This is a genomic window from Microbacterium sp. AK031, from assembly GCF_024807145.1.
Lineage (GTDB): Bacteria > Actinomycetota > Actinomycetes > Actinomycetales > Microbacteriaceae > Microbacterium.
The window spans coordinates 171459-226157 of the sequence record NZ_JANUCA010000002.1 but is presented as its reverse complement, the minus strand read 5'-3'; the positions used below and the strand labels follow the sequence as shown (position 1 = coordinate 226157).

At 67.4% G+C, this 54699-nt stretch carries 55 protein-coding genes, 1 tRNA gene and 1 pseudogene (2 of these 57 running past the window's edge); 27 read left to right on the top strand and 30 right to left on the bottom strand.

Annotated elements, in window-relative coordinates; translation table 11 throughout:
- A protein-coding gene (gene cydD / locus HDC95_RS06395) for a thiol reductant ABC exporter subunit CydD (RefSeq protein ID WP_259062460.1) crosses the window boundary here: on the top strand, window positions 1-1638 show its 3' portion. The gene continues 102 nt to the left of window position 1, outside the view; the window shows 1638 of its 1740 coding nt (coding positions 103-1740); its start codon lies off the left edge, out of view; its stop codon occupies window positions 1636-1638.
- Complete coding sequence (gene cydC / locus HDC95_RS06390; protein WP_259062459.1) at window positions 1635-3281, top strand: thiol reductant ABC exporter subunit CydC; 1647 nt, start codon at window positions 1635-1637, stop codon at window positions 3279-3281. The genes cydD and cydC overlap by 4 nt, the downstream gene beginning before the upstream one ends.
- 5 nt (window positions 3282-3286) lie before the next feature.
- Here cydC and HDC95_RS06385 read toward each other — a convergent pair whose 3' ends face one another.
- Complete coding sequence (locus tag HDC95_RS06385; protein WP_259062458.1) at window positions 3287-4063, bottom strand: hypothetical protein; 777 nt, start codon at window positions 4061-4063, stop codon at window positions 3287-3289.
- 114 nt (window positions 4064-4177) lie between these two features.
- Here HDC95_RS06385 and HDC95_RS06380 point away from each other — a divergent pair, with 114 nt between their 5' ends.
- Both HDC95_RS06380 and HDC95_RS06375 read left to right on the top strand, forming a co-directional pair.
- A complete protein-coding gene (locus HDC95_RS06380; protein WP_259062457.1) occupies window positions 4178-5224 on the top strand; it encodes a hypothetical protein in 1047 nt (348 codons plus the stop codon).
- Between the two features lie 158 nt (window positions 5225-5382).
- Window positions 5383-5472, top strand: a tRNA-Ser gene (locus HDC95_RS06375).
- Window positions 5473-5537: 65 nt separating this feature from the next.
- Here HDC95_RS06375 and HDC95_RS06370 read toward each other — a convergent pair.
- Both HDC95_RS06370 and HDC95_RS06365 read right to left on the bottom strand, forming a co-directional pair.
- Entirely contained in the window at window positions 5538-7238 is a 1701-nt protein-coding gene (locus HDC95_RS06370; RefSeq protein WP_259062456.1) for a long-chain-fatty-acid--CoA ligase, read from the bottom strand.
- 56 nt (window positions 7239-7294) lie between these two features.
- Window positions 7295-7708, bottom strand: a complete 414-nt coding sequence (locus HDC95_RS06365; RefSeq protein ID WP_259062455.1) for a nuclear transport factor 2 family protein — start codon at window positions 7706-7708, stop codon at window positions 7295-7297.
- An 86-nt stretch (window positions 7709-7794) separates the two neighbouring features.
- Here HDC95_RS06365 and HDC95_RS06360 point away from each other — a divergent pair, with 86 nt between their 5' ends.
- Window positions 7795-8166, top strand: a complete 372-nt coding sequence (locus tag HDC95_RS06360; RefSeq protein WP_259062454.1) for a helix-turn-helix domain-containing protein — start codon at window positions 7795-7797, stop codon at window positions 8164-8166.
- A gap of 59 nt (window positions 8167-8225) precedes the next feature.
- A complete protein-coding gene (locus HDC95_RS06355) occupies window positions 8226-8555 on the top strand; it encodes a YciI family protein (RefSeq protein ID WP_259062453.1) in 330 nt (109 codons plus the stop codon).
- Between the two features lie 2 nt (window positions 8556-8557).
- Here the strand turns inward: HDC95_RS06355 and HDC95_RS06350 are convergent, their stop codons facing one another.
- From HDC95_RS06350 to glp, 6 genes are all read right to left on the bottom strand, one after another.
- Window positions 8558-9385 carry a LuxR C-terminal-related transcriptional regulator gene (locus tag HDC95_RS06350; RefSeq protein ID WP_259062452.1) on the bottom strand — a complete coding sequence of 276 codons (828 nt, stop codon included), beginning with the start codon at window positions 9383-9385 and terminating at the stop codon, window positions 8558-8560.
- A 72-nt stretch (window positions 9386-9457) separates the two neighbouring features.
- Window positions 9458-9859, bottom strand: a complete 402-nt coding sequence (locus HDC95_RS06345) for a heme-binding protein (protein WP_259062451.1) — start codon at window positions 9857-9859, stop codon at window positions 9458-9460.
- A 50-nt stretch (window positions 9860-9909) separates the two neighbouring features.
- Entirely contained in the window at window positions 9910-11130 is a 1221-nt protein-coding gene (gene fdhA, locus HDC95_RS06340) for a formaldehyde dehydrogenase, glutathione-independent (RefSeq protein ID WP_259062449.1), read from the bottom strand.
- Between the two features lie 118 nt (window positions 11131-11248).
- Complete coding sequence (locus tag HDC95_RS06335; protein WP_259062448.1) at window positions 11249-11509, bottom strand: DUF6457 domain-containing protein; 261 nt, start codon at window positions 11507-11509, stop codon at window positions 11249-11251.
- Window positions 11502-12089, bottom strand: a complete 588-nt coding sequence (locus tag HDC95_RS06330; RefSeq protein WP_259062447.1) for a molybdenum cofactor guanylyltransferase — start codon at window positions 12087-12089, stop codon at window positions 11502-11504. The genes HDC95_RS06335 and HDC95_RS06330 overlap by 8 nt, the downstream gene beginning before the upstream one ends.
- Window positions 12086-13288, bottom strand: a complete 1203-nt coding sequence (gene glp, locus HDC95_RS06325; RefSeq protein WP_259062446.1) for a gephyrin-like molybdotransferase Glp — start codon at window positions 13286-13288, stop codon at window positions 12086-12088. The genes HDC95_RS06330 and glp overlap by 4 nt, the downstream gene beginning before the upstream one ends.
- A 52-nt stretch (window positions 13289-13340) precedes the next feature.
- Here glp and fdhD point away from each other — a divergent pair, with 52 nt between their 5' ends.
- Window positions 13341-14234 carry a formate dehydrogenase accessory sulfurtransferase FdhD gene (fdhD, locus tag HDC95_RS06320; protein WP_259062445.1) on the top strand — a complete coding sequence of 298 codons (894 nt, stop codon included), beginning with the start codon at window positions 13341-13343 and terminating at the stop codon, window positions 14232-14234.
- Window positions 14218-16605, top strand: coding sequence for an FdhF/YdeP family oxidoreductase (locus HDC95_RS06315; protein WP_259062444.1), 2388 nt, complete (start codon window positions 14218-14220; stop codon window positions 16603-16605). The genes fdhD and HDC95_RS06315 overlap by 17 nt, the downstream gene beginning before the upstream one ends.
- On the opposite strand, the gene HDC95_RS06310 is transcribed toward HDC95_RS06315, so the two are convergent.
- Window positions 16574-17065 carry a hypothetical protein gene (locus HDC95_RS06310; RefSeq protein WP_259062443.1) on the bottom strand — a complete coding sequence of 164 codons (492 nt, stop codon included), beginning with the start codon at window positions 17063-17065 and terminating at the stop codon, window positions 16574-16576. The genes HDC95_RS06315 and HDC95_RS06310 overlap by 32 nt on opposite strands.
- A 50-nt stretch (window positions 17066-17115) precedes the next feature.
- On the bottom strand, window positions 17116-18438 hold the full coding sequence (locus HDC95_RS06305) for a VCBS repeat domain-containing M23 family metallopeptidase (RefSeq protein ID WP_259062442.1): 1323 nt from the start codon (window positions 18436-18438) through the stop codon (window positions 17116-17118).
- Window positions 18439-18567: 129 nt separating this feature from the next.
- Between HDC95_RS06305 and HDC95_RS06300 the strand changes: the two genes are divergently transcribed.
- A complete protein-coding gene (locus HDC95_RS06300; RefSeq protein WP_259062441.1) occupies window positions 18568-19863 on the top strand; it encodes a hypothetical protein in 1296 nt (431 codons plus the stop codon).
- Here HDC95_RS06300 and HDC95_RS06295 read toward each other — a convergent pair.
- The 3 genes from HDC95_RS06295 to HDC95_RS06285 are packed head-to-tail and all read right to left on the bottom strand — an operon-like array spanning window position 19747 to window position 21463.
- Complete coding sequence (locus tag HDC95_RS06295) at window positions 19747-20241, bottom strand: hypothetical protein (protein ID WP_259062440.1); 495 nt, start codon at window positions 20239-20241, stop codon at window positions 19747-19749. The two genes, HDC95_RS06300 and HDC95_RS06295, sit on opposite strands and share 117 nt — an antisense overlap.
- A complete protein-coding gene (locus HDC95_RS06290) occupies window positions 20238-20798 on the bottom strand; it encodes a hypothetical protein (RefSeq protein ID WP_259062439.1) in 561 nt (186 codons plus the stop codon). The genes HDC95_RS06295 and HDC95_RS06290 overlap by 4 nt, the downstream gene beginning before the upstream one ends.
- Window positions 20795-21463 (bottom strand): DUF4352 domain-containing protein, encoded by a 669-nt coding sequence (locus tag HDC95_RS06285; protein WP_259062438.1) that lies wholly within the window; start codon window positions 21461-21463, stop codon window positions 20795-20797. Before HDC95_RS06285 ends, HDC95_RS06290 begins: the two co-directional genes overlap by 4 nt.
- A 127-nt stretch (window positions 21464-21590) precedes the next feature.
- On the opposite strand from HDC95_RS06285, the gene HDC95_RS06280 reads away from it, so the two are divergent.
- The 3 genes from HDC95_RS06280 to HDC95_RS06270 all read left to right on the top strand — a co-directional run bounded on the left by HDC95_RS06280 (window position 21591) and on the right by HDC95_RS06270 (window position 24347).
- Window positions 21591-23306 carry an MDR family MFS transporter gene (locus HDC95_RS06280; RefSeq protein WP_259062436.1) on the top strand — a complete coding sequence of 572 codons (1716 nt, stop codon included), beginning with the start codon at window positions 21591-21593 and terminating at the stop codon, window positions 23304-23306.
- A gap of 1 nt (window position 23307) precedes the next feature.
- The gene (locus HDC95_RS06275) at window positions 23308-23763 is read left to right on the top strand and encodes a MarR family winged helix-turn-helix transcriptional regulator (protein WP_259062435.1); all 456 of its coding nucleotides are present in this window, start codon (window positions 23308-23310) and stop codon (window positions 23761-23763) included.
- A gap of 77 nt (window positions 23764-23840) precedes the next feature.
- Window positions 23841-24347, top strand: coding sequence for a MarR family winged helix-turn-helix transcriptional regulator (locus HDC95_RS06270; protein ID WP_259062434.1), 507 nt, complete (start codon window positions 23841-23843; stop codon window positions 24345-24347).
- 20 nt (window positions 24348-24367) lie between these two features.
- On the opposite strand, the gene HDC95_RS06265 is transcribed toward HDC95_RS06270, so the two are convergent.
- Window positions 24368-24712 (bottom strand): zinc-binding dehydrogenase, encoded by a 345-nt coding sequence (locus HDC95_RS06265; protein ID WP_259062837.1) that lies wholly within the window; start codon window positions 24710-24712, stop codon window positions 24368-24370.
- On the opposite strand from HDC95_RS06265, the pseudogene HDC95_RS06260 reads away from it, so the two are divergent.
- Window positions 24677-24799: pseudogene (locus tag HDC95_RS06260) on the top strand (SDR family oxidoreductase); the annotation flags it as partial. The gene HDC95_RS06265 and the pseudogene HDC95_RS06260 overlap by 36 nt on opposite strands.
- Window positions 24800-24814: 15 nt before the next feature.
- Here the strand turns inward: HDC95_RS06260 and HDC95_RS06255 are convergent.
- Complete coding sequence (locus HDC95_RS06255) at window positions 24815-26200, bottom strand: MFS transporter (protein ID WP_259062433.1); 1386 nt, start codon at window positions 26198-26200, stop codon at window positions 24815-24817.
- A gap of 153 nt (window positions 26201-26353) precedes the next feature.
- Between HDC95_RS06255 and HDC95_RS06250 the strand changes: the two genes are divergently transcribed.
- Window positions 26354-26755: a hypothetical protein gene (locus HDC95_RS06250; protein ID WP_259062432.1), complete on the top strand. Its 402-nt coding sequence runs from the start codon at window positions 26354-26356 to the stop codon at window positions 26753-26755.
- 28 nt (window positions 26756-26783) lie between these two features.
- On the opposite strand, the gene HDC95_RS06245 is transcribed toward HDC95_RS06250, so the two are convergent.
- The gene (locus tag HDC95_RS06245) at window positions 26784-27128 is read right to left on the bottom strand and encodes a hypothetical protein (RefSeq protein ID WP_259062431.1); all 345 of its coding nucleotides are present in this window, start codon (window positions 27126-27128) and stop codon (window positions 26784-26786) included.
- A gap of 112 nt (window positions 27129-27240) precedes the next feature.
- Here HDC95_RS06245 and HDC95_RS06240 point away from each other — a divergent pair, with 112 nt between their 5' ends.
- Entirely contained in the window at window positions 27241-27543 is a 303-nt protein-coding gene (locus HDC95_RS06240; protein WP_259062430.1) for a hypothetical protein, read from the top strand.
- Window positions 27544-27758: 215 nt separating this feature from the next.
- Window positions 27759-28304, top strand: coding sequence for a putative glycolipid-binding domain-containing protein (locus HDC95_RS06235; RefSeq protein WP_259062429.1), 546 nt, complete (start codon window positions 27759-27761; stop codon window positions 28302-28304).
- A gap of 215 nt (window positions 28305-28519) precedes the next feature.
- Here the strand turns inward: HDC95_RS06235 and HDC95_RS06230 are convergent, their stop codons facing one another.
- A complete protein-coding gene (locus HDC95_RS06230) occupies window positions 28520-29410 on the bottom strand; it encodes a LysR family transcriptional regulator (protein ID WP_259062428.1) in 891 nt (296 codons plus the stop codon).
- Window positions 29411-29556: 146 nt separating this feature from the next.
- Here HDC95_RS06230 and HDC95_RS06225 point away from each other — a divergent pair, with 146 nt between their 5' ends.
- Together HDC95_RS06225 and HDC95_RS06220 are read left to right on the top strand one after the other, a co-directional pair.
- A complete protein-coding gene (locus HDC95_RS06225; RefSeq protein ID WP_259062427.1) occupies window positions 29557-33072 on the top strand; it encodes a bifunctional proline dehydrogenase/L-glutamate gamma-semialdehyde dehydrogenase in 3516 nt (1171 codons plus the stop codon).
- A 264-nt stretch (window positions 33073-33336) separates the two neighbouring features.
- The gene (locus tag HDC95_RS06220) at window positions 33337-33822 is read left to right on the top strand and encodes an FBP domain-containing protein (protein ID WP_259062426.1); all 486 of its coding nucleotides are present in this window, start codon (window positions 33337-33339) and stop codon (window positions 33820-33822) included.
- 13 nt (window positions 33823-33835) lie between these two features.
- Here HDC95_RS06220 and HDC95_RS06215 read toward each other — a convergent pair whose 3' ends face one another.
- The 5 genes from HDC95_RS06215 to HDC95_RS06195 all read right to left on the bottom strand — a co-directional run bounded on the left by HDC95_RS06215 (window position 33836) and on the right by HDC95_RS06195 (window position 38634).
- Entirely contained in the window at window positions 33836-35068 is a 1233-nt protein-coding gene (locus tag HDC95_RS06215) for a kynureninase (protein ID WP_259062425.1), read from the bottom strand.
- Window position 35069: 1 nt separating this feature from the next.
- A complete protein-coding gene (locus HDC95_RS06210; RefSeq protein ID WP_259062424.1) occupies window positions 35070-36017 on the bottom strand; it encodes a hydrolase in 948 nt (315 codons plus the stop codon).
- Window positions 36017-36883, bottom strand: a complete 867-nt coding sequence (locus HDC95_RS06205) for a tryptophan 2,3-dioxygenase (RefSeq protein WP_259062423.1) — start codon at window positions 36881-36883, stop codon at window positions 36017-36019. The genes HDC95_RS06210 and HDC95_RS06205 overlap by 1 nt, the downstream gene beginning before the upstream one ends.
- Window positions 36884-36961: 78 nt before the next feature.
- On the bottom strand, window positions 36962-38047 hold the full coding sequence (locus HDC95_RS06200) for an alpha/beta hydrolase (protein WP_259062421.1): 1086 nt from the start codon (window positions 38045-38047) through the stop codon (window positions 36962-36964).
- A gap of 17 nt (window positions 38048-38064) precedes the next feature.
- Entirely contained in the window at window positions 38065-38634 is a 570-nt protein-coding gene (locus tag HDC95_RS06195) for a TetR/AcrR family transcriptional regulator (protein WP_259062419.1), read from the bottom strand.
- Window positions 38635-38752: 118 nt separating this feature from the next.
- On the opposite strand from HDC95_RS06195, the gene HDC95_RS06190 reads away from it, so the two are divergent.
- Window positions 38753-39460: an MBL fold metallo-hydrolase gene (locus HDC95_RS06190; protein WP_259062418.1), complete on the top strand. Its 708-nt coding sequence runs from the start codon at window positions 38753-38755 to the stop codon at window positions 39458-39460.
- 20 nt (window positions 39461-39480) lie between these two features.
- On the opposite strand, the gene HDC95_RS06185 is transcribed toward HDC95_RS06190, so the two are convergent.
- The 4 genes from HDC95_RS06185 to HDC95_RS06170 all read right to left on the bottom strand — a co-directional run bounded on the left by HDC95_RS06185 (window position 39481) and on the right by HDC95_RS06170 (window position 43626).
- Entirely contained in the window at window positions 39481-40056 is a 576-nt protein-coding gene (locus HDC95_RS06185) for a cysteine hydrolase family protein (RefSeq protein ID WP_259062416.1), read from the bottom strand.
- Window positions 40053-41504 (bottom strand): cytosine permease, encoded by a 1452-nt coding sequence (locus tag HDC95_RS06180; protein WP_259062415.1) that lies wholly within the window; start codon window positions 41502-41504, stop codon window positions 40053-40055. Before HDC95_RS06180 ends, HDC95_RS06185 begins: the two co-directional genes overlap by 4 nt.
- Window positions 41505-41614: 110 nt before the next feature.
- Window positions 41615-42913: a M18 family aminopeptidase gene (locus tag HDC95_RS06175; RefSeq protein WP_259062414.1), complete on the bottom strand. Its 1299-nt coding sequence runs from the start codon at window positions 42911-42913 to the stop codon at window positions 41615-41617.
- 53 nt (window positions 42914-42966) lie between these two features.
- On the bottom strand, window positions 42967-43626 hold the full coding sequence (locus tag HDC95_RS06170) for a response regulator transcription factor (RefSeq protein ID WP_259062413.1): 660 nt from the start codon (window positions 43624-43626) through the stop codon (window positions 42967-42969).
- A 228-nt stretch (window positions 43627-43854) separates the two neighbouring features.
- Between HDC95_RS06170 and HDC95_RS06165 the strand changes: the two genes are divergently transcribed.
- From HDC95_RS06165 to HDC95_RS06150, 4 genes are all read left to right on the top strand, one after another.
- The gene (locus HDC95_RS06165) at window positions 43855-44997 is read left to right on the top strand and encodes a sensor histidine kinase (RefSeq protein ID WP_259062412.1); all 1143 of its coding nucleotides are present in this window, start codon (window positions 43855-43857) and stop codon (window positions 44995-44997) included.
- Between the two features lie 416 nt (window positions 44998-45413).
- Entirely contained in the window at window positions 45414-46565 is a 1152-nt protein-coding gene (locus HDC95_RS06160; protein WP_259062411.1) for a TIGR03364 family FAD-dependent oxidoreductase, read from the top strand.
- A complete protein-coding gene (locus HDC95_RS06155; RefSeq protein ID WP_259062410.1) occupies window positions 46562-47269 on the top strand; it encodes a phosphonatase-like hydrolase in 708 nt (235 codons plus the stop codon). Before HDC95_RS06160 ends, HDC95_RS06155 begins: the two co-directional genes overlap by 4 nt.
- Before the next feature lies 1 nt (window position 47270).
- Window positions 47271-48359 (top strand): alcohol dehydrogenase catalytic domain-containing protein, encoded by a 1089-nt coding sequence (locus HDC95_RS06150; RefSeq protein WP_259062408.1) that lies wholly within the window; start codon window positions 47271-47273, stop codon window positions 48357-48359.
- Here HDC95_RS06150 and HDC95_RS06145 read toward each other — a convergent pair.
- Both HDC95_RS06145 and HDC95_RS06140 read right to left on the bottom strand, forming a co-directional pair.
- Complete coding sequence (locus tag HDC95_RS06145; RefSeq protein ID WP_259062836.1) at window positions 48346-49095, bottom strand: YidC/Oxa1 family membrane protein insertase; 750 nt, start codon at window positions 49093-49095, stop codon at window positions 48346-48348. The two genes, HDC95_RS06150 and HDC95_RS06145, sit on opposite strands and share 14 nt — an antisense overlap.
- 64 nt (window positions 49096-49159) lie before the next feature.
- Window positions 49160-49447 carry a DUF6412 domain-containing protein gene (locus HDC95_RS06140; RefSeq protein ID WP_259062406.1) on the bottom strand — a complete coding sequence of 96 codons (288 nt, stop codon included), beginning with the start codon at window positions 49445-49447 and terminating at the stop codon, window positions 49160-49162.
- A gap of 45 nt (window positions 49448-49492) precedes the next feature.
- On the opposite strand from HDC95_RS06140, the gene HDC95_RS06135 reads away from it, so the two are divergent.
- Window positions 49493-50566: a nitronate monooxygenase family protein gene (locus HDC95_RS06135; protein WP_259062405.1), complete on the top strand. Its 1074-nt coding sequence runs from the start codon at window positions 49493-49495 to the stop codon at window positions 50564-50566.
- Here HDC95_RS06135 and purU read toward each other — a convergent pair.
- Window positions 50556-51401, bottom strand: coding sequence for a formyltetrahydrofolate deformylase (gene purU / locus HDC95_RS06130; protein ID WP_259062403.1), 846 nt, complete (start codon window positions 51399-51401; stop codon window positions 50556-50558). The two genes, HDC95_RS06135 and purU, sit on opposite strands and share 11 nt — an antisense overlap.
- Before the next feature lie 99 nt (window positions 51402-51500).
- Between purU and HDC95_RS06125 the strand changes: the two genes are divergently transcribed.
- The 3 genes from HDC95_RS06125 to HDC95_RS06115 form a co-directional block, all read left to right on the top strand.
- Window positions 51501-52709 (top strand): cation:proton antiporter, encoded by a 1209-nt coding sequence (locus HDC95_RS06125; protein WP_259062401.1) that lies wholly within the window; start codon window positions 51501-51503, stop codon window positions 52707-52709.
- Window positions 52706-53167, top strand: a complete 462-nt coding sequence (locus HDC95_RS06120) for a glutaminase (RefSeq protein WP_259062400.1) — start codon at window positions 52706-52708, stop codon at window positions 53165-53167. Before HDC95_RS06125 ends, HDC95_RS06120 begins: the two co-directional genes overlap by 4 nt.
- A 70-nt stretch (window positions 53168-53237) precedes the next feature.
- Window positions 53238-54699: the 5' portion of an ATP-dependent Clp protease ATP-binding subunit gene (locus tag HDC95_RS06115; protein ID WP_259062399.1), read on the top strand. Its footprint extends 1079 nt past the window's final position; 1462 of the gene's 2541 nt are visible here — the first part of the coding sequence; it begins with the start codon at window positions 53238-53240; its stop codon lies off the right edge, out of view.

The following is a 54699-nucleotide window of genomic DNA, read 5'->3' as shown; positions in this document are numbered from 1 at the left end:
GCGTTCGCGTGGTTCTTGACGGATGCCGTCACCGGTGGCCTGACCGGGCGCCCGGTCGTGGCATCCCTCGTCTTGCTGCTCGGGCTCGCGCTGCTGCGGGGCGCGCTGATCGCGGCATCCGATGCCGCAGGCACGGCTGCCGCGACGCGCACCGGCATGCAGCTGCGGTCGGCTCTGATCCGCGCCGTGGGACGGCTCGGGCCAGCGTGGCTTGCCGGGCGCAATCAGGCCTCGCTCGCGGTCACCGCAGGGCACGGGCTGGAGGCGCTGGACATCTACTTCTCGCGGTATCTGCCGCAGCTCGTGCTGACGGTGATCGCGACGCCCGTGATCGTGCTGGTGATGTGGTGGGAGGACTGGCCGAGCGGGCTGACCGCAACGATCACGCTCCCGCTGATCCCGCTGTTCCTCATCCTCATCGGCATCGCCACTCGCGCTGTCCAGCGCAGGCAGTGGAAGACGCTGCAGCATCTGGCCGTGCGCTTCGCCGACACCGTGCAGGGGCTTTCTACCCTGCGGCTGTTCGGACGCGAGCGGCGGGCCGCGACGCAGATCGAGGCCACGGCCGATCAGTACCGCCGCGAGACGATGAAGGTGCTGCGGTTCTCGTTCCTCTCCGGTTTCGCGATGGAGCTGCTCGCTTCGCTCGCCGTCGCCCTCATCGCCGTCGCTGTGGGATTCCGGCTGCTGGCGGGGGAGATGTCGCTGGAGGTCGGGCTGTTCGTGCTGCTGCTCGCACCGGAGGCTTTCCTGCCCATCCGGCAGGTCGGAGTGCAGTTCCACGCCGCGGCCGAGGGCGTCGCGGCGACCGAGGATGTGTTCGAGGTGATGGACGCGGCTTCGGCTCCGCCGCCTTCGGTTCACAACTCCTCATGGATTGAGCTGAACCGGGTGGATTCGGCCGGTTCGGCACGGTTCGAGCCAGATTCTGAGGAGTTGTGGACGGCCGCGCGCCCGAATAATTCCGGAGCTTTTTCGCCGATCCCCGTGATCTCGGCGCCAGAACCCCGATTCGGTACAGAATCTCCGGAGTTGTGCGTGGCTGACCTCCGAGTCCGTGACCTCCCACCGGTCTCTTTCGATGCGAAGCCCGGCACGATCACGCTGATCGAAGGGCCGAGCGGCTCGGGAAAATCCAGCCTGCTGGCGGCGCTGCGCGGTGCGGCCGCGTTCGAGGGCACCGCGACATTCGCCGGCGCCGACGTCCGGGGGCTCGCACCTTCGGAATGGCTCGCCTGGGCTGGCCAGGCGCCGGGACTGATGCAGGGCATGATCGCCTCGAACGTGGCGCTGGGGGATCCGGACCCGGATGCCGACGGCATCCGCAATGCCCTCGACGACGCGTGCGCCGGTGACCTCGATCCCGCTCAGGAGCTCGGTGTGCAGGGGAGCGGGCTGTCCGGCGGGCAGGCGCAGCGCGTCGCGGTCGCTCGGGCGCTGTACCGGCATGCCGCCGACCTCACGCGTGTGCTCATGCTCGACGAACCCTCGAGTGCACTGGACGCCGACACCGAGTCTCGGCTGTGGGCAGCGCTGCGAGCGCGGGCGGATGCGGGCGCCACGATCCTGCTCGTCTCGCATCGCCGCACCGCGCGGGAGATCGCGGATCACGTCATCGCTTTGGGCGAGTACGCATGACGACCGTTCAGAGCATCCTCCGCCTCGCCCAGCCGCCTGCTCGGCGCTTCCTCCCCGGGCTGATCTGGGGTGTGCTGTCGGCCGGCGCCGCGGTCTCACTGCTCGCGGTCAGCGGCTGGCTGATCGTCAGCGCCTCGATCGTGGACTCGCTCGTGCCGCTGTCGGTCGCGGTGGTCGGCGTGCGGTTCTTCGCGGTGTCGCGTGCGGTGTTCCGCTACCTGGAGCGGCTCTCGGGGCACGATGCGGCGCTGCGCCAACTCGCCACGACTCGCTCCGACATGGTGCGCAGGCTCGTGCCGCTCTCGCCCGCCGGACTCGGGAAGACCGACCGCGGGCAGGTGCTGTCGGCGCTCGTCGACGACGTCGAGAACCTGCAGAATCTCCCGCTGCGCGTGGTGCAGCCGCTCGCCGTGACGGGGATCGTCGCCATCGGGGCAGTGGGCTTCGTCGCCTTCGTGTCGCCGCCTGCCGCGCTCACACTTGCGGCATGCCTGCTGGCGGCAGCGCTGGTCGCGGTCGGGCTCGGCTGGGTGTTCGGGTCGCGGGTCGAACAGCGCATCTCGTCGCTGCGGGCCGAGCTCTCAGCATCCCTCGTCGATTACTTCGGCAGCCTCGACGTTCTGCTCGCCTACGGCGCCGAGCCGCAGGCGCGTGAGCGGATCGAGCGTGCAGATGGCGCTCTTCGACGAGCGGTCACCCGCGCGTCACTGGCGCAGGCGGTCGCGGCCGGGGTCGTTTCGGTGCTCGCCGGGGTGGCGTCTGTGTGTGCGCTCGCTGTCGCAGCGCCGGGCCTGGAGTCCGGCGCGATCGGCGGACCGTGGCTCGCGGTCGTCGTATTGGTGCCGATGGTCGTGTTCGAGGTGTTCGGTGCGGTGCCGATCGCGGCGTCGTCGTGGCGCAGCGTTCGGGCGAGTGCCGAGCGTATCGTCGATGTGCTGCCCGCATCTGTACCGGATGAGTTGCGAACGGATGCCGGTGCCGACGACGCCCCCAGCGGCACGGCCTTGCATCTGCGCGACGTCCGCGCCACGTGGCCCGGTGGGGTGCCCGCGCTTCGCGGCGTCTCACTCGATGTCGAGCCAGGGGAGCGGGTGCTGGTATCGGGTCCGAGCGGAGCAGGCAAGAGCTCGCTCGCGTCGGTGCTGGTGGGCTTTCTGCGTTGCGACGGCGAGTACAGGATCGGCGGGGTGGATGCTGCTTCCCTCAGCGGCCCGGCGCTGCGAAGGACGATCGGTCTCTGCGAGCAGAGCCCGCAATTGTTCGACGAGGACATCCGTCAGAATCTGCTGTTCGCCCGTGACACCGCGAGCGACGAGGAGCTGCTCGCTGTACTGGATCGAGTCGGCCTAGCCGACTGGGTGCGGGAGCGCGGCGGGCTGGATGCGCGCGTCGGCGACCGTGGGGCACTGGTGTCGGGCGGGCAGGCCCAACGGATCGCGCTCGCCAGGGCGCTGCTCCGCGGATTCCCTGTTCTCGTGCTGGACGAGCCGACCGCCGGGGTGGATCCGGAGGCGTCCGATGCGCTGCTGCGCGATCTGCTGGGCGCGGCGGGGGAGCAGTCCGTGCTGCTCATCTCGCACGTCGATCCGCCGGAAGGCACCGTCGACCGGGTCGTGCGGATCGAAGGCGGTCGAACCGTCTGAGCGGCTCAGCTGTACAGGTCGGCGGGCGGTTCCATCACGATGCCCTGCGCCTCGAACGACTTGCGGCGTTCCTCGATGCGGCGGTGCATCTCGACCTGCGCATCGTCGACGATCTGCGGGTCGAGTGCGACGGATCGCGGATGCTGATCGCCATTGTTCGCTTCGATGTAGGCGTCGAGTTCCGGACCTGACGTCCATGATGTGATGAGCGCGTAGCGAGGAGCAGGCCCGCGGTGCCAGACGGCGTGCCAGAAGCGCTGGGTGTCGACGATGATCCGGCTTCCGGCAGGCAGCGGAAGCCGCACCTCGGTAGCGGGGTCGAAGCGGTCCTCACGCAGGATGAGGAGCGAGTCCGGGTCGTCGGTGAGGTTGAACCAGGCGCGGACGACCCAGCCATCACCGTCCTCGTTCATGCGGTTGTTGTCGTCCTGGTGCAGGTTGTAGATCGCATCGGCGTACGTGTTGGGCTGCAGCTCGATGACGCGGCAACGTCCGACGTTGGCGCCGGGCTCCTGCGCGCGGCGGGCGAGGTTCGGAGCCTTCTCGACCTGTGACGGGATCCACACGCCGTCCTTATCGGTGCGCGGGGGCGTGTGGTTCCAGAAGCCGTTGCACTCGATCTCTCCGGCATAGCTGGCGAGAGGTGCGAAGCGGGTGATGCCGGAAGAGCGCCACCCGACGTACTCGAGGTCCAGCCACTCCGCTGGATCGCCAGCTTGGTCATATCGGTCGAGGACGACGTAACCCGTGTCCTGCAGGGCCGAGGACGTGATGAAGCTCATGTGGTGAACCTTTCCGGGCCGGCGTCTCCGTCCGCTCGTAAGGCCATCCTAACCAGCAGGCGGCGGAGGCGCAGGATGCCGCGACCGACGCCACCCGGCGGATAACCTGGAGGCATGACCCAGCCGCAGGGCGCCCTTCTCGTGGGCAGTGTGAACTATGACGATGCCGCGACCACGATGCGCACGGCGGCGGCGCTGCTGGGGGATCGACTCAGGCGCATTCCTGACGGCGAGGTCGGCAAGAGGTTCCACTGGATCATGTTCCAGCCCGAGGTGCTGGGCAGGGCTGACGGCATCGAGCGGATCGGCGATGAGCCGATCCCCTTCAAGGCCGGGATGGATGCGCGTCCGCTGCGCATCGCCGACGGTGTCGATGCGAAAGGCATCGTGCTGCCGCCGCTCGGTTACGCGGATGCCGCGATCGAGTCGTACACCGTGTTCAGGCGGTTGCGCGACGAAGGGGCAGTGCCCGTCGGCATCCGTTTCCAGGTGTCGCTGCCGACGCCGGTCGCGATCATTTCGTCGTTCTTCTCCGGCGATGACCGTGCGGCGTTCGAGCCGGTCTACGCGACGGCGATGCTGCGCGAACTGGACGAGATACTGGCGGCCGTGCCGCATGAAGACCTCGCTGTGCAGTGGGATGTGGCCAGCGAGATGGGCATCATCGAGCATGCCGCCGGGTATGGCAAGGTGATGGATGCGTGGTGGGCAGGTGATCCTTTCGACGGGGTCGTCTCGCGCCTGGCGTCGCTCGTAGACGCCGTGCCGGCAGGCGTTGAAGTCGGCGTGCACCTCTGCTACGGCGACGCAGGCGAGAAGCACTTCTTCGAGCCGACGGATGCCGGAACCCTCGTCCGCTACGCGAACGCGGTGATCGCGGCATCCGCTCGTGAGCTGAGCTGGCTGCATCTGCCGGTGCCCATCGCGCGCGATGATGTGGAGTACTTCGTGCCGCTCGCCTCGCTGGCACCGGTCGCGGAGTTGTACCTGGGGCTCGTGCACCGGGAAGACGGCGCCGAGGGTGCGCAGCGGCGGATCGCCGCGGCATCCGCTGTCGTCCCCGTGTTCGGCGTCGCGACCGAGTGCGGCATCGGGCGCGCGCCGGAGGGGACCACCGAGGGGATTCTGCGCACGCATGCGGAGGTCGCCGCGGCGTGGTGAGGGCCTTTCGCGCTCGAGACTTGGTTTGCCGCACGAGACTTGTGTTGGCACGGCCTGTCTCGCGCGGTAAACCCTGTCTCGCTCTCTGAACGCGCCGATTCGCGCGTCGGCAATGCGCCGATTCGCGCGAGGCGCCGGGGTCGCGTAAACTCTTCCGCGGTGACGTGTCCGAGCGGCCGAAGGTGCAACACTCGAAATGTTGTGTAGGTTCACCCCTACCGTGGGTTCAAATCCCACCGTCACCGCCATGGAAACCCCCGAGAAATCGGGGGTTTCTTCGTATCCGGGACCAGGCGTGGCGCAGAGTGCGACCTCAGCGCTGGTCGAGCACCCGTTCACGCACCTCGCGGCGGAGCACCTTGCCGATGAGCGACCGAGGCAGGTCGTCGACGACCACGATGCGTCGAGGCACTTTGTACGGGGTGAGCCGGGTGCGACAGAAATCCCGCAGCGCATCCGCTTCGAGAGCGGCGCCGTCTCGGAGCACCACGGCCGCGGCGACCTCCTCGCCCCCACTTGATCTCGGGAGACCCACGACGGCAGCAGCGACGACGTCGGGATGTGCCTCCAATGCGTTCTCCACCTCGCTGGGCGACACGTTGAACCCGCCGGTGATGATGAGCTCCTTGAGGCGGTCGACGATCGTCACAAACCCATCTGCCGAGACTTCGGCGATATCCCCGGTTCTGAGCCAGCCGTCCGAGAGCAGGGCATCGGCGGTGTCGCCCGGCCGACCCCAATACCCCTGGAAGACCTGCGGGCCGCGGATGAGGAGTTCGCCTCGCTCGCCGGCCGGCATGTCGACGGCAGGGTCTCCCGGGTCCACGACACGGATCTCGGTACTCGGGAACGGCACGCCGACGGTCCCCGGGCGTCGGGTTCTTCCCATCGGATTGCCGAGCGCCACCGGTGAGCTCTCGGTCATTCCGTAGCCCTCGACGAGAAGACCCCCGGTCGCCTCCTCCCAACGCTGCACCGTGGCAACCGGAAGGCTCATCGCTCCGGATATCGCGAACCGGACGGTCGACAGATCGATGGTCCCGCGGGAAGCCGCACGGGCGAGTGCGTCGTAGATCGGCGGCACGGCCGGGAGGAACGTGGGCGGGTCCGAGCGCGTCGCCTCCGTGACCAGGCCCAGGTCGAAAGCCGGGAAGAGAACGAGCTTCGCCCCGATGCTCATCGCGAAGGTCAGGCAGAGCGTCATGCCGTAGGCATGGAACAACGGCAGCACCGCGTAGAACGTCTCTTCGCCATCGACGAGTCCGGGTACCCACGCCCGCCCCTGCATCGCGTTGGCGCGCAGGTTCGAATGCGTGAGGATCGCGCCCTTCGGGGTGCCAGTGGTGCCGCTCGTGTACTGCAGCAGCGCAGTGTCGTCCAGCGTCGGTCCGGCCGTGCGCCGCGAGAGCCGCCGGTGAGCGACCAGATTCTTCCAGGCGACGAGGCGCCGCGCTTTCGGGGTGCTGGTCAACTTCGCTCTGGACGCACGCGCCTTCGGCACCGGCAGTCGTAGCGCCAGCCGCTTCGACAACGGCATCGCCGCTGTCAGGTCGACGCTCACGATGTGCTCGACGTTGAGGTCCGCGGGAAAGCCGGCGACCATGTCGACAGCCTTGTCCCACACGATCGCGACGCGCGCACCGTGGTCCTCGAACTGGTGCCTCAGCTCACGCGGTGTGTAGAGCGGATTGTGTTCGACCACGATCGCACCGAGGCGAAGCGCCGCGTAGAAAGCCACGACATGCTGCGGACAGTTGGGCAGCACCAGAGCGACACGGTCACCCTTGCCGACCCCGAGCTGCCGCAGCCCCTCCGCCGCGCGCTCGATCTGCTCTCCGAGCTCCCGGTACGTCGTGACAGCACCGAAGAACACGAGCGCCGGACGCCTCCCGAACGACTTCACGCTCGCCACTATCATCTCAGGCAGAGTCTGCGTCGGCTCCCCGATCTCTGCAGGGACGCCTTCCGCATAGGAGGCGAGCCATGGCCGGGATTCGTAAGGACGGGCGGTCATGGTTCCATCCTGCCTGGAACCCCGCCTGCTGTCAGCCGCCGGCGATCGCCTCAGCCTTATTCGCCGACGGCACTCTGCCCCCAGAAGGAGTCTTCGCTCGCAGCATCCTCAGAGAACAGATGCACCTCGACGATCTTCCCGTCGCGGACGGTGAGCAGATCGACTCCGGCCATGTCCATCGCAGCATCCACTCGTGTTCCTGAGAAGCGAACGGGCACGGCGACCATCTCGCCATTCACCATCGCCGAGCCGGTGACGACAAGAGCGAAGGTGCCCTCGCTGGCCTCCGCCATGCCGCCGAGAAGAGCGCCGACTCCTTTGTGCCCCTCGTGCACGCCGGAGAATCGGTTCGATCCGGGCTGATGCCACACGACGTCGTCGCTGAACTGCGCCATGACCGTGGCGAAGTCGCCGCGTCCGAGAGCGTCGAAGTAGGTGGCGGCGACGGTTGCGGGGGTCGGATCGGTCATGATGTCTCCTTCATTCTGGGCGGTCATACCGCAATGATTACATTTGGTAACCTGTTACCTCAACGTAACTATGAGGAGAGATCCTGATGTCCGATCCGGTGTGGAACGTCATGTTGACCAGCTGCCCTTCGCGCACCTCTTTGGCCAGGGTCGCGAACAAATGGACCGCCATGATCGTGATCGCGCTGAGCGATGGTCCGGCGCGGTTCGGTGCCATCCGCGAACGAGCGGGTGGCATCAGCGCCAAGGTGCTCGCCGACACCCTTCGAGACCTCGAGCGCGACGGACTGCTGACGCGAACCGCGTACGACGAGATGCCTCCTCGGGTCGAGTACGAACTCACACCACTCGGCCTCACTCTTCGCGAGCCGCTCACCGCACTGGGGCGGTGGGCCGAGCACCACATCGAGGAAGTGCTCGTCGCCCGTGATGCCTATGATCAGCGCTCTGTCGGCTGAGCGCCGTCCCGCAGTTCGAGCGCGGTCCGGCGTCGGCGACCGAGCCGACGATGGAGTCGATGCAGGAGTTCGACCCGGCCGAGCTTGCCGACGTCATGGCAGCAGTCGACGAGTTCAACACGGCGCTCAAAGACTCCGGTGCTTTCGTCTTCGGCGGCGGACTGTACCCGCCTTCGACTGCGAAGACCGTCGACGTCTCCTCTGGCCAGACGCAGGTGCTCGACGAGCCGTTCGTGGAAGCAGCCTCATACGTCGGCGGTTTCTGGGTGATCGAGGCCGCCGACGCCGATGCGGCAGTCGAATGGGCGACCAAGGCGTCGACCGCGCTGCAGTGCCGCATCGAGATCCGCGCGCTGCAGGAGGAGCCGGAGGAGGAATCGGAGGCGTAGCCCTACCGCGGCAGCGCCAGCGCGGTCAATTCGGCCCTCGTGCTGGCTCCGACCTTCCGCAGCAGGTTCGAGACGTGGAACTTCACCGTGTTGGCGCTGATCCCGAGCTGAGCGGCGATCGCCTGGTTGCGTTCTCCGGCGGTGACGAGGCGCAGCACATCGTGCTCGCGCACGGTCAGCAACGCACCGGTGGCGAGCGGTTTGGTGTCGGAGCGAGGATCCAACGGGAGTCGCACATCCACGGACGAGCCCCAGCCGGGCGTGGCATCCACGCTCAGCACGCCGTCGATGGATGTGACCCGCTCGGCGATCGGACGCAACGACTCATCGTGCACGCTCAGGGTGCCGAGGCCGTCGTCACGGATGCTGACCAGAAGGTTCAGCCCGTCGCAGTCCCACTGCACGCGAACGCGGTTCACCTCGCCTCCGTCGACCAGCCCGAGGATGGTGTTGCGGACGATCGCCCGTGCGGCGTGGGCGACCTCGCTGGGCAGTGCCCGCCCGGTGGCCGGCGGCTCGATGAACTGGATCTCCAGCGAGCCGAACCGTTCCAGCGGACGGAGGTCGCTTCGAAGGCGGGCGAATGCGCCGACGACCGGTTCGAGGATCGAACTGCGCTGTTCGTCGGCCTCGGTCCTCAGTCGCACCAACGCCGACGCGGCCGTGTCGATCGCGGACGATCTGGCCGAGCGGTCATCCAACCGCGGCGAGCGCAGGATCGCCAGAAGGGATTCGAGCTCCAGTGCATGGCGGTCGGCCTGATCCGCGACTGTGCGATCCAGATCGACGAGCAGTCTGCGTGTTCCTGGGGAAGCATCTTCGCTGTCCATGACGCCAACCTACCCGAGCGTTCCCCACCCGTCTGGGCGGGGAACGCTCGGATTATGTTCAGAAGGAACCGATTAGAGCGCTGCCGCGCCCGCTTCGGCGACCGAGTGGTCCTGCTCGCCGGAGCCGCCGCTGACGCCCACCGCGCCCACGACCTCGCCGTCGCGTTGCAGCGGGATGCCGCCGGCGAAGATCGCGACCTTGCCGCCGTTCGTGTTCTGGATGCCGAAGAACTGCTGTGTCGGCTGCGAGTTGTCGCCGAGATCCTTCGTCGAGATGTCGAAAGCCTTCGACGTCCAGGCCTTGTTGATCGAGATGTTGACGCTGCCGATCCAGGCGCCGTCCTGTCGCACGTGCGCGACGAGATTGCCGCCGGAATCGACGACCGCGATGTTCATGGGCTGGCCGATCTCCGTAGCCTTCTTCTCCGCGGCGGCGATGACGCGACGGGCATCTTCGAGGTTGACACTGGTCATGATCTACTCCTTCTGTTTCTGCCCGGCCCCTGCCGGGACTTGGTCAGGTCTCAGGAAGCGATGTATCCGTTGGGATTGAGGACGTACTTCGTCGCCGCACCCGCATCGAACTCGGCGTAGCCCTGTGGCGCCTCATCCAGAGTGATCGCCTTGGCGTTGACCGCGGAGGCGATGTGCGCCTTGTCGTGCAGGATCGCCATCATGAGCTGCCGGTTGTAGCGCATGACGGGGCACTGCCCGGTGGTGAAGGACAGCGACTTCGCCCATCCGGTGCCGAGACTGATCGAGAGCGAGCCAACTTTGGCAGCCTCATCGATCGCACCTGGATCTCCCGTGACGTAGAGGCCGGGGATGCCGATACCACCGCCCGCGGCGGTCACATCCATGAGCGAGTTGAGCACGGTCGCCGGAGCCTCCTTCGCCTTCGCGCCATGGCCCTCGCTGCGCGCCTCGAACCCGACGGCGTCGACCGCAGCATCCACCTCCGGCACACCCAAGAGCTGATCGAGCTGATCGGGCACTGAGCCCTCGCCGACATTGATGGTCTCGCAGCCGAAACTGCGCGCCTGCGCGAGGCGCTCCTCGTTCATGTCACCGACGACCACGACCGCGGCACCGAGAAGCTGCGCACCGACGGCTGCCGCGAGACCCACTGGTCCTGCACCCGCGATGTACACCGTGGAACCGACACCGACTCCTGCCGTGACGGCGCCATGGAAGCCGGTGGGGAAGATGTCGGAGAGCATCGTCAGATCGAGGATCTTCTCGAGCGCCTGGTCGCGGTCGGGGAACTTCAGCAGGTTCCAGTCTGCGTAGGGCACGAGCACGTACTCCGCCTGGCCGCCGACCCACCCACCCATGTCGACGTAGCCGTAGGCGCTGCCCGGACGGTCGGGATTCACGTTCAGGCAGATGCCGGTCTTGCCCTCCTTGCAGTTGCGACAGCGTCCGCACGAGATGTTGAACGGCACCGAGACGATGTCGCCGACCTTGATGAACTCGACATCCGGGCCGACCTCGATCACCTCGCCGGTGATCTCATGACCCAGCACGAGTCCCTCGGGAGCCGTCGTGCGCCCGCGCACCATATGCTGATCCGACCCGCAGATGTTGGTCGCGACGGTCCGGAGGATGACGCCGTGCGGGATCTTGCGACCGACGTTCGCGGGATTCACTCCCGGTCCGTCGTGAAGCTCGAAGTCGGGGTAATCGGTCTCGATCACCTTCACGACGCCGGGACCTTCGTAGGCGACCGCTCTGTTTCCAGACATCTTCGTCCTTCCTCTCATGCGGGAGATCTCCGCACGTCCAGACTGTCCCAGCAGCGGCGAGTGCGATACCTACTCTCGAACCGTTTGCGCCTACCCATTCGGGCAGGTTCAGGCCCGTTCAGGCAGGTTCCGACCCGTCTGCCTTCCACTCCGCGATCGTCACGCGAGTGCGGGCGACGGCATCCTCGACCGTCATGCCCTGCGCGACGGCGAGGCCGACGAGGTACGTCGTCAACGGGCCGGCAGGCCGCACGACGCCGTGTGCGGCGTCACGTGTGAGATCCAGCAGCAGGGCGATCGGATGCTCGTCAGTGCCGAGTCCGAGCGACTCGGCGAGGGCTGCGACCCAGGCATCGAGGTCTTGTGGAGCATCAGGCATGGTCGTCCTTTCGACTGCTTCGATAGTCCTCGATGGCCGCCCAGGTATCAAGATCGACAGCCGTTCCGGCGTCGTCGACGGTGTGCAGCCGTAGGCTCTCGAAGAGCTTCCGCATCGAGAGTCCGGCGGGTTCCGGATGCTGTGCCACAGCGCCCCTCAACGCCGAGACGCGGTAGCGGCCGGCGAGCCACTGCACCCGTCCTTCGGCATCCATCGCGACGACGCCGTCGGCATCGGCGGGGATCGGCGCTTCCGCGAGCTGTGCGACGAGTTCCTTCGCGCGGGGGAGATCACATGCGAGCAGCCACGTCTCGGTCGCCTCCGACCCCTCAAGTGCCGCGAGACCCGCGGCGACCGCCGCAGCGGGTCCCGCGAAGGGCGGATCCTCACGCGCGACACGAATGCCGGAGCGTGCGATGCCGTCCGGCCCGACCGAGATGATGGGCGCGCACCCGCGCACCGCGGCATAGACGTGGTCGATCAGCGGGATGCCGTCGACCTCCAGTGTCGCCTTGTCCACCCCGCCCAATCGTGCGGACCGGCCACCGGCGAGCACGAGCGCCGCGGTAGGCGCGGTCATGACAGGACCATCACCGTCACGGGGTCCCCCGCTTCCACACGTTCTGTCTCAGCGGGGATGAGCGCGAACGACGTGGCGGCGGCGAGCGAGTTCACCAAGTGGGAGCCGCTCGCGCCGCGAGTCGCGGGCCGGACGGTCTCGTCATCGAACACCGCGGGCACGATCTGGACTCGCCCCTTGGGGCTGGCCCACGCAGCCCCGGCCGCACGTACAACGCGAGGCCGGTCGACGTCGGCGAACCCGGCCATCCGCCGCATCGCGGGGCGGACGAACATCTCGAAAGAGGCGGCGACGCTCACGGGATTCCCCGGAAGACAGAATGCGATCAGCCCCGAATCGAGCACACCGAAGCCCTGAGGTTTGCCCGGTTGCATCGCGACCTGATCGAAGCGCACGCCGCGCTCTCCGCCGAGCACCGCCTTGACGACATCGAAGGCGCCGACACTCGCCCCTCCGGAGAGGATGACGGCGTCGGCATCCACGTCGTCCAGCGCACGCCGAAGGGCGGAGGGGTCATCCGCGACGATGCGGATGCTCGTGACCAGGGCGCCCGCGTCGCGCGCCGCCGCATTCAGCAGCACGGAGTTCGACTCCGGGATCTGCCCTCGCAGGGGGGTACCGGACGGGGCGATGAGTTCGCTGCCCGTCGAGATGATCGCGACGCGTGCGGCGGGATGCACGGTGACCTGCTCGAATCCCGCTGAGGCGATGGCGGAGAGCTGCCATGCGCCCAGCGTCGTTCCGGATGCGACGGCCAGTGCGCCCGCCGGAGCGTCCTCCCCGCGGCGGCGAATGTGCGCGCCGGGCTCCGGCGCGACGAGCACGGTGATCTGCTCTGGTGCCGCGGCGCGGATTGCGGTGCCCAGATCCGTGTGTTCCAGTGGCACGACAGCATCCGCGTCCGAAGGAATGGCAGCACCCGTCATGATGCGCGCGGCTTCGCCCCGCCCGAGCCCGGGATCCTCCGCCGAACCGGCTGCCACATCGGCGACGATCTTCAGCGTGGTGCCTGCTGCGGCATCCGCCGCTCGGACGGCGTAACCGTCCATCGCCGAGTTGTCGAAGAGCGGTGTGGGCCAGCGGCTGATCACATCGGCCGCGAGCACCCGGCCTCGTGCCTCGGTGAGGAAGCTCTCCACTGCAGGAAGGCGGCCGGCCGCGCGGAGGATGCGCGCGCGGTGCTCGTCGATCGTGATCATCGGAACCCACGCTAGCCGTCCACGCGTCTCGCGCGGGGGTACGCTCGGAGGCATGGGCCGGATCACGACACGGCGGTCGGTGGTGAGGATCGCACTGGACGACGGTGTGAATCGTCGCGCCGACACGCTTGCCGTCGAAGAGCCTCTCGAGATCCGCGTCGGCGGAACCCCGTTGGCCGTGACGATGCGCACGCCCGGGGCTGATGTAGAGCTCGCCGCCGGCTTCCTCGTCTCAGAAGGCGTGATCGGCTCAGGTGAGGAGTTCCATTCCGCGATCCACTGCGGTGGACCCGGCACCGGCGGTGTGGAGAACACCTACAACGTCTTGGACATCACGCTCGCTCCCGGTGTGGCGCCGCCCGCGCCGGACGTCGCGCGGGCCTTCTACACGACCAGTTCCTGCGGCGTATGCGGAAAAGCCAGCATCGACGCGGTGGAGACCGTGTCCCGGTACGACGTCGCAGGCGATGACATGATCGTCGACGCCGCCGACCTCGTCACTTATCCCGTCCGTTTGCGTGAGAAGCAGGATGTCTTCGAGAAGACCGGCGGACTGCATGCGGCGGCGCTCTTCGACGCCGTCACCGGGGAACTGCTCGTGCTGCGTGAAGACGTCGGCCGGCACAACGCCGTCGACAAGGTGGTCGGCTGGGCGCTGCTGAACGACCGGCTGCCGCTGCGCGCAGCCGTGCTGCAGGTGTCGGGTCGGGCGAGCTTCGAGCTCGTGCAGAAGGCCGTGATGGCGGGCATACCTGTTCTCGCTGCGGTCTCCGCGCCCTCATCGCTCGCGGCCGAACTCGCCGAGAAGTCGGGTCTGACCCTGGTTGGATTCCTCCGGGGGAGGAGCATGAACGTGTACTCGCATCCTCACCGTGTGCGAGTGGAGCAGGCGGCATCCGAAGATGTGCTCGTGACGGAAGGTGCAGGACATGACCAGTCTCGATGATGACCCGAAACGCGGCACGACGCTCGGTTTGATGTCTGCAGAGCCCAGGCAGGGCGGATACGGCCCCGTGACCACTCGGCCATGGTCGCAGCAGGACTACGAGCACCCCGCCGCGGGCTGGGGCGCGGCACTGTCGGTCGGCGAGGTGCTGCTGGAATCGAAGCGGCCGGTGAGCGGCGCGCTGGCGATGTTCACCATGAACCACCCCATCAAGGGCTTCGACTGCCCAGGATGCGCCTGGCCGGACGATCAGAAGGGGCTGAAGCTCGACATCTGCGAGAACGGCATGAAGCATGTCACGTGGGAGATGACGCACAAGCGCGTCGGCAGCGGCTTCTTCTCGCAGCACACCGTCACCGAGCTCTCGCAGTGGACCGACCACGAGCTCGAGAACGCCGGCCGACTGACCGAGCCGATGGTCTATGACCGCGAGACCGATCGCTACGCCCCGATCAGCTGGGACGATGCCTTCGCCCTCATCGGCGAAGAGCTGCGGGCGCTGGACAGCCCGGATGAGGCGACGTTCTACACATCCGGACGGCTGAGCAACGAAGCATCCTTCCTCTATCAGTTGATGATCCGTGAGTACGGCACGAACAACATGCCGGACTGCTCGAACATGTGCCACGAAGCATCCGGCCGCGCGCTGACCGCGTCGATCGGCTCCGGCAAGGGCACCACCACGGTCGAGGACTGGGAGCAGACGGACGCGCTGTTCCTCCTCGGCGTGAACGCCGCCTCGAACGCGCCCCGCATGCTGACCGCGCTGTCGGATGCCGTGAAGAACGGCGCGCAGGTCGTGCATGTCAATCCGTTGATCGAAGCCGCATCCACGCGCACGACGGTGCCGCACGACTTCGTCGACATGGCGCTCTTCAAGACCCACGAGACTGGCACCCTCGACCTGCAGGTGCGCATCGGCGGCGACATGGCGCTGATGCGCGGCATCGCGAAGGTCGTCTTCGAAGCGGCCGAGACCGACCCGAGCGCGCTCGACGCCGAATTCATCGAGCGGCACACGCAAGGCATCGAGGAGTATCGCGCCGTCGTCGAGGCGACACCGTGGTCTGAACTCGAGCAGCAGTCCGGCCTCACCGAGGCGCAGATCAGGGCGGCGGGCGCGATCTACCTGAAGGCGAACAAGACGATCATCAGCTGGTGCCTCGGCGTGAGCCAGCAGGAACATGCGGTCGACATGGTCCGCGAGTTCGTGAACGTGCTGCTTCTCCGGGGCAACATCGGCCGGCCAGGAGCCGGTCCAGCGCCGGTACGAGGGCACAGCAACGTGCAGGGCAACCGCACCTGCGGCATCAACCACCACGCCCCGGCAGCGTTGCTGGACCGGCTCGACGCAGTGTGCGGGATCACCTCGCCGCGCGAGCCGGGACTGGACACCGTCGCCAGCATCCACCGCATGCATGAGGGGGCGGTGAAGGTCTTCGTGAGCCTCGGTGGCAACTTCGTGATGGCGGCGCCCGACACGACATACACCGCAGAGGCGCTGAGCCAGTGCGCGCTCACCGTCCAGGTCAGCACGAAACTCAACCGCAGCCACCTCGTGCACGGCGAGAAGGCCCTCATCCTCCCGTGCCTCGGCCGCACCGAGCGCGACGAGCAGGCAGCCGGGCTCCAGGGCCAGACCGTCGAGGACGCCATGAGCATGGTCCACCTGTCGGTCGGCAAGAAGAAGCCCGCATCCGAGCACCTGCTCTCCGAGCCCGACATCATCGCGCGGATGGCGCGAGCGACCATGCCTGAAAGTGCGACGCCGTGGGAATCGTACGTCGACGATTACGGGCGCATCCGAGACGTGATGGCACAGGTGCTGCCGGGATTCGAGGGGTTCAACGAGCTCGTCACGCACCCGAACGGCTTCCGCATCCCTCAGCCCGCGCGCGAGCGCGACTTCCGCACGGCGTCAGGCAGGGCGGACTTCTCGACCCCGGCCCTGCACGATGTGCGGCCGGCAGCCGAAGACATGCTGGTGCTGCAGACCATGCGCTCGCACGATCAGTGGAACACCACGATCTACTCAGCCAACGACCGGTACCGCGGGGTCAAGAACCTGCGCGAGCTCATCTTCCTCAACGAAGCCGACATGCGCGATCGCGGTATCGAACAGGGTGACCTCGTCGACATCGTGTCGACGTCGAAGGACGGTTCGCGGCGCGAACTGCGCGAGTACCGGGCGGTGGCGTACGACACGCCTCGAGGAAGCGCCGCCGGTTACATGCCCGAGATGAACGTCCTGGTCGGCAACGCCGACTACAGCGCGCAGAGCGATCAGCCGCTGATGAAGAGCATCCACGTGCGCGTCATGCGCTCCTCTGCGCGGCCGGTCAGTCCCCGCCCTCGTTCTCGCCGCGGATGAGCCGCTGGATCTGTTCCTCCGGCAGCGGCTGAATGGATCCCGACGACATCTCGATGTCCGGATCCGCCGGCGATCCGCCGATCGTGCACACGGATTCCCCGTCGTACCCATTGGTCTGCGCAGGCACGAGCACCAGCCATTCCGGCGACACCGCGCGCTGCTCGATGCGCGCACCTGCGGGGTCGAATACGACATCGGAGTCATACGCGGACGTGGTCACGTCGATGCAGATCTGCACCAGCTCGCTCTCGGTGAACGCCGGGGGAGTCTCGGGCTGCTCCGGCGAACCGGTCGGCGACTCGGAAGCAGGTGGCGGAGAGGCGGGCGCGGATGTCGAGGTCTGCTCGGAGCTGGGCGTCGGCTTCGGTTCCGACGCCTCCGGCGCGCACCCGCTGAGGGTCATCGCCGCGAGAAGCATGAACGCGACGGCAAGAAGAGGGGCCTTCAGTGCTGACGTCATGGTCTCATCGTAGAGAGCGCGCGAAGACACTGGCGTCTCAAGCCGTCGCGTCACTCGAGCTGGAGATACCCGCTCCATCCGGAGCCGATGAGGATCCGGCTCTTGAGCCGTCCCGTCCCGTCACCCGGATACAGGTAGAGCTCGCCCGAAGCGGTGCGCGCGATCAGGTCCGCCTTCTTGTCCCCGTTGTAATCGACGCCCCCGGTGAGCGCAGTCATCGCACCCCAGCCGCTGCCGACCGCGACCCTGGTGCCGAAGCGGCCGCCGAGTCCTGGATAGAAGTAGAGTGTGCCGTCATTCGCGACAGCCATGATGTCACCGAGCCGATCGCCGTTGAACTCACCGCCGACCATGTATCGGATGGTGTTCCACCCGCTCCCGACCAACGTGTGCGGACCGGGAAGGGCACCGGTGCCGTTGCCGCGATAGATCGTGAGAGAGCCGGTCGCCGAGGCGCCGAGCACATCCTGGTGCCCGTCTCCCGAGAAGTCGGCGCCTGACGTCACGTGCAGCATCCCGTACCAGCCGGACCCGGGTGTGCCGTACGCCCCGAACCCACCGGTGGCATTGCCCGCGTAGTACTCGAGCACGCCGTCGCTGCGGGCGACGAGCATGTCGGCTCTGCCGTCGCCGTTGAGGTCTGTATGGGTGAGGTGTCGGTGGATCCCCCACGCGCTCGTGATGACCGACCCCTTGGCGAACCCGCCGGCGCCATTGCCGGCAAGGAAATGAAGATCGCTGTCTCCGGCGACGCCGAGCAGATCGGCCTTGCCGTCGCCGTTGTAATCGGCCGTCATCACCGGCGAGCTCGCAACGGTGCCGAGCCCGGGGAAGACCAGCGGGATCCGACCGCCGCGCGCGACGGTGCTCAGGCAGACGAAACCGTCGTTGATCGCGGAGAACACGGTTCCGTTCCGCCACACCTCGAAGTGCAGATGCGCGCCCGTCGAGTTGCCTGTACTGCCGACGATACCGATCTGCTGGCCGCGCACGACACTCGCGCCCGGAGCGACAGACCCCTGCGCAACCATGTGGGCGTAGCGGGTGACGTAGCCGGCCGCATGCTGGATGTCGACGTAGTAGCCGTAGCCGTTGCTCCACGCGCGCGTCTTGATGACGCCGTCGTAGGCGGCCAGGATCGGCGTGCCGCCTTGGCCCGAGATGTCGATGCCGTCATGTTTGCGGTAATCCGAGCGGCATCCGTCGCCCACCTTGGACTGGATGGTGCCCGACGCCGGATACACCATCTGGCCGTCCGTCGCCGCCGAAGCAGGTCCCGACGACGCGAGCGAGGGTGCGATCGTCCCGATGAGCACGGCCGCCGCGGTCAGCATCGCGACACGCGCCAGACGCCATCGTGACGTTCGCTTCATCTTGAGTTTCTCTCCCGTTCGCCCGGACCCAGGGACGCAGTGTCCATCGCCGTCACAGTATCAGCGCGTGCGGTCTCGGCAGCGCTTCGACAGACCGTGTGCCGGAGCCTGTTCCGATACGTTAGGTCCATGCCTCAGCCCATCCGGACGTTCGGGCGCATCATCGCTCGGCACTGGCCCGCGCTGATCGCGTGGTACCTCGGGGGAGAGGCAGTGCATCAGCTGCTGCTGCAGCTCGCCGGTTTCGTCGGCGGACACACGACGCTCGGGGGCCTCCTGCTGCTGCCGCTCGCCGTCGCGGCCAAGCTCGTGGCGTATGTCGCGATGTACCTCACCGTCCGGCGGTCGCTGCCGCACGTGGCCAGGCCCGAGGCGGACGGGCACCGGGAGTTCGCGGCGGCGATCCTTGTATCGATCCTGCCGTTCTTCGCCTTCTACTCGGCATGGGGGATGCTGAACACCGACCTGTACGAGTTCTTCAACATCGCCACCTCCATAGCGATCTACGATGCGAATTTCGACGCCGAGCAACTCGGCGATCGCGGCGGTCTCGTGTCCGTCGGCGTGCTCCCCATCGCCGTGCTGGTGATCGCGCTCGCCGCCCGCCTCGTGTTCTCGAAGTACAGCTTCCGCCTCCCGTCCTGGACACTTGCGCTCGCCGCATACGCGGAGGTGCTGTGGACCTTCATGCTCTTCACCCTCGTCGTGCAATGGTGGGGAGGGACCAGGCAATGGCTCGATGGCACGGTTGGAATGGGCTGGCTGCAGGGTATCGGCGACTGGTTCGCGCTCCACATCGCTCCGATCGCGGTGCTGTGGGAAGGGATGCTGTGGCTCGTCGGAGTGCTCGCCGCCGTGCTGCTCGTACCTGCAGCCTGGCTGGCCGTGGCCGGTATCATCTACGGCACGACGTTCAGCTCGGCGCCGGCGCCCGTCGAACGGGGCCTCGCGGCCCTGCGCGGGACCGCCGCGACGCTGTCGCGAACGCTGCTCCAGCGATTCGAGAGTCTGTGGGCGGCCGTCGCCGTCGTGTGGAGAGGCGGGCCGGTGATCTTCGGCGCCGCTGTACTCGCTTACGCGCTCTGGGCGTTCGCGGAACGACTCGGAACCCAGGGCCTGCTGCGGTTGGTCGGAGGACACGAGACGTGGTTCTGGTCGGCGTTCCTCCCGCTGTTCACCGTCGCGGTCGCCGCCATCGCCGAGCCATTGCGCGTCGCGATCGTCGCCACCGTGTACGACACGGTCATCGCGCGTCCGGAGGCGGGACTCGACTCTCGGGAGACGGTCCAGAGCGCGGATGCCGGCGGGTCACTTCTCGACGGTGAAGCGGGTCACCTCGCCGAGCTCGCCGGGAATGTCGAAGTGGAAGGGGCCGACGGCATCCTCCGGAACGAGGAAGACCGCAAGGATCTCGTAGGCGAATGATTCGTCGCGGCACGATGCCTCGCCCGCATCGTACGGCACGTCCACCGCGGATCTGGCATCCAGCCACACCCGATCGCCGTGCGCTTCGGCGAGGGTGAAATCGCGGCACCAGGTCGCCTCGTCGCCGCCGCCTGCGTTCAGTCGCACGCTGACCGTGCGCATTCCATCCGGGGCTTCGAACTCGTCCCAGCGTGCCGACCGAAACGACATCGTCTGCCCGGCGACCTGGACGTTCTCGCCCTCAGCGACGTTGGTGATGGTCTGCGCCTGCGTCTGGAGTGAGGGAATGACATCCAGCCACACGTGCACGCCGACGGCGGTGACCGCGACGACCGCGAGCGCCGTCAGCGCCACGCGCTGCCGTCTCCACCACGTCACGATGACCTCAACGCCGGGGCTTCGAGGTCGATGTTCCGCGTCCTGGGCAACTCATCGAGCGAGATCGGCAGTACGACGACATCGTCGAGCACCGGAGTGGCGAACGACGTGGTCAGGCGCAACTCGCCTGCGCCGGTCTTCACATCCGGCGGGAGCTCGAAGGCCAGCATCCCCACGGTGTCGATCCCGACGCGGAGCTCGGCCTCGGTGAGCGAGTTGCCTGGACGCTCGCTGGACTGGAAGACGCGGTCGCCGATCACGAGCGTCGCGAGTTGGATGCGGGCGTCGACCTCCGTCGTCGGGGCGGATGCTGCGACGGTGACGACGAGCCAGTTGCCGGCGCCATGCCAGTCAGCGTCGGAGACCGTCACCCGGTCGGTGAATGACGCGTCGAGGGCCATCGCGGTCAGCGTGCGCGAAGTCACCGGCTGCCCTTCGCCCATGCCCTGGATCAGGAACGGTGCGCGATACACCTCATCGCCCGGGATGTTGACGCTGATGACGCCGGCGGACAGAGCGAGTGCCGCGCCGAGCAACCAGGGGAGCGCGCGTCTCATCCGCCGGACTCCGCGTCCACGGTGATCCTGGCGGCGAGGTCTCCGCGTCGCCAGTTGATATGGTCGGCCGAGATGAGGATCTGACCGCGCGATTCCACGGCGTCATACACGTCGAGTCCGACGATGCCGTCGACGAAGGCGTCCTCCGGTGCTGTCCAGGCCAGCGTGACCTCGCTGGGCACTCCAGGTTGCAGGAAGACGGTACCGGCAGAGCCGTCGCTGCGCCATGCCTGGGCGCTGTCCGCCGGCGTCACGCCGGTGAGGTTGAGGAGCGGATCGTTGAACCCGACGAGGTTCGCTTCGACTTTGTCCGCAGCCCTTCCGACGCCGATCGGCCGGTCGGTGAGGTTCTCCAGCCGCACGGTGACGATCACCAGCGTCTCCCCCTGGTCGGCACTCACGGACTTCTCTTCCACCTCGTCGGCGAGCTCCACATCGAGCACGGTGACGGCGTAGAGCGGCATCCGCACTTCATCGCCGGCCGTGAGCTGTACGGGTGTCGCCTCACTCCTGCCCAGCCCGCCCAACGCTATCGCCGTCGCGAGCGCGGCCGCGATGGTGGCTCCGGCCACCCATGTCGGAGCAGCTCGTCGGCTGAAGGCGGCTCGAGAGGTGCGGCGGGCGACGCTGCGCGCGCTGCCGGCCACGTCCGCCACCCTGATCACGAAGTCAGCCTACCCAGTGGTGCGCTGCCCACGACATGGTTTAGTTGACATCGCACCACAGTTGACTTGGAGCAACTAAGCGTCTATCGTTGACCCAGATCAACTTTCTGACGCAGGAGCTTTCCACTTGACATCCCACACCCCACGCACCTCGAAGACCGCACGCTCCGCACGCGAGGTCTTCACCGCGATCTCCGGCCTCATCGTCGGCATGTTCGTGGCAGTTCTTTCCGGCACCATCGTGTCGACGTCGTTGCCGGTCATCATCGCCGACCTCGGCGGCACCCAATCCCAGTACACCTGGGTCATCACCGCGAGCCTGCTGGCCACGGCGGTCTCCACTCCGATCTGGGGCAAGCTCGCCGATCTGATGGACCGCAAGGTCCTCGTCCAGATCTCGCTCATCCTCTTCACCGCCGGAACCGTGATCGCCGGATTCTCGACCGACACCAACATGCTCATCGCGGTGCGTGTCATCCAGGGCATCGGCGTCGGTGGCCTCATGTCGCTCGTGATGATCGCCGTGGCCCTCATCATCTCGCCTCGCGAGCGCGGCAAGTACATGGGAGTCGTCGGCGGCATCATGGCGCTCGGCACCATCGGGGGCCCGCTCCTGGGCGGACTCATCACCGACACGCTGGGATGGCGCGCCAACTTCTTCGTCGGCGTTCCCTTCGCGGTCGTGGCACTCATCCTCCTGCAGTTCACGCTTCACCTGCCCAAGCCTCAGCGGGGGACCAAGGTCTCGATCGACTACTTCGGGATCGTCCTGCTCGCCGTCGGAGTATCGACACTCCTGATCTGGGTGTCGATGGGCGGCAGTCAGTTCGACTGGGATTCGTCGACCAGCGTGATACTGGCGATCATCGCCGGCCTCGCCATCCTGGCGTTCATCGCGGTCGAATTCTTCGTGAAGGAACCGATCGTTCCGATGTCGCTGTTCCGAAACCGCACGTTCACGCTGTCGGTGATCGCCTCGATCGCCATCGGCGTCTCGATGTTCGCCACATCCGTCTTCCTCGCGCAGTACTTCCAGCTGGCGCGAGGCGCCACGCCGACCGAGTCCGGCCTCATGACGATCCCGATGATCATCGGTCAGATGGGCGCTTCGATCATCATCGGTCAGCTGGTGAGCCGGTTCGGCAAATGGAAGGGCTGGATGATCACGGGGTCCGTGCTCGCGACCATCGGCGTCACCATGATGGCCACGCTGCGCTACGACACGCCCTTCCCGCTCGTCGCCGTTTACATGTTCGTGCTCGGCGCCGGCCTCGGCATGGTCATGCAGAACCTCACCCTGATCGTTCAGAACGACACGCCTCCCACGCAGCTGGGTGCCGCCTCGTCGAACGTCAACTTCTTCCGCACGATCGCCGGCACGATCGGCGTGACGATCATGGGATCCGTGCTGTCGACCAGCGTCGGCACATACATCGCAGGCGGGCTGAAGGGCTTCACTCCCACCACGCCGGACGAGATCGACGCTTTGAAGCACCTCGCATCGGGCGACGTTCCGAACATGTCCGAGCTGCCGCAGGCGATCCGCATCATCGTCGAGTCCGCCTACGGTCACGGCATCGCAGAGGCCTTCATTATCGCGATCCCGCTCGCCGTGCTGTCGATCATCGCGATCGCGTTCATCAGGAACAAGCCGCTGTCGACGAAGAACGCGGCGGAGATGCTGCGTGATCAGGCGGAGGAATCGGCGGTCGAGGTGGCCGAAGCCGAGGTCGGAGCGACGACGTCCACGGGCACGATCCGCATCGGAGGTGGCGAATCCGCGTCACCGGCGACGGGATCCGTGACGGTGCTCGAACGCGAAGATCGCGAGAGCGGGCGCTGACATGACCGCCGCCGACACCGCGGTGCCGACCGGCATCGACGACGCGCTCGCAGAGTTCCAGGGGAACCTGAACTTGATCTTCGCCAGAGCCCGGTCGCTGTGGAAGGAATCCGCGGCGCGGATCCACCCGGAGTTGCAGCCGTCCGGTTACAAGCTGCTGACGTTCATCGCCAGGGCGGGCAGCGCGAATGCACACCAGCTCGCCGACAGCTTCGAGATGGACAAGTCGGTCGTGAGTCGCCAGGTGCGGATGCTGGAGGATCTCGATCTTCTCGAATCTCGTCCTGACGACAGCGATGGGCGGCAGCGTGTGCTCACGGCGACGCCGGCCGCGTGCGAGATACTCGCCGATCTGCGGGGCGCCCACGCTGATCGACTTCGCGGGATACTCTCCGAGCTGACGCCGGAGGAGCTGCAGTCCGCATCGAAGGTCTTCCGCCTTCTCGCCGAGGTGTGATGGACGACCAGGTGACGCCCCGTCGCAGCACCCGTCCTCGGGGTGCTGCTACAGGGCTTCGCCGTACACTGGCGATCATGAGTGCGTCGTCCCCCGAACCTGTGGCGTCCGGCGCCGCAGCATCCGATCCTGAAGCTGACGACCGGACGCTCGAGGGCAGCGAACTCGACCAGGCGGTCAACCGGGTCGAGCATGAGCTGGGTCGGCTGTTCGCGCGCATCCGCGTGAGCTGGCGTGAGGCCGCCGTGACAGTGCACCCGGACCTGCAGCCGCTCGGCTATCAGGTGCTGACTTCGATCGCGAGCGGCAAGGCGACGTCTGCCAGCGCGATCATCGAGAGGCTGCAGACCGACAAGTCGGCCGTGAGTCGCCAGGTGCGCCAGCTGGAGGAACTCGGTCTGGTCGAGAGCGTCCCCGATCCCGAAGACCGGCGCGCGCGTCTGCTGGTCGCGACGGACCTCGCGCAGGAACGCATCGCGATCGCCCGTGCGCGCTATGAAGGGCGCATCGGCGAGCGGCTGCGCGCCTGGTCGCCCGCTGATCTCGATCATTTCGTGGAACTGCTCGGCGCGCTCGGGCGGTGATGTGAGCGGTGAGGAGCGGGTCAGGCGAACTTCACCAGAATCTTCGCCCCGACGCCGCCTCGCAGTGAGTGGATCGCGTCGACGACACCGTTCAGCGGCACCTCGTCGACCCAGCCCGTCGTGTCGTACACGCCTTCGGACATCGCCTTGATGACGGCGTCGAAGTCGTCGGGAAGGTAAGCGAGAGTGCCGGTGATATCGGTCTCCGCCATCACGAGCTGCGTCGGGAGGAACTCCATCGGCCGCTCGTGGATAGCTACGACCACAACCCGTCCGCCTGGCACGAGGCTTGCGAGCGCCGACGTGATCGCCGGCCCGGCGCCTGCCGCATCGAACGCCACGTCGACGCCGTTTCCGCCGCTGATGTCAGACTCACGAAGAACGCCGCGCTCGAGCTCGGCGAGAACGGCATCCGTGTGAACGCGATCTCGCCCGGACTGGTCGCCAGGCCGCTGACCGGCGGCCGTTCATGGCGTGATCTGGCCCTCGGGAACCTCCGCCGGGGCCGGAAGTCGCCGGATCCCGATCCAGGAGACGACGCCGCCCAGTGCCATCAACGCCGCCGTCACCCAGGCGGCGTTGTGGAAGCCATCCAGATCCAGGGTGCCGCCCACGATCGTCGACAGCATGGCGACGACGATGAGGCCGGCGACGCGGGAGATGGCGTTGTTCACGGCGGATGCGATGCCGGAACGGTTCTCGTCGATCGCCCCGAGGACGGCCGAGGTCAACGGTGCGACCGTGAGCGACAGTCCGAGCCCGAGCACGATCATCGACGGGAGCACCTGCCACCAGTAGCTGAAGTCGTGCGCGACGGTGAGAAGGAGAAGCGCGCCGGCGGCCATCAGCAGCGGGCCCACCGTCATGAACAGGCGCGGGCCGAGCTTGCCCGCCCACGCGCCCGCCTGCGAGCTGAGCAGAATCATCAGGATCGTGATCGGCAGGCTCGCGAGCCCCGCGGCGGTCGCGCTGAGTCCCGCGCCCTCCTGCAGATAGACACCGATGACGAACCCGTTGAGGGAGAGTGCGGCGTAGATGAACAGCGTGGCGAGATTGCCCCAGGCGAAGTTGCGGGCGTTGAAGAGCGAGAGCGGCATCAGTGGCGCGGGGGAGCGCGGCTGGCGCATCAGGAAGGCGACGAACAGGGCGACGCCGATCACGCCGGGCAGCCAGATCGCAGGCGACGTCCAGCCGAGGTTGGGCTGCTCGATGAGCGCGAACACCACTGCGCCGAGACCGAATGCGCACAGCATTCCGCTCCACCAGTCCACGCGCGCGCCGCGCGGCTGATCGGGCAGGTGCAGCCGCGCGAGCAGGACCAGTGTGATGCCGATCGGGACGACGTTGATGAGGAACACGAACCGCCATGACAGCAGGTCGACGAACAGTCCGCCGAGAAGCGGGCCGGCGATCTGCGCGCCTGTCGTGAATGCTGTCCACACGCCGATCGCCCGCGACTGCAGCTCGCCACGCATGGTCGCCATGATGAGAGCGAGCGAACTCGGAACGAGCAGGGCTCCTGCGGCACCCTGGAGGGCGCGGGCGATGATGAGTGTAAGGGGTTCCGGTGCCACCGCGACCGCCACGGATGCGATGCCGAAGGCGATGAGGCCGATCCGCATGATGCGCACGCGGCCGTACGCATCCGACAGCGAACCTGCGAGCAGGATGAGGGCGCTGAGCGTGATCAGGTACGCATCGACCACCCACTGCTGAGTCGTGATGCCGCCGCCGAGCTCGTCCCTGATGGCAGGAAGCGCCACGGTGACGACGGTGCCGTCGAGGAAGGTCACGAACGAGGCGAGGACGGCGATGGTGATGACGAGCCGCTGGACGGCGGAGAACGATGACACACGCCGAGAATACGCCCTGGTCGAGCGGCGCGGCCTCGTCGGATGACAATCGATGACACCCATCGACGTCTGCACCCAACAGGATTACGCTGGCCGCAGGCGGGTCTCCTGCCCGCTTCTCGAAGGCGAAGGCCCTGACGAAAGCGGTGCGCGATGGATTCGATGATGATGGGCGCCATGTCGGCTGACATGAAGGCGATGCCAGGGATGGCGACGATGGACATGGCGGTCATGCAGGCGTGCATGGATGCGTGCTCGGCCTGTGAGCAGGCGTGCACGGTGTGCTCTGTGCAGATGATGGACTGCGCCCCGGCGTGCATGAACTGTGCGGATATGTGCAACACCATGATGCGCTCGATGATGCGGATGCAGGGGATGACGCCGGCGGTGATGATGGCGATGCTCGACGCCTGCATCGCGATGTGTCAGATGTGCATGGAGGAGTGCATGGAGCACGCCGCGCACAGTGAGGTCTGCAAGATGTGCGCCCAGTCCTGCAAGGCGTGCATGGAAGCCTGCATGGACATGAAGAACATGATGATGGCTGCCGCCTGACCGCAGTGTCGTTCTGCGACGCGAAGCGTCAGACGGCGACGTTGAACTGCACGCGCCCGACTGCGAGCACGTGGTACCGCGAGTGCAGAGCCACCGGCGTGCCTGTCGGTGCCTCCAGCGCGGCGCCCGACGCGTTCCAGAGCGAGTGCTGACCGCCATCCAGTGCGCGCACTCGTAGCGCGCCGGTGACGGCATCCGCATGCTCGACGATGCCATCGATCCAGTCGCTCGGCGTCGCCGACGCGAGGCGCGCCTGGATCAGGTGCAGCGCATGCCCCGGCGCGAACGAGGAGCACACATCGTCGTGGTCGCACATGCACGCCGCGCGCTCCGTCACCTCGAGGGGTGAAAGGCGGTGCAGCGGGGTGGACACGATGAGCTCCTGATTCTCGGGACTGGTCCAGCAAGAGTAAGTCGAGCGCGCGCTACGGAGAAGCGAGGGCGACACCTGGCGAAACATTGCGGCACGGTGATCGCACATAGTCATGGTGTATCCGCGATGCATCGGCGCCAACCATATACATCTCGGGTCGATCGTGTTGGGCCATTTCGGCGGTCGGATCGGACGCAAGCGGATGTTGGTCGTCTCACTCATCACCATGGGAGCGGCGACCTTCGCCATCGGGCTCTTGCCGACGTATGCTGTGCTCGGCGTCGCATCGCCGCGCAGCCGGGCGTTCCTCGGCAGCTTCCCGCAGGTCGGTCTCGCTCTCGGGCTGACGCTGCCGACGCTGATCTTCACACCGCTGGTGGCACTGCCAATCGACGCGTTCGAGGGTTGGGGCTAGCGAGTGCCCTTCCGGATCAGCGCTGTGCTCATGCTGGTCGCGCAACGAAACGGATGCTCCGACGGAATTGATCCTCATCTTCGGGCCGCGCGGACCGCCCCCTTTCGCGCAGACGGGCAGGGAGACGTTCGGCGTCGAAGCGAACCGCTGACTCGGGCTGCCCGTGCGCACTGGCGTCTGCGCAAGAAGCCAGCTTGAATCTCTGTGGAGGAGAGATGACGACGATCGTGTGGAAAGGCGTGGAGACTGCGTCCAGCGAGTCGTGTCGGATCGAGGAAGGGCCGCGTGGTGTGCTCGTCGAAAGCAGGATCCACGGCGGCGCGGCGGCGTGCTCGTATACGCTGCGCGCAACCGAGGACTGGGAGTTCACCGGCATCGTCGTTCGCGCGGGCGGGCGCGAACTCGATGTTCACCGCACCGATCGGGGGTGGGAAGTCTCAGAAGAAGCGCGCTCCGACCTGCGCGACGCGCGGGAGGTCGACATCTCCGCTTCCCCGTTCAGCAATACTCTGCCCATCCGTCGGCTCCGCCTCGATATCGGTGAGAGCGCCGACATCATCACTGCCTACATCCGGATGCCCGAGCTCGAGGTCACGCCAGACCCGCAGCGCTACACGCGGATCAGCGAGAACGAGTATCTCTACGAGTCGCGCGACTCGGATTTCCGTCGATCGCTCACGGTGGACGTGAATGGCCTGGTCGTCGAGTATCCGGGCTTGTTCACACGCGCAGTGGACGAGCCACCTCTGGCGCCGCAGTAGCTACTGCCCGCGCCGCGACAGCAGCCGCTCGCGCAGCTCGTCCAGACGCACGGCGATGCCGAGGCGGAAGATGCGCCGGTCCTGGTCGATCGACCGCTGCGATTCGCCGGGCGGACCGAGGGCGCCGCCACGAAGGTCACAGCGCTGGACAGCGCGGACACCGTCCTCGCGACCGCCGAGGTGACCTGGGTGTGATCTTCTCGAAGGCGGCCGCCTCACCGAGGTCGATGTGCGGAGAGTGCGTCGGCCATCGCGTCGCGTACGGCGGCGACCGCCGCATTGTCGCGCGAGGACGATCGCGTCGCCGCGAAGATCTCGCGCACGGGGGATCCGGGCAGCTCCACCAGACGTACCGACGCACGATCACCTGTCCACACCAGATCGGGCAGCACGGCCACGGCGTGGCCGGCGGCCACCAGCCGGGTGTGCGCGATGAGGTCGGTGGCCTCGAATCGCACATCGGGTTCGAACCCCGCACCACGGCACTGCTGCACCGACCACCGCCGCACCGCCGTTCCTTCGGGCTCCATCACCCAGGCGCTGTCGCGCAGATCGGTCAAGGCAGTCGCCGTGGACGACGGCGGAACCGCGAGGCGCACAGGATCGCTGCCGAGCAGCGTGCGATCGATCCCGTCCCGAAGCTCACGCGTGTGGCCGCCGTACTGCTCGGCGACCACGAGATCGAACGCTCGGGCCTGCAACTCGAACAGCCCCTCCTCGGGAGCCATCTGCACCATTTCGACGCGCAGCTGCGGCATCCGAGCGGCCAGCAGCGTGAGCGCGGGCGGAACCAGCGCCTCGGCGGCCGTCGGCATCACCGCGATCCGCACTCGTTCCTCGGCCCGCACGCTCGTCGAGAGCTCGGCGCGGGCGGCCTCATCGAGCTCCAGAGCGCGCGCCGCGTGCGCGGCGAGCAGGCGCCCTTGCATCGTGAGTCTGACGCGCCTACCGTCGGGTTCGAGCAACGGCACCCCCGCCTCACGTTCGAGCTGGGCGAGTTGTTGGGACACGGTCGACGGGCTGTAGGCGAGCGCCGCGGCGACGTCAGAGATCGTGCCGCGCAGCGCCAACTCGTGCAGCAGACGCAGTCGTCGCAGCTCGAACATGGAGCGCCTCACATTCATCGAGAGAATCGAACATTATCAATCGTAAACGCTCGCTTTTCACGAATGATACCGCGACTCCACACTGAGACGAGAAGGTGCGGCACGATCGCTGAGGTGGCCGCCGCACGCTGGAGTGAGGAGACCCGATGACTGACGTGACATCTGCCCCGACGGGGCAGGCCCCTACCGAGCACGCCGAGCTCGCAGAACTCGCCGACGACGCGATCGCGCTCGTGCAGCGCTGGCTGGTCGAGAGCCGCGAGGTGCCGACGGATACGTCCGCCGCACGTCTGGCCGGTGTGCTCAGCGATCCGAACGGGCTCGACTTCACCGTCGGCTTCGTCGACGGGGTGGTGCGGCCCGAGGATCTGAAGGTCGCCGCGCACAACCTGCGCGATCTGGTTCCGCTCACCCCGAAGTTCCTTCCTGTGGCGCTGCGCGGACTCATCCGCCTCGGCGGTGCGCTCGCGCCGGCCTTCCCCGGCATCGTCGTGCCGATCAGCCGCCGCGTGCTGCGCGGCATGGTGCGGCACCTGATCGTCGACGCGACCGATGCCAAGCTCGGCAAGGCGATCCGTCGCATCCGCGCCGACGAGGGCGTGCATCTGAACATCAACCTCCTGGGCGAGGCGATCCTCGGCGAGGACGAGGCCGCACGGCGTCTGGCGGGAACTCGCCGACTCCTCGAACGCGACGACGTCGACTACGTCTCGATCAAAGTGTCCTCGACGGTCGCCCCGCACACGCCCTGGGCGTTCGACGAAGCCGTCGAGCATGCGGCTGAGGCACTCATCCCGCTCTTCCGCATCGCGAAGACCCGCGGCGGCAAGTTCATCAACCTCGACATGGAGGAGTTCAAAGACCTCGACCTCACGATCGCCGTCTTCACCTCGATCCTGGACCGCGAGGAGTTCCGCGGTCTCGAGGCCGGCATCGTGCTGCAGGCCTACCTGCCGGATGCGCTCGGCTCCATGATCCGGCTGCAGGAGTGGTCTGCCGAGCGCGTGGCGGCCGGCGGAGCGCCGATCAAGGTTCGCGTCGTGAAGGGCGCCAACCTACCGATGGAGCGCGTGGACGCCGAGACCCACGACTGGCCGCTCGCGACCTGGGACAGCAAGCAGGCCTCTGACGCGTCGTACAAGGCCGTGCTCGACTACGCGCTGCGCCCGGAGCGTGTGAAGAACGTGCGCATCGGCATCGCCGGTCACAACCTGTTCGACATCGCTCTCGCCTGGCTGCTCGCGAATCGACGGGGGATCGTCTCGGCGGGCACGGCGACCAAGAGCATCGAGTTCGAGATGCTGCTGGGCATGGCAACCGCCCAGGCGAGCGTCGTGCGGCGCACCGTCGGCTCATTGCTGCTGTACACGCCCGTCGTGCACCCGGCCGAGTTCGACGTCGCGATCGCCTATCTGATCCGCCGGCTGGAAGAGGGCGCGTCGACGGAGAACTTCATGTCGGCCGTGTTCGAACTCGACGACGAGCCAGCGCTGTTCGCGCGTGAGCGCGACCGCTTCCTGGCATCGATCCAGTCGATGCCCACCGACGTCCCTGTGTCGAACCGCATCCAGGACCGCACCGTCGAGCAGCCCGCTGCCGCACGTGATTCCTTCACGAACACCCCTGACACCGACCCGAGCCTGGCGGCGAACCGCGCCTGGGGCGACAGCATCCGCTCCCGCATGCAGTCGTCGGCCCTCGGCGACGAGACGGTCAAGGCGAACACGCTGTCGGATGCCGGCGCCCTCGAGAAGGTCATCGCCACGGCCGCAGCGGCCGGTGAGAGCTGGGGGGCGCTCGGCGCCGCGGGGCGGGCGGAGATCCTGCATCGCGCGGGCGACATCCTCCAGGCGCGACGCGCCGAGCTGCTCGAGGTCATGGGCTCCGAGTGCGGCAAGGTGCTCGAACAGGGCGACCCCGAGGTGTCTGAGGCCATCGACTTCGCGCACTACTACGCCGAGAGTGCGAAGCGCATCGAAGCCATCGAGGGCGCGACCCACAAGCCGGTCGGACTCACCGTCGTCACGCCACCATGGAACTTCCCGGTGGCCATCCCCGCCGGCTCCACGCTGTCCGCGCTCGCTGCAGGCTCCGCGGTGATCATCAAGCCCGCGCGTCAGGCCCGCCGCTCCGGCGCCGTCATGATCGAGGCCCTGTGGGAGGCCGGAGTGCCGCGTGACGTGCTGCAGTACGTGCAGCTCGACGGGCGTGAGCTCGGCACGCAGCTCATCAGCAGTCCTGCCGTTGAGCGCGTCATCCTCACCGGCGGCTACGAGACGGCGGAGCTGTTCCGCAGCTTCCGCCCCGATCTGCCGCTGCTGGCCGAGACGAGCGGCAAGAACGCCATCATCGTCACCCCGAGCGCCGATCTCGACCTCGCCGCGAAGGACGTCGCGTATTCCGCGTTCGGACACGCAGGTCAGAAGTGCTCCGCCGCATCTCTCGTCATCCTCGTCGGATCCGTGGCGCGCAGCGAGCGGTTCCGCCGCCAGCTCATCGACGCGGTCGGTTCCTATCGAGTCGGCCAGCCGTGGGAGGGCTCAACGCGAATCGGGCCTCTGATCGGTCCGGCCGAAGGCAAGCTGCTGCACGCGCTCACCACTCTCGAGCCGGGCGAGAGCTGGGTCATCGAGCCCAAGAAGCTCGATGAAGACGGTGCACTTTGGCGTCCGGGCATCCGCGAGGGTGTCGTCGCAGGCAGCCCGTTCCACCTCACCGAGTACTTCGGTCCGGTACTCGGCGTCATGACGGCGAACTCGCTCGACGAGGCGACCGCTATGGTCAATGCGATCGACTACGGCCTCACCAGCGGTCTGCACTCGCTCGACGACGAAGAGATCGCGCAGTGGCTCGCGACCGTGCAGGCCGGCAACCTCTACGTCAACCGCGGCACCACCGGCGCGATCGTGCAGCGCCAGCCGTTCGGAGGTTGGAAGAAGGCCGCTGTCGGTACAGGCACCATGGCCGGTGGCCCGAGCTACCTGATCGGACTGTCGGACTGGGATGATGCGCTGGTCACCGCTGATGCACCGAAGGATGCCGTCTCCCGCGCCGCGCTCGAGGCCCTCGAAAAGGCGAAGGATGCTCTCGCGAAGGCGACGGATCCAGAGGCTGATGCCGCCTGGCTGCAGGGCGCTCTCTCGACCGATGTCGCCGCCTGGCGCGACGAATTCGGCGCTGTGCGCGACGTCACAGCTCTCACCACTGAGCAGAACGCGCTGCGCTACGACGTCGTCCCTGTGACGATCCGCCTGGAGCAGGCGAGCGTCGCCGAGGCGGTCCGTGTGATCGCGGCCGGACTCCGCGCAGGCGGCCGCATCAACATCAGCGCGGCAACCGCGCTTCCGGCTTCGGTCACGCGTTGGGCCGAGATGGCCGGCGTCGTCATTGCCGTGGAGGACGCATCGCGGTGGGCCGCCCGCGCGGCACGCCTCGCCGAGAGTGGCGGCGGTCGTATCCGCCTGGTCGGCGGCGATCTTCTAGCCACAGCCGCGGCCACCGGCGGCTCGCCGGCGGTCGCCGTATACGCGGGACCTGTGCTCTCGGCCGGCAGGATCGAGTTGCTGCCGCACCTGCGAGAGCAGGCTGTGTCCATCTCGTCCCACCGTTTCGGTACCCCGCACCGTCACGACATCGCAGCGCTCACCGCGCAGTCTGCCTGAGGAGACCGCTGATGAGGCGAACCCGATCTGCATAGGAGTCGCGCTGGCCTCGCCGGGTGCGACGCACGGGTGTAAACTCGCCGGGTGCTGTTCTCGATGAGCGTCCTGAGGGCGCGGAAGGCGGTTGCAGGCGCGTTCAGCGCCGGCGGCAGAGGCTGAGTGCGAGCCGGAGGCGGAACCCCCGTCGCCGGTGACTCGTCATACCCGGCATCCATCTGACGGATGCCGTGACCTTCTCACCTCACTTCAGAAAGCAGTTCCTTCATGCGCCCCATCGACGAGCGCGCCATCCGCGCCTCCTTCATCAACGCCTCCCGCAAAGAGGTCTCGTCTCTGTCCCTCCCGCAGGGGTTCGCCGAGATCGACTTCGACCGGATCGACTACCTCGGCTGGTCCGACCCCAAATTCCCTCGGCGTGCATATGTCGTCGCTGAAGTCGACGACGTCCTCACCGGGGTCCTCCTGCAACAAGCCGAACAGCGCGTCCTCGCGCGTGCCCAGTGCTCGTGGTGCGAGGACGTCACCCTGCGCCATGACGTGCAGTTCTACTCTGCGCGCAAGGCGGGGGCTGCCGGTCGAAAGGGCGACACGATCGGCACGCTGGTCTGCGCGGAGTTCGGCTGTTCGCAGGGCGTGCGACGGCTGCCGCCGCTCGCCTACGAGGGCTTCGACCGTGAGACGGCACGCGAACTGCGCATCCTCCGTCTGCAGGAGAACGTGAGCGGGTTCCTCAGCGGCGTCGCCGACTGACCGGCTCTCCCGCTCAAGATCCGAGCGCATCGCGAACGGCCAGCACGCCGCTGAGCACCTCCACGTGCGAGGTGCTCAGCGGCGACAGGCCGAGACGGATGCCGTCGGGAAAGCGGAAGTCCGGAATCACCCCGTCCGGCCACAGCGTCTTCGTCACCTCGGCGAAGTCCGGATGGCCGATCGTCACGTGGCCGCCGCGATTCTCGGCGTCGCGCGGGCTCAGCAGGCGAACGTCGAGTGGTGCGAGCACGTCGTCGAACGCCCGCACGGCGAACTCGGTGAGGGTCTTCGACTTCTCGCGCACGCCGTCGATCGTCGCGGTTTCGATCAGATCGAGCATGCCCTGCATCGCCAGCATCCCGAGCACCGGCGGCGTGCCGCTGATGAACTGCCGGATGCCGTCGGCCGGCGCATACTCGGACTTCATGGCGAACACGTCCCCCGCGCCCATCCAGCCCTGGATGGGCTGGCGCAGCACGCCGTGATGGCGCGCATTGACGTAGGCGAAGGCGGGGGAGCCGGGCCCGCCGTTCAGATACTTGTAGGTGCAGCCGACCGCGAGGTCGACGCCGCAGGCGTCGAGTTCGACCGGGATCACGCCGACGGAGTGGCACAGGTCCCACAGCATCAGGGCTCCCGCCCCGACTCCGCCACTTGCACTGTGCACGGCATCCGTGATCGCCTTCATGTCGGCCAGTGCGCCGGAGCGGTAGTCGACGTGACTGAGCACGACGAGCGCGGTCCGCTCGGAGACCGCTGCGGCGACATCCTCGAGCTGCACCCCGTGCACGGGATCAGCGGTGAGCCAGCGCACCGTCATGCCGCGTTCTGCGGCGACGCCCTCGGCGACGAACCGGTCGGTGGGGAAGTTGCCCTCCTCGATGAGGATCTCCGTACGGTCCGGAGATGCCGCGACCGCTGCGCGCATGAGCTTGTACAGCAGCACGGTGGTCGAGTCGGCCACGACCGTCTGTCCGGCGGCAGCGCCGATGGCGACTCGCCCGATGCGGTCGCCGAGCTCGGTCGGCAGGTCCATCCACTGCTCGTCCCAGGAGCGGATGAGCCGCGTGCCCCAGTCGTCGCGGACGAACTCCGCGAGACGCTCGGGGAGCGATCGCAGCGGCCGCCCGAGGGAGTTGCCGTCGAGGTAGGCGGTGACGCCAGGAGCGTCGACGAACTCATCCAGGTGGGCGGCGAGAGGATCGCGAGCGTCGAGGCCCTGAGCTTCGGCGAGGAGATCAGTCATGTCAGGCCTCCAGATCGGCGGGGGTGAGACGGCGGGCGTGCGCGGGGTCGCCATCGGGGAGAAGGAGCAGGTCGCCGGATCCGATCGCCGCCGGGGCGAGGGCGCGCAGCAGATCGATCCCCTCCATGCCGGCGTCGCGAAGGGCAGCGATCTCCGAGTCCCTCAGATCGACCGGGGTGTCGCCGTTTCCCATGTCGCTGCCGTAAACGAGCTCACCGCCGGCAGCCACGAACCGGCGCACGTTGTCGACCACATGCGCGTACGGCTCGCCCTCGTGGATCGCCATCGTCGAGATCCACGAGACGGATGCCGCCTGCAGCTCGATCTCCTCATCGCTGAGACGCTCGGAGAAGGGCGAGTGCGCCAGACGTGCGGCACCCAGCCGTGCGACGCGCTGCGCCTGCCCTGCACCCTCGGCATGCGCGACGACCGGCAGCCTGTGCTCGGCGGCTTCGCGCACGACCGCGCGGAACAGCTCGTCATCCAGCACCGGACCCGCGTCACTGTTGCCGACGACCTTGATGCAGCCGACACCCGCTGCGGCGAGTGCGCCGATCACCGCCGCCGCATCCGCGGCATCCTGCACCTGATGCACCGCTCGGTCCGGAGCCCAGTCGCGGTCTGACGGGTACCCGCCGACCGCGGTGAGGAAGGGTCCGGCGTATTCGACTTCGACACCGTCGTTCTCGAACCGGGCCTTGTATCGGCGCATCACATCGACGTCCGCCCCGAGGTCGATCACTCTGCCGAGCCGGCTCGAGGCGAGTGCACTCGGGTCCACGAGCTGCAGGTGCACGTGGTGGTCGGCGAACAGGCCCGTGATGATTCCCTCGAGGAGAGGTGCCCCGGCCGGGGCCTGCCCTGGGCGCACGACGATTCGATCGGCGTCGCCTGACGCCGTCCCCTCTCGCAGCATCGCGCCGTCGAAATAAGTGACCGCGGCCGCCATCAGCCGCCGAGCTCGGTGCGCACGGTGTAGAGCTCGGGGAAGAAGGTCAGCTCCAGCGCCCGCTGAAGGAATCCGACGCCGCTGGAGCCTCCGGTGCCGGGCTTCATGCCGATCGTGCGCGTGACGGTCTTCAGATGCCGGAAGCGCCAGAACTGGAAGTTGTCCTCGAGGTCGACCAGGTCCTCGCACGCCTCGTAGAGATCCCAGTGGGTCCGCGGGTTCTCGTAGATCTCCTGGATCGCCGGCACGAGCGATGGATGCGGTCGGTACGGCTCGCGCACGTCGCGCTCCAGGATCTCGCTCGGGATCGGCAGTCCGCGCCGGGCCGCGTAGCGCAGGAACTCGTCGTACAGCGTCGGCCGTTCGAACTGGGCCGTCAGCAGTGCCAGGTTCGCCGGGTGATCGCGGAAGACCGACAGCATCCGCTCGTTCTTGTTCCCGAGCGCGAACTCCACCGCACGGTACTGCACCGACTGGAACCCGGACGAGTTGCCCAGCGCTCCACGGAACTGCGCATATTCGGTCGGAGTGAGAGTCGCCAGCACCGACCACTGCTGCGTCATGACGTCCTGGATACGCTTGACCCGCGCGACCCTCTTGAGCGCCTCGCGCAGGTCATCGCTCGCGAGCAGAGTGCGGGCAGACCCGAGCTCGTGCAGCAGCTGCTTCAACCAGAGCTCGGTCGTCTGGTGCTGGATGATGAACAGCATCTCGTCGTGGTGCTCAGGGCTGCTGACGGGATGCTGCGCGTTCAGCAGCTCGTCCAATCCGAGGTACGAGCCGTAGGTCATCCGCCCGGTCAGGTCGGTGACGATCCCGTCTTCGAGCGCACGCTCGTTGGCGGTGTCCGATTCTTCAGTTCCCATGATGCTCGAGGCTATCCCGAACAGGCCGTCGGCCGTCAGGGCCGAACGCGGATTCGTCGTGCGCGGATCGGTCAGGAGTCAGGGCTGGGTGGTGTTCGCACCCAGGAAGTCGATCGTCTTCTGCAGCGCCGTCTGCGCATCCGGCATGTCGAGGTGGAACTGGTACTCGTGCGGAAGCTGCGGTTCGTGCGGTGCAGGCCAGAACTGCGTCGTCACGTCGACGCCCAGCTCGTTCAGCCGGTCGGCCATCGGGATCGACTGCAGCCAGGTGAGACCGTCGCCGTTGCCTCCTGAGATGTACGTGGTGGGGAAGTCCTCCGTCACCCAGTTCACGGTCGACATCGTCGCGCCTGAGGAGTCCTCAGCCCACGTCTTGGTGCCGGCATAGGCCCACATCGACGACTTGAAGCCCCATCCGACGATGCCGTCGAGTTCGGCGAGGGCCGCGAGATCGTAGACGCCGCAGTTCAGCACGGTCGCGACCACCTGGTCGGCGGAGAGGGCCGGGGTGATGTCCATGATCTCGGCGTAGTCGGGGCTCGTGATGAGCGTCGCCATCTGGCTGGCCAGCTGTCCGCCGGCGGAATCTCCCGCGAGTACGATCTGGGTGGGGTCGACGCCCAGGTCTGCGGCGTGCTCGTCGATGTACCCGAGAGCCTCGTTGATCTGATGCACGGCCTTCGGGTAGAAGCCCTCCGGGCCGAGCGTGTAGTTCACGGCGATCGTCGTATAGCCCTCGGCGGCGAGGATGCGCATGTACGGGTCGACGTTCTCCTTCGAGCCCGAGATCCAGGCTCCGCCGTGGATCCAGACGATCGTGGGGAGGGGGCCGGTGGCGGATGCCGGGGTGAAGACGTCCATGGTCGTGTCGACGCCCTCATCGGCGTAAGCGACATCGAGCGTCTCGGTGAGCGACGCGTCGGGCACGTGCTTTTCCATCTCGGCGGCGGTGGCGTCGCCACCCTGGGTGAAGACCGCCCGGATCACCATGGCGGAAGGCCACGGAGTGATCGCCCCGATGATCGCCACGATCAGCGCGACGGCGATGATGATTGCGAGCGTGACTCGAGTCTTGAACCAGCGACGGTGCGCCTTCTTCGGGCGGTCATCACTGTCGCCTGCATCGTCTTCGTGGACGTCGTTTTCGTGCGTGAGCGTGGTCATGGAATCCCCTCCACGGATCAGTGTGGCAGAACGTCGACCTCCAGGCTTCGGACGAGACGGGTGAGACCGTATTCGAACGCCTGGTCGACGTCGCCGCCGAGGCGGAAGGCGCCGGCGAGCTCCATCTGCAGGAATCCGGTCATCCAGGCGGTGAGCAGACGCGCGGCCTCCAGAGCATGCTCTTCGCCGGCGAGTGCGGCGCTGGCGCGGAGAACCGGGCCGGCCGCGCGGTCGAGCGATGCCAGCGGAGCGGATGCCGTGAACATCACGCGGAACCCTTCCGGGTGTGCACGGGCGAACGCACGGTAGGCCGTTGCCAGGCCAGCGAGCAGCTCATCGGTCCTGTCGTGCTCGATGCCGTCCTGCTCGACGCGTTCGAGCTCGTCCGCCAGGTCGTCGATGACGGATTCGGCGACGGCGGCGATCAGTGCATCCCTGTCGCGCACGCGCTTGTACAGCGAGGGCGCACGCACTCCAACGCGGAGCGCCACGGCCTGCATCGTCAGACCGGACGGGCCTGCCGCCTCGAGGATCTCACGCCCTGCGGCGATGATCTCGTCAAGCGAAGTGCGGTCGGGTGTCGGCATGGTGAAGTCTCCGGTCGTGAATCTCAATGAGTCGTGCAGCGCTGAGGCTATTGACAATAGCCATGATAGCTATGTAACATAGTCATCGCAACATCATCTCATACAGATCGGTAGAACCATGAAGCTCGCCCCGCACCTGCACCGTCTGGGAAACGACATCGTCGCCTCGTACCTGATCGACGCGCCGGAAGGCGTCACGCTGATCGATGCGGGGATGCCGGGCCATTGGAAAGATCTGCAGCAGGAGATGGCGAGCATCGGGCGTCCGCTCTCCGACATCAAGGGCCTCATCCTCACCCACGGCGACAGCGATCACATCGGCTTCGCCGAGCGGCTGCGCAGCGAGCACGGCGTTGCGGTCTTCGTGCATGCGGCCGATGCCGAGCGCGCGCGTACCGGTGAGAAGCCGAAGACGCCGATGGGCCCGTCGAAGCTCGGACCGATGCTGGGTTTCATGGCATACGGCATCCGAAAGAAGGCCCTGCGCCCGATCTACGTCAAGGAGGTGTCCGCGATCGCAGACGGCGATGTGCTCGATCTGCCCGGTGCGCCCGTGATCGTCGGAATGCCGGGTCACTCACCCGGCAGCATCGCCGTGCACGTTCCGATGGTGGATGCTGTGTTCGTCGGCGACGCGCTCACCACGAGGCACGTGCTCACCGGGACGCAGCGCCCGCAGCCGGCGCCCTTCGCCGACGATCCCGATGGTGCTGACGACTCTCTCGACCGCATCGCCGGGTTGCCGGCATCCTGGGTGCTGCCCGGTCATGGGGCGCCGTGGCACGGCTCGCCGGCCGAGATCGTAGGGGCCGTACGGTCCGCGTGACCGCGTCCAAGCCGAACCAGTCAGAGGCTGGCGAGCACCGCTGCCGAATCGCTGATCGTGATCTGCGGTGGGTACAGACCCATCACCTTGAGGGCCGCAGCGTGATTCTCGGCCGTCGAACCCGCGCAGGCGTCGGCGGCGACAGTGATGCGGGCGCCGGCATCCGCCGCAGCGAGCGCCGTCGAGATGACGCAGCAATCCGTCGAGACGCCGGTCAGCACGACGGATGCCCCGTGCCCGACGATCTGCTCGATCTCCGCACCCCACTTGCCGAAGGTCGGCAGGTCCAGCGTCGGGAGAGCGGTGAGCGAAGCGGCCTCCGGTGCCAGGTCGAACAGTGGATCGGTCGGCGGCTGATCCGCGAACGGCCACGCCGCGAAGTACTCGCCCCACGACGTGGAGCGGTCGGCCGTCGGCATCCATCTGGTCACGAGCACGCGCTCGCCGAAAGCATCCGCCAGCGCGCGGATGCGTGGAGCCGTCTCAGCGAAGAACGGCGATCCCCAGGCGGAGTCCGGTGACGCGAAGATGTTCTGCGGGTCGATGACGACGAGCCAGGGATCGGGAGCAGACGCTTCAGCGGCCGCGGGGCTCACACCTGCTCCTGGCGACGGATCTTCCCCGCGCGGGCGAAGTAGGTGACCAGGAACGACAGCACCAGGGCGAAGAAGACGCCGAGGTTGGCGTACGCCCAGTCGCCCTCACGACCGCCGATCAGGAACAGCAGGTAGCCCTGCCAGTTGTTCCACGGTGCGTCGGCGGCGAAGTTGTTGACGACGAGGCCCCACCCGATCACGCTGGTGACGACCATGGTGATGATCGAGGTCCAGTCCCACGCGCCGTAGCGGCCGTTCGAATCGAACAATGCCTCGTCGTCGTAGTCCTTCTTCCGCCGAAGGATGTCGGCGATGAGGATGCCGGCCCACGACGCGAGCGGCACACCGAGCGTGATGAGGAAGCTCTGGAACGGCCCGAGGAAGTCGGTCGCGAAGAAGACGACGAAGATCGTGCCGATCGTGAGGATCACGCCGTCGATCGCTGCGGCGGAGGGACGAGGGATGCGGATGCCGAGACTGAGGAGAGTGAGCCCGGAGGAGTAGATGCCGAGCACGGCGCCGGAGACGAGGGCGAGCACCGCGGTGAGCAGGAACGGCACGAGCACCCAGATCGGAAGGATCGTCGCGAGCGCTCCGATCGGATCGGCGGCGATCGCGTTCAGCAGGTCCTCGTCCGAGGCGCCGAGCAGCAATCCGAAGATCACGAGGATGACCGGTGCGACGGAGCCGCCGACGGTGTTCCAGAACACGATCGCACCGTCGGAAGTGGTGCGCTTCTGATAGCGCGACCAGTCGGCGGCGATGTTGATCCAGCCGAGCCCGAAGCCGGTCATGACCATGACCAGCGCGCCGATGAGCTGGCCGACGCTGCCGTCAGGACGGGACAGCACCGCGTCGAAGTCGATGTGCGAGAACGCGAGAATCACGTAGAGGATCGTCACGACGCCGGTGATCCAGGTGAGCACCGACTGCAGCTTCATGATGGTGTGATAGCCGAGGACGGATGCCACGACGATGAGCGCGGCGACGATCACGGTCGCGATGATCCGCAGGGCGATGCTCTCGCCGTCGCCGCCGAGCTGCGTGATGACGGTGGCGGTGGCGAGGACGGCCATGATCGCGAGGAACGTTTCCCAGCCGATCGAGGTCAACCAGGAGATGACGCCCGGCACCTTCTGGCCCTGCACGCCGAAGGCTGCGCGCGAGAGCACCATGGTCGGTGCCGACCCGCGTTTCCCGGCGATCGCGATCAGGCCGCAGAGCAGGAACGACACCACGATGCCGATGATCGACACGATCGTCGCCTGCCAGAACGAGATGCCGAATCCGAGCACGAACGACCCGTACGACATGCCGAACACCGACACGTTCGCCGCGAACCACGGCCAGAACAGGTCGCGCGGTTTCGCCGTGCGCTCGGATTCGGGGATGACCTCGATGCCGGCGCGCTCGATCAGTGTCGGCGCGGCCGCAATCTTCTCTGACATGCCCCCATATTGGCACCGCGCCGGTCACCCCGCCCGTCTATGTGGCGTGAACCTCCGTATTTCAGGTCTGAAGCGCGGGTTAGTGCCACATAGACGGGCTCAAGCGCGGGTCAGGCTGCGAAGAACGACTCGGCGACGCGGGTGAGCGCGTGGAGATCGGCGACACCGGCGAGCTCGCGTGCGGAGTGCATCGAGAGGATCGGGATGCCGACGTCGACCGTGCGGATGCCGAGACGGGTGGCGGTGATGGGACCGATCGTCGAGCCGCACGGCACAGTGTTGTTGGACACGAACTCCTGCGAAGCGATCCCGGCACTCTCGCACCAGCGTGCCCAGGCTGCAGCCCCGATGGCATCCGTCGCGTAGCGCTGATTGGCGTTGATCTTCAGGATCGGACCCGACCCGAGGAGGGGCTGCACGGCGGGATCGTGCTTCTGCGCGTAGTTCGGGTGCACGGAGTGCCCGACATCGCTGGAGAGGTGCCAGGATGCTGCGAACGCTCGGCGCTGTTCGGTGGCATCCGCGCCGAGCCCGGCGTAGATCCGCGCCAGGATGTCCTCCAGGAAGGGGCCGGCGGCACCCGAGCGGGATTCAGAGCCGAGCTCTTCATGGTCGAACGCCGCGAGAACGGCGATGCCGCGGAGCTCTCCACCTGCTGAGCCTGCCGAAGCCTCGGCGAGCGCCATGACACCGGCGTGCACGGACGCAAGGTCATCCAGGCGTCCGCTTGCGAAGAACGCGTCGTCCTTGCCGAACACGGCACCGCGTGCGGAGTCGGCCACGACGGCATCGAAACCGCGGATGTCGGCGGCGTCCACTCCCGCCGATGCGGCGAGTTCGCCCAGCAGGTCCTCCTCGGTCGGGTCGCCCAGGCCCCACACCGGCTGCGTCTCATTCTGCTTGTCGAGCGCCAAGCCGTTGTTGTTGACGCCCCGGTCCAAGTGCACTGCGAGCTGCGGCAGACGCAGCAGCGGGCCGGTGTCGGCGAGCACGACACGGCCGTCCGCGAGGGCGAGGCGTCCGGCAAGGCGCAACTCGCGGTCGAGCCACGAGTTGAGCAGCGGTCCGCCGTACACCTCGACGCCGGCCTGCAGCCATCCGCGGGATCCGGTGGTCGGCTTCGGCTTGAGCTTGAAGCCAGGGGAGTCGGTGTGCGCCCCGAAGATCTGCGCAGGTGTCGTCGGTGCGGCATCCGTCGGCACCACCCAGCCGATCGCCGCGCCGTCACGTACGACGACGAAGCGGCCACCGGACTGCGTCGGCCACGCATCGGCCTCGTTCAGCCGCGTGAACCCGACCGACTCCAGGCGGCGGGCGACCTCTTCAGCCGCGTGGTAGCTCGAGGGAGAGGCGGCGACGAAATCTGCGAGGTCCTCGGCGTGGGAGAGGGCGACCTGAGTGGCGGGCATGGGTGCCTTTCTGCTTTGCGTGGCTTTTCGATCGTAGCCGCGAGCAGGAGGCGTCAGCGGAACTCCACCAGCCCGGCACGCGCGGCCGTGACGATGATCTGCACGCGATCCCTCACGTGCCATTTGGACATGATGCTGCCGAGATGCGCCTTGACCGTGCCCTCGGAGACAATGAGCGCGTGCGCGATCTCGGCGTTCGACATGCCCTCCGCCAGACGGTTCAACACCTCTGACTCACGCTCGGTGAGAGGGAGGAGGGGGTCCGTCCGATCGGCTCCTGTGGCTTCGGTTGCACGAACGTGCTTGATGAGCATGGAGGCGATCCTGGGGGAAAGGGAGCTGGCCCCCTTATGGACCTCTCGCACGGCGGCGACGATGCTCTCGGCGCTGGAGTCCTTGAGCATGTACCCGGAGGCGCCGGCGCTCAGCATCGGCAGCACGGTGTCGCTGCCTTCGAGCGTGGTCACGGCCAGGGTACGGATCTCCGGCCAGCGCTCGGCGATGGCCGCGGTCGCTTCGATCCCGTTCATCTCCGGCATCTGCACGTCCATCATGATCACGTCCGGGACGTCTCTCTCCGTGAACGCGATCGCCTCGAGACCGGATGCGGCTTCGCCGATGACCTGGAGCTCCGGATCCCGTGACACGAAGTGTGACAGTGCGGAGCGGACCAGGGGATCGTCATCGACGATGAGAACACGGATTTCCGGCATGCCGGAAGCCTAACGTCCGGGAGGCGCATCGCCTCCTGCCTAGACGTTTGGCCAGAAAAGATTGTCTGGTAGTCAGATGTGGAGATGTGCCTTCACCGAGAAGATGAGGTTACGTACTCGACATAAGACGCAATCAGGGTGGTGAACACTATGACTTTTTGGGAAATGATGGCACGGGCCTTCGGTATCAAAGGCTAGCGCATCTGGCGAATAGGAGATACTGGAATTGTGGCTTTCGGTCGGTTGGTCAAGGATGGCTCAGGCGTTCTTCGACTGACCAGGGGCGGATCGCTGAGCACCCTCGAGCGTGTCGTCATGCTCGTGGTCATCGGCGGCGTCATCGCTGTCGACGTCTCCGGCATCGTCTTCTCGTACGGCCCGAGCCTCTTCCGATCTCTCCTCAGCATCGCGACCTCGATCGTGTTCGCGCTGTACCTGTGGTCACCCTGGATGGCCACGATCTCTCTCGGAATGGTGTTCGCGCTGTCGGTCATCGTGGGCACTGAATCCACGTCCATCTTCGCCGCGGCGGTCGCGGTAGGGCTCGTCATGCGGTTGGGCCGAACGGCGCTCATCCTTTCCTACATCGGTGCGTTCCTGGTAGCGACCGCGATCGTCGCCTACGGCGACACGAATGCGCCGGTCAACGTCGGCGCGTACTTGATCATCGCGACGGTGGCGGGAGCGATCGGCTTTGCTCTCCGAGTCGCCCTGGACAAGGGCCGTCGGCTGGAGCAGGAGCTCGCCGAGCGAGCCGAACACGAGCGCGAGGCGGTTCTCGCCGAGCGGCGGTGGATCGCCGGCGAACTGCATGACAGCATCGCCCACCAACTCACGGTCGTCGCTCTGCACGTCCAGATGTTGGACGACGCCGAGCGGAGCCGCGGTTCGCAGGAAGCGATCCGTGTCGCTGCGAGAACGGCGATGACCGACCTGCGATTCGTGATCGAGCTCGCCGACGACGGGCCACGTTCGTCTGCCGCGCACTCGGGTGATCTCGCCACGGCCATCGACGAGGCGCGCGGCGAGATCGAGGCTGCAGGGCACTCGGTGATCTGCGAAGGCGATCTGCGCGATGAGCGCATCCACCGCGCAGGTGAGATCATCCTTGCGCGAGTCGTACGCGAGTCGGCGACGAACATCCTGAAGCATGCGGGCCCGGGTGATGTGAGGATCCGGTTGGACGTCGACGATGAGGCGCTCACGCTGGTGATCGTAAGTCCGCTCCCCACGACCCCGCGACGCGACCTCCCCTCCAGCCGCACCGGCGTGAACAGGATGGCAGAGCGCGTCCTCGGCGCCAGCGGCCAGTTCAGCGCCGGAGAAGTCGACGGCCGGTGGCGTGTGTCGGCTTCATTGCCGATCGATTGAGAAGCAACGCGTGGCGCCGACCCAGACTCTGGACGAAAGTCCAATGCCCTCTCGACCTTTGGGCGTTCTGAGTCGTGAGCGGCGTCGATAAGGTGAGAACAACTCAGATCAAGCGTTCCCCAGCGCCTGGGTTATAGGAGCGTCCCCAGCGCTTGATCGCGAGCGCGACTAGGTGTTCGAACTTGTCGCGCTCGCGGTCGCTGCTCTCTCGCCGGTACTGCCGCCCCACCATGCGAGGTGCCGTTGTCACCACTCGCGTGCGCTTCGGGCAGAAGTGGTCTGCTGGACGAGTTTGCCTGCCGTTAACCCGGAAGAAAAGCCGGTGAACGCGAGCCGAACGATCGCGCGATCAGAGTGGCTCCGACCACGTCGGGTGTCACAGTTGAAGCTGAATCCCCTCAGCTTTGAAAGGCCCCATGACGAATCGCGTCGCAGATGTGGTCGTCGTCGGCTCCGGCATCGTCGGCCTGGGAGCCGCGTATGCGGCCGTGCGTCGCGGCCTTCGCGTCGTCGTCGTCGATCGCACGGCAGAGCCCGTCGGTGCGACGATCCGCAACTTCGGTCACATCTGCATCGGAGCGCAGACGGGGCTCGCTCGCGAGTTCGCCGATGCCTCGCACGACCTCTGGCTGCGTCTCGCCACCGACGCCGGGTTCTGGCTGCGCGAATCCGGCACGCTGATCGCAGCCCGCGACCTCGATGAACTCGCCGTGCTGGAAAGGGCTGCGCGCGAGCAGGGATCGGATGCCGACATCCGGCTGCTCGATGCCGACGAACTACTGCATCGGACACCGCTGCGTCGCGGCGCCGTGATCGGCGGCGCGCTCATCACGACCGATCTGCAGACGAATCCGCGCGAAGCGGCCGGGGCGATCGTCCGTCACCTCGCCTCCCTCGGCGTCGAGTTCCGTTTCCGCACGGCGGCCACTGCCGTCGCGTCCGGCCGGGTGCACACCACACGTGGCACGATCGATGCCGGACTCGTCGTCGTCGCGACTGGGCACGACATCGACCAGCTGCTGCCCGACATCGCAGGACGAGTCGGCGTCGTCCGCTGTGCGCTCGACATGATGCGCGTGACCGCGCCTCTGCCGCGCACGCTCGATGCGCCGCTGCTGACCGGCTGGTCCATGCTGCGTTACGGCCGTTTCGGTGCTTTCGCCGAGACCGCGGCCCTGCGCGAGCGACTGCACGGCGAGCGGCCTGATCTCGCCGCACTCGATCTCAACCAGATGTACACCCAACTGCCGGACGGGTCGCTCATCGTCGGCGATTCGCATGCCAAGGCGATCCAGCCCGGTCCCTTCCAGCCCGAGGCGGCGTTCGATGCGTTCCTCGCCGAAGCGGCGGCGCTGTTCGATGTCGACCGATTCCACGTGCGGGAGCGCTGGCAGGGCGTCTACGCATCCGCGGCATCCGATTTCCTCATCGAAGAGCCGGAACCCGGACTCCACGTGATCGCCGCGACGACCGGGATCGGTATGACCACGGGGCTGGGCCTCGCGGAACGCACTCTTGACACCGCATTGGACCGGGCATCGTTGCCCGCACAGGGAGGAACCCCATGACCATCGAACTCGTCGTACTCGACATGGCAGGAACGACAGTGCTCGACGACGGCGTGGTGGAGCAGGCGTTCCAGCGCGCGGCTGAGCGCACCGGTGTCGCAGAGCGGATGCCGTGGGTCGAGGCCCTGCAGTACGTCCGCGACACCATGGGGATGTCGAAGATCGACGTCTTCACTCACCTCGCCGGCGGCGACATCGCCGCAGCCACGGCCGCCACCGCGACATTCGAGGGGGCGTACTCCGAGATCGTCGCCGAGCAGGGCGTGGAAGAGGTCCCCGGTGCGGCCGAGGCGATCGCGCATATGCGCGATGCCGGACTCAAAGTCGTGCTGACCACGGGCTTCGCACCGGTCACTCGTGACGCGCTGCTCGACGGGCTCGGCTGGAACGATCTGATCGATCTCGCGCTGTCACCGATCGACGCCGGTCGCGGGCGTCCTGCTCCCGACCTCGTGCTCACCGCACTGCTGCGCACCGGAGCATCCGCGGTCTCGGCGGTGGCCGTGGTCGGCGACACCAGCAGTGATGTCCACTCCGGTCGTCGCGCCGGCGCCGGTTTCGTCGCCGGAGTACTCAGCGGCGCGCACGACCGCGCTGCCCTGATGGCGGCTGGCGCTGATGCGGTGCTCGACGACGTCACGGCGCTGCTGCCGGGTCTTCACGAGCGCGCCCTTCTCGGGACCGCCCTGGCACGGACCTCCTGACATGCGCACCCTGCTACCGCACGATGAACGGCAGGACGTGACGCTGAGACCTGCGGCGACGGCGAAGGTCTGGCTCGGCGTCGGCCAGGCTCACGAGACGGTTGCGGTGCCGGGCGTGGGCCTCGGCCACGGCGACGTGCTGGTCGCGATCGAGCTGTCGACCATATGCGGCTCCGACGTCCACACCATGCAAGGCCACCGGACGGCGCCGACGCCGCTGGTGCTCGGGCACGAGAGCGTCGGCCGTGTCATCGCGATCGGTGAAGGCGGCACGACTTCGGCCGATGGCGAACCGCTGCGCATCGGCGACCGCGTGGTGTGGTCGGTGACGGTGTCGTGCGGCACGTGCGACCGGTGCACGGCGGGCATGACCCAGAAGTGCCACACCTCGGCGAAATACGGTCACGTGCGGATCGGACCGCGGTGGGAACTGACCGGTGGATTCGCGAGTCACGTGCACCTGCGCGCGGGAACCACGATCGTGCGGGTGCCGGAGGCTCTTCCGGCTGCTGTCCTGGCGCCAGCCTCGTGCGCCACGGCCACAGCGTGGGCAGCGGTCGCCCGAGGTGCGGACGGCCGCAGCCTCGAGGGCAAGAGGGTGCTCGTTTACGGGGCGGGACTCGTCGGGCTCTCCGCTGTCGCGATCGCCGCAGACGAAGGTGCTGAGGTCACCGTCATCGACCCGTCCGCATCCAGGCGCACGTTCGCCGAGAGGTTCGGGGGAACCGCGGCCGTCGCCGCGACCGGTCCGGCGGACATCGTGATCGAAGCATCGGGGCACGCCGTCGCCGACGCGATCGCTGCGGCCGACGTCGGCGCCGCCGTCGTGCTCGTCGGCAGTGTCTTCCCGGCAGAGCCGGTGCCGCTCGACGCCGAGAGCGTTGTGCGGCGTCTGCTCACGGTGACCGGCGTGCACAACTACACCGGCACCGAGCTTGCAGCGGCGGTCGGTTTTCTCGCCGGCCGCGGACGCGCCTATCCGTTCGCCGATGTGGTCGGTGCAGTGCATCCGCTCGAAGATGTGGATGCGGCGGTCGCCGCGGCGGCGGCATCGGATGCGCCGCTGCGGGTCGCGCTCAACCCACGCTGACCGGCAGCGGATATCTCCGACGCAGGATCATCCGCTGCACGAGCGTCCAGACGACGGTGACGGTGAGGTAGAGCCCGGCGGCCAACGGCACGAAGACGACGAACACCGCGGTCAGGTAATGCAGCGCGCTCATCATGCGCAGCATCCCGGGCGATGACAGCGGGGAGTCGTCGACCGGAACAGGCCGGAACACGCGGCGGGTGATCTCGGCCACGACGATCATGATCGCGACCAGAGCGCCGTACACGACGAGCGTCGGCGCCGAGAACGCCCCGGTGGTCAGCATGCCCACGAGGCTCGTGCCGAGCGAGGCGCCGAACAGATCATGCGTCAGCAGATCGTTCGCGTGCCCTGCGATGTCGGTGCGCAGGAACAGCGTGTACAGGATGCCGATCACGGGCGCCTGCAGCAGCACCGGCAGGCAACCGGCGAACGGCGAGGTGTCCTCGTCCTTGTAGAGCTGCATGGTCTCGCGCTGCAGACGCTCGGGATTCTTCTTGTGACGCTTCTGGATCTCGCGCAGTTTAGGAGCGAGCCGGGCGCGGGTCTGCTCGGCCCGCGCCTGCGAGATGCCGACGGGGATGAGCAGTGTGCGGACGATGAGGGTGATGAGGATGACGGCGGCTGCGGCCGCCGCGCTGCCGGCGAGCGGTGCGAGCAGATCGGCGAGGCCGGTGAGGACGCCGTAGGCGGCGTCGAGGATCGCCGCGATGGGCGGAAACGCAAAGATGTCCAAGGGAAGTCCGTTCAGAGTGTGCGGGAAGGTCGCGAAATGCCGCGTTCCCGTCACGAACGGACGGTCACACGGCGCGCACGACTCCCGGCGCCCTGGGACGGGGATGGCCCGCGGCATCCGGATCGCTCTGAGAGAGCAGGACGGAACGGCCGATGGCGCGCAGCGGATGCGGAGCGGAACCCTGCCCGGTCTGCACCACGCCGAGCGTGATGGCGATCACGAGGGTCCAGGCGGCGAGCAGCGCGACGGCGAGACTGAGAGCTGCGAGGTCCAGCGATGCGAGGTCGGGCATGTTCACCAGCCCGAGCGCAGACAGCACGAACTGCATCAGCTGCTCGATCCAGTCCGCCATGTCATCGAGGGTATCAGCGGGCGGTTGGGGCGTAGCCTCGGAGGCATGAGCGACCTGCGTGAAATCCTCGGTGTCCGTCATCCGATCCTTCTGGGGCCCTTCGGAGGACTGTCGTCGATCGCGCTGACCACCGCGGTCAGCGACGCGGGTGGGCTCGGCGCTTACGGGCTGTACGGATACGACGGCGAGCGGATTCGGTCCACGGCAGCGGCGCTGCGCGAGGCGACAGGGCAGCCGTTCGCGCTCAACATCTGGCTGCCCACCGGCGACGAGGTCGAACCGGGTCCGCAGCACACAGTGTTCGCTGAGGCGCTGGAGCCGTTCTACGAGGCGGTGGGCGTCGACGTTCCGGCACGGCCCGGGAAGTATCTGCCGCCGCTCGACGAGCAGCTCGACGCGATCTGGGATGCGGCACCGGCCGTCCTCAGCGTCGTCTTCGGCGTGCCGTCGGCCGAGATCGTCGAGGAGGCGCATCGCCGCGGCATCCGCGTCGTGGGCACTGCGACGACGGTCGCCGAGGCGACGGCGCTGGACGTCGGCGGAGTCGATGCGATCGTCGCATCGGGAGCGGAGGCAGCCGGTCACCGCGTCTCGTTCCTGCGACCCGCTGAGGATTCCCTGGTCGGCACGTTCGCGCTCGTGCCGCAGGTTGTGGATGCCGTCTCGGTGCCGGTCATCGCGGCAGGTGGAATCGCCGATCGACGCGGCGCCGCTGCGGCGTTCGCACTGCGCGCATCCGGCGTGCAGGTCGGCACCGCGTTCCTCGCGACGACGCAGTCGGCGGCGACCGACGCGCACCGGGCGGCCATCCACGAGACCGCAGCCGATGAGAGCGTGCTGACCAGAGCCATGAGCGGTCGCCTCGCCCGTGGCGCCCGCAACCGCACGGTGCGGGCCATCGAGGCGAGCGGCACGATCGCACCGTTCCCGATGCAGAACTGGCTCACTGGAAAGTTCCGTGCCGCGGCCGGGGAGCAGAACCTCGGTGAGCTGCAGTCGCTGTGGCTGGGCCAAGCGGCCCCGCTTGCGCGGCTGGACGACGCGACCGAGGTGTTCGAAGAGCTGGTTGCAGGGCTGCCCGGCTCGGTCGGGCGGACTGCTGAACGGGTCAGAGGATGACAGTCGACTTCCCGTGCACGATCACGCGGTCCTCCGCGTGCCACTGCACGGCGCGAGCGAGCACCTGACGCTCGACGTCGGCGCCGCGGCTCTGCAGATCGGCAGCGGAATCGGCGTGCGAGGCACGCGTGACGTCCTGTTCGATGATCGGTCCCTCGTCGAGGTCGGCCGTCGCATAGTGCGCGGTCGCGCCGATGAGCTTCACACCGCGCTCCTTTGCCCGCGCATACGGGTTCGCGCCGATGAACGCTGGCAGGAATGAGTGGTGGATGTTGATCACCGGTGCGCCGACCTTCTCGATGAAGTCGTCGGTGAGGATCTGCATGTACCGCGCGAGTACCACCAGGTCGACGTTGCCCTGCAGGAGCTCGAGCTGACGCTGCTCCATCGCGACCTTGTCAGTGGACGGGATGTGCACGAACGGCACCCCGAAGGTGCGCACCGATTCGGCCAGGTCGGGGTGGTTGGAGATCACCATGGTGATGTCGATGTCGAGCTGACCGCGCTGCGTGCGCCACAGCAGCTCCATCAGGCAGTGGTCGTACTTCGAGACGAAGATGGCTACACGCTTGCGCTTGGCGACATCGTGCAGCGACCACTCCATGCCGAACCGCTCGGCGACCTTGTCCATGGCCGCCTCGAGTGCCGGGCGGGCGGCTGCAAGGCCGGGGAGTTGGATCACCGTGCGTTGGAAGAATCGGCCCACATCCGTCGAATGCTGGTCGAGCGAGATGATGTTCGCGCCGTGCTCGGCGAGGGCGCCGGCGACGGCAGCGACGATTCCGGGCTGGTCATCGCAGGCGATGAGCAGGCGTGCGGTGTCGGGCTGGGACATGGATGCTCCTTGCAGGGGTCTGCGTCGATTCTCTCTCGTCCGCGTCTGCCGTGACGAATCCAGCCCCGCAGCGGACCGCAGTGTCGATAGCCTGAGCGGATGACAGCGAGCGACTTCGGGTTGGTACTGATACCGCTGCTCGCTGTGGCCGCACCGCTGCTCGCCCGCGGCATCCGACCGGTGCTGCGCGTTCCGATCATCGTGTTCGAACTGGTGCTCGGCATCCTCTTCGGCCCGGCCGTGCTCGGATGGGCGGAACCGAGCCAGGTGCTCGACAAACTCAGCGACTTCGGCTTGGCGATGCTGTTCTTCATGGCCGGCAACGAGATCGACTTCCCCGCGGTCACGGGCAGACCGCTCGTGCGCGCTTCGCTCGGATGGCTGCTGAGCTTGGCGCTGGGCATCGCAGTAGGCTTCCTGATCGCACCGGATGAGGGCATGGTCGTGATCGGGATCGCCCTGAGCTCGACGGCTCTGGGGACACTCATGCCGATCCTCCGAGACGCGCGGGAACTCGATACGCCTTTCGGCAAGGTCATCACGACGATCGGCGCGGTCGGAGAGTTCCTGCCGCTGATCGCGGTCTCGATATTCCTCAGCACGCGGAAGACCCCCGTGGCCGCTGCCATCCTGCTGACGTTCGTCATACTCGCCGGAGCGGTGATCCTGGTCGCCCGCCGCGCACCTCATGGGCGGCTGCACGCTGTCGTGAGGGCGACACTGCACACGTCTGAACAGTTCGGGGTGCGGTTCGTGCTGCTGCTGATCGCCGGTCTGGTCGGGCTCAGCGTCGTCCTCGACCTCGACATGCTGCTCGGCGCGTTCGTCGCCGGCGCTGTCTGGCGCATCATCATGGCGCGGGCTCCTAAACCGGATGCCGAGGCGATCGAGAGCAAGATCGAGGCGATCGCGTTCGGCCTCCTGGTGCCGATCTTCTTCCTCTACACCGGTGTCACATTCGACCTCGACCTGCTCATCGCCTCGCCGGTCGCGGTCGCGATGGTGCCGTTGTTCCTGATCGCTCTGCTGGTGATCCGGGGCGCGGCCGCACAGCTGTCGGCTCCGAGCGGCGCGAGCGTGCGTGAACGCACGGCGATCGGGATGCTGGCGGCGACGGGGCTCCCGATCATCGTGGCCGTGACGGCCATCGGCGTGGACGAGAAGATCCTGGATCCGGCTATGGCAGCGGCCCTGGTCGGCGCAGGCATGCTTTCCGTGCTGGCCTTCCCGCTCATCGCGATGACACTGCGGGGAGATCGCGCCAGACTGGACGCCGTTGAACGAGACCTGCCGCTGGGGGAGCTGTGACGACGACATCCGAACTGCTGGCATCCGCGCGCGCGACGCTCGCCGGCGTGCCCAAGGAGGGGCTCGGCGAGGAACGCTCATCGCGCTGGCGCGGCGAGCGGATCGTGCGCGTGGGCGAGGCCTGGCACATCGGAGTGCTGCTGCTCACCGACGACAGGACCCTGGCGACGGCCGAGATCCTGCGTGCCGCCGATCTAGGGCGCCGTGGATACACCGCGGAATCGGCGCGAGCGCGGGCGGCGCGGCGGCAGCTGGCGTTGCGGGGCGGGTTCGACGAGGGCGACGTCGTCCATGTGGACTGGTCGGTCATCGACGTGGATGCCGTGGATGCCGGCGGCTCGTCCGGTCCGGTGGCATCGATCGACGGCATCCCGCAGGTGCGCTGGTCGAGATCCGGTGCATACATGCCGTTGGAGGCGTATCTGCGTGAGCGGATCGATCTGATGCGCGATGTCTGAGAGACCGGGAATACTCCCATACGCTATGCGTTGAGGTTGAGTGAAGCACGCTCAACTTTAGGAGAACGCAATGCCCAACGACTTCAGCGACAACGGCGCGAACTCGTTCGATGAGTTCCTCGCCCGCTATCTCGCAGGCGAGCGAGCCCGGCAGACCCGGTCGATCGACCTCAGCCGGTTCCTCACCGCGCGTACGCAGGAGATCCTGCAGAACGCGGGACGCATGGCGCTCGAACGCGGTCAGACCGAGCTCGACGCCCTCCATGTCCTGCGCGCGATCGTCGAGGACGCCACCGTCGCAAAGGCGATCGAACGCATCGGCGTGACACCGCAGCAGATCGTCGACGCCGTCGAGACCCGCCTTCCGGCGCCCGGCGCGCGCGCCGAGGTCGACGCCGCCACCATCACTCCGAGCGCGAGTCGCGCGCTGTTCCACGCATATCAGGTGGCACGTTCCTCGGGCGCGACCTACATCGAGCCCGCGCACGTCTTCTTCGCGCTCGTGCTCGGACAGGATGTGCCTGTCGGCCAGGTGCTCGCGCAGATGGGAGTGACGGCGGATGCCCTCACCGAGGCCGCGCGCGAGCACGTGGACGCACCGCTCGGCGCCGACGCTCCCGACGTAGGCGCACCGGCATCCGGCTCAGACATGCTCGACAAATACGGCATCGACCTGACTGCGCGCGCACGCGCAGGGGAGCTCGACCCCGTGATCGGTCGCAGCGACGAGATCGAGCAGACCATCGAGATCCTCAGCCGCCGAACGAAGAACAACCCGGTACTGATCGGCGAGGCCGGCGTCGGAAAGACCGCGATCGTCGACGGCATCGCCCAGGCGATCGTTGACGGCACCGTCCCGGTCCAGCTTGAAGGCCGAAGGGTGATCGCACTCGACCTGCCGGCCATGCTCGCCGGCACCCGCTACCGCGGTGACTTCGAAGAGCGGCTGACCAAGACCATGGACGAGATCGCCGCGCACAAGGACGAGGTGATCGTGTTCATCGACGAGGTGCACACGGTCGTCGGCGCCGGTGGATCCGGTGACGGCAGCATGGACGCGGGCAACATCCTGAAGCCCCGTCTCGCTCGCGGTGACCTGCACATGGTCGGCGCGACGACGCTCAAGGAGTACCGCCAGATCGAGAAGGACCCGGCGCTGGAGCGTCGCTTCCAGCCGGTGAAGGTGGATGAGCCGAGCATCGAGGATGCCGTGCGCATCCTCGACGGGCTGGCGGACGCGTACCAGGATCACCACCGTGTGACGTACACGGATGCTGCCCTGCGTTCCGCCGTCACCATGAGCGCCCGCTATCTGCCGGACCGCGTGCTGCCCGACAAGGCGATCGACCTGATCGATCAGGCCGGTGCCCGCCTGCGCCTGAAGCTGGGTCTTCCCGCCGACACCTCGGAGCTCATGACGGAGCTCGCCGACCTCGAGGCGCGCAAGAACGCGGCCGTCAGTGGCGAGCACTACGAGGAGGCGTCACGTCTGCGCGATGAGATCCTGCAGACACAGGCCCGCATCGACGCGG

What these genes read in the sequence shown, in the direction of transcription:
- cydC (WP_259062459.1), top strand. Translation starts at nt 1,635, where the DNA reads ATGACGACCGTTCAGAGCATCCTCCGCCTCGCCCAGCCGCCTGCTCGG.
- HDC95_RS06385 (WP_259062458.1), bottom strand. Translation starts at nt 4,063, where the DNA reads ATGAGCTTCATCACGTCCTCGGCCCTGCAGGACACGGGTTACGTCGTC.
- HDC95_RS06380 (WP_259062457.1), top strand. Translation starts at nt 4,178, where the DNA reads ATGACCCAGCCGCAGGGCGCCCTTCTCGTGGGCAGTGTGAACTATGAC.
- HDC95_RS06370 (WP_259062456.1), bottom strand. Translation starts at nt 7,238, where the DNA reads ATGACCGCCCGTCCTTACGAATCCCGGCCATGGCTCGCCTCCTATGCG.
- HDC95_RS06365 (WP_259062455.1), bottom strand. Translation starts at nt 7,708, where the DNA reads ATGACCGATCCGACCCCCGCAACCGTCGCCGCCACCTACTTCGACGCT.
- HDC95_RS06360 (WP_259062454.1), top strand. Translation starts at nt 7,795, where the DNA reads ATGTCCGATCCGGTGTGGAACGTCATGTTGACCAGCTGCCCTTCGCGC.
- HDC95_RS06355 (WP_259062453.1), top strand. Translation starts at nt 8,226, where the DNA reads ATGCAGGAGTTCGACCCGGCCGAGCTTGCCGACGTCATGGCAGCAGTC.
- HDC95_RS06350 (WP_259062452.1), bottom strand. Translation starts at nt 9,385, where the DNA reads ATGGACAGCGAAGATGCTTCCCCAGGAACACGCAGACTGCTCGTCGAT.
- HDC95_RS06345 (WP_259062451.1), bottom strand. Translation starts at nt 9,859, where the DNA reads ATGACCAGTGTCAACCTCGAAGATGCCCGTCGCGTCATCGCCGCCGCG.
- fdhA (WP_259062449.1), bottom strand. Translation starts at nt 11,130, where the DNA reads ATGTCTGGAAACAGAGCGGTCGCCTACGAAGGTCCCGGCGTCGTGAAG.
- HDC95_RS06335 (WP_259062448.1), bottom strand. Translation starts at nt 11,509, where the DNA reads ATGCCTGATGCTCCACAAGACCTCGATGCCTGGGTCGCAGCCCTCGCC.
- HDC95_RS06330 (WP_259062447.1), bottom strand. Translation starts at nt 12,089, where the DNA reads ATGACCGCGCCTACCGCGGCGCTCGTGCTCGCCGGTGGCCGGTCCGCA.
- glp (WP_259062446.1), bottom strand. Translation starts at nt 13,288, where the DNA reads ATGATCACGATCGACGAGCACCGCGCGCGCATCCTCCGCGCGGCCGGC.
- fdhD (WP_259062445.1), top strand. Translation starts at nt 13,341, where the DNA reads ATGGGCCGGATCACGACACGGCGGTCGGTGGTGAGGATCGCACTGGAC.
- HDC95_RS06315 (WP_259062444.1), top strand. Translation starts at nt 14,218, where the DNA reads ATGACCAGTCTCGATGATGACCCGAAACGCGGCACGACGCTCGGTTTG.
- HDC95_RS06310 (WP_259062443.1), bottom strand. Translation starts at nt 17,065, where the DNA reads ATGACGTCAGCACTGAAGGCCCCTCTTCTTGCCGTCGCGTTCATGCTT.
- HDC95_RS06305 (WP_259062442.1), bottom strand. Translation starts at nt 18,438, where the DNA reads ATGAAGCGAACGTCACGATGGCGTCTGGCGCGTGTCGCGATGCTGACC.
- HDC95_RS06300 (WP_259062441.1), top strand. Translation starts at nt 18,568, where the DNA reads ATGCCTCAGCCCATCCGGACGTTCGGGCGCATCATCGCTCGGCACTGG.
- HDC95_RS06290 (WP_259062439.1), bottom strand. Translation starts at nt 20,798, where the DNA reads ATGAGACGCGCGCTCCCCTGGTTGCTCGGCGCGGCACTCGCTCTGTCC.
- HDC95_RS06275 (WP_259062435.1), top strand. Translation starts at nt 23,308, where the DNA reads ATGACCGCCGCCGACACCGCGGTGCCGACCGGCATCGACGACGCGCTC.
- HDC95_RS06270 (WP_259062434.1), top strand. Translation starts at nt 23,841, where the DNA reads ATGAGTGCGTCGTCCCCCGAACCTGTGGCGTCCGGCGCCGCAGCATCC.
- HDC95_RS06250 (WP_259062432.1), top strand. Translation starts at nt 26,354, where the DNA reads ATGGATTCGATGATGATGGGCGCCATGTCGGCTGACATGAAGGCGATG.
- HDC95_RS06240 (WP_259062430.1), top strand. Translation starts at nt 27,241, where the DNA reads ATGGTGTATCCGCGATGCATCGGCGCCAACCATATACATCTCGGGTCG.
- HDC95_RS06235 (WP_259062429.1), top strand. Translation starts at nt 27,759, where the DNA reads ATGACGACGATCGTGTGGAAAGGCGTGGAGACTGCGTCCAGCGAGTCG.
- HDC95_RS06230 (WP_259062428.1), bottom strand. Translation starts at nt 29,410, where the DNA reads ATGTTCGAGCTGCGACGACTGCGTCTGCTGCACGAGTTGGCGCTGCGC.
- HDC95_RS06225 (WP_259062427.1), top strand. Translation starts at nt 29,557, where the DNA reads ATGACTGACGTGACATCTGCCCCGACGGGGCAGGCCCCTACCGAGCAC.
- HDC95_RS06220 (WP_259062426.1), top strand. Translation starts at nt 33,337, where the DNA reads ATGCGCCCCATCGACGAGCGCGCCATCCGCGCCTCCTTCATCAACGCC.
- HDC95_RS06215 (WP_259062425.1), bottom strand. Translation starts at nt 35,068, where the DNA reads ATGACTGATCTCCTCGCCGAAGCTCAGGGCCTCGACGCTCGCGATCCT.
- HDC95_RS06210 (WP_259062424.1), bottom strand. Translation starts at nt 36,017, where the DNA reads ATGGCGGCCGCGGTCACTTATTTCGACGGCGCGATGCTGCGAGAGGGG.
- HDC95_RS06205 (WP_259062423.1), bottom strand. Translation starts at nt 36,883, where the DNA reads ATGGGAACTGAAGAATCGGACACCGCCAACGAGCGTGCGCTCGAAGAC.
- HDC95_RS06200 (WP_259062421.1), bottom strand. Translation starts at nt 38,047, where the DNA reads ATGACCACGCTCACGCACGAAAACGACGTCCACGAAGACGATGCAGGC.
- HDC95_RS06195 (WP_259062419.1), bottom strand. Translation starts at nt 38,634, where the DNA reads ATGCCGACACCCGACCGCACTTCGCTTGACGAGATCATCGCCGCAGGG.
- HDC95_RS06190 (WP_259062418.1), top strand. Translation starts at nt 38,753, where the DNA reads ATGAAGCTCGCCCCGCACCTGCACCGTCTGGGAAACGACATCGTCGCC.
- HDC95_RS06180 (WP_259062415.1), bottom strand. Translation starts at nt 41,504, where the DNA reads ATGTCAGAGAAGATTGCGGCCGCGCCGACACTGATCGAGCGCGCCGGC.
- HDC95_RS06175 (WP_259062414.1), bottom strand. Translation starts at nt 42,913, where the DNA reads ATGCCCGCCACTCAGGTCGCCCTCTCCCACGCCGAGGACCTCGCAGAT.
- HDC95_RS06170 (WP_259062413.1), bottom strand. Translation starts at nt 43,626, where the DNA reads ATGCCGGAAATCCGTGTTCTCATCGTCGATGACGATCCCCTGGTCCGC.
- HDC95_RS06160 (WP_259062411.1), top strand. Translation starts at nt 45,414, where the DNA reads ATGACGAATCGCGTCGCAGATGTGGTCGTCGTCGGCTCCGGCATCGTC.
- HDC95_RS06155 (WP_259062410.1), top strand. Translation starts at nt 46,562, where the DNA reads ATGACCATCGAACTCGTCGTACTCGACATGGCAGGAACGACAGTGCTC.
- HDC95_RS06150 (WP_259062408.1), top strand. Translation starts at nt 47,271, where the DNA reads ATGCGCACCCTGCTACCGCACGATGAACGGCAGGACGTGACGCTGAGA.
- HDC95_RS06140 (WP_259062406.1), bottom strand. Translation starts at nt 49,447, where the DNA reads ATGGCGGACTGGATCGAGCAGCTGATGCAGTTCGTGCTGTCTGCGCTC.
- HDC95_RS06135 (WP_259062405.1), top strand. Translation starts at nt 49,493, where the DNA reads ATGAGCGACCTGCGTGAAATCCTCGGTGTCCGTCATCCGATCCTTCTG.
- purU (WP_259062403.1), bottom strand. Translation starts at nt 51,401, where the DNA reads ATGTCCCAGCCCGACACCGCACGCCTGCTCATCGCCTGCGATGACCAG.
- HDC95_RS06125 (WP_259062401.1), top strand. Translation starts at nt 51,501, where the DNA reads ATGACAGCGAGCGACTTCGGGTTGGTACTGATACCGCTGCTCGCTGTG.